At 69.1% G+C, this 54,619-nt stretch carries 60 protein-coding genes (2 of these 60 only partly in view); 39 read left to right on the forward strand and 21 right to left on the reverse strand.

From position 1 onward, the window contains the following. A protein-coding gene (locus tag F8O03_RS00565) for a biotin transporter BioY (RefSeq protein ID WP_151421935.1) crosses the window boundary here: on the forward strand, positions 1-565 show its 3' portion. It extends 80 nt beyond the left edge of the window; only the last 565 of its 645 coding nucleotides appear in the window; the start codon falls outside the window, past its left edge; it ends in the stop codon at positions 563-565. Positions 566-579: 14 nt separating this feature from the next. Here F8O03_RS00565 and F8O03_RS00570 read toward each other — a convergent pair whose 3' ends face one another. Further along, positions 580-1,170: a TetR/AcrR family transcriptional regulator gene (locus F8O03_RS00570; RefSeq protein ID WP_151421936.1), complete on the reverse strand. Its 591-nt coding sequence runs from the start codon at positions 1,168-1,170 to the stop codon at positions 580-582. 22 nt (positions 1,171-1,192) lie between these two features. Between F8O03_RS00570 and F8O03_RS00575 the strand changes: the two genes are divergently transcribed. From F8O03_RS00575 to F8O03_RS00605, 7 genes are all read left to right on the forward strand, one after another. Beyond that, positions 1,193-2,368: an MFS transporter gene (locus F8O03_RS00575; RefSeq protein WP_151421937.1), complete on the forward strand. Its 1,176-nt coding sequence runs from the start codon at positions 1,193-1,195 to the stop codon at positions 2,366-2,368. 215 nt (positions 2,369-2,583) lie between these two features. After that, a complete protein-coding gene (locus F8O03_RS00580; protein ID WP_151421938.1) occupies positions 2,584-2,673 on the forward strand; it encodes a potassium-transporting ATPase subunit F in 90 nt (29 codons plus the stop codon). A 14-nt stretch (positions 2,674-2,687) separates the two neighbouring features. After that, a complete protein-coding gene (gene kdpA / locus F8O03_RS00585; protein ID WP_244295766.1) occupies positions 2,688-4,355 on the forward strand; it encodes a potassium-transporting ATPase subunit KdpA in 1,668 nt (555 codons plus the stop codon). A gap of 2 nt (positions 4,356-4,357) precedes the next feature. Next, entirely contained in the window at positions 4,358-6,475 is a 2,118-nt protein-coding gene (gene kdpB / locus F8O03_RS00590) for a potassium-transporting ATPase subunit KdpB (protein ID WP_151421940.1), read from the forward strand. 39 nt (positions 6,476-6,514) lie between these two features. After that, positions 6,515-7,189, forward strand: coding sequence for a potassium-transporting ATPase subunit KdpC (kdpC, locus tag F8O03_RS00595; RefSeq protein ID WP_151421941.1), 675 nt, complete (start codon positions 6,515-6,517; stop codon positions 7,187-7,189). 3 nt (positions 7,190-7,192) lie between these two features. After that, entirely contained in the window at positions 7,193-9,763 is a 2,571-nt protein-coding gene (locus F8O03_RS00600; RefSeq protein WP_151421942.1) for an ATP-binding protein, read from the forward strand. Next, on the forward strand, positions 9,760-10,461 hold the full coding sequence (locus F8O03_RS00605) for a response regulator (RefSeq protein ID WP_151421943.1): 702 nt from the start codon (positions 9,760-9,762) through the stop codon (positions 10,459-10,461). The genes F8O03_RS00600 and F8O03_RS00605 overlap by 4 nt, the downstream gene beginning before the upstream one ends. Here F8O03_RS00605 and F8O03_RS00610 read toward each other — a convergent pair. Together F8O03_RS00610 and F8O03_RS17950 are read right to left on the reverse strand one after the other, a co-directional pair. After that, positions 10,458-10,751 (reverse strand): hypothetical protein, encoded by a 294-nt coding sequence (locus tag F8O03_RS00610; RefSeq protein ID WP_244295769.1) that lies wholly within the window; start codon positions 10,749-10,751, stop codon positions 10,458-10,460. The two genes, F8O03_RS00605 and F8O03_RS00610, sit on opposite strands and share 4 nt — an antisense overlap. A 185-nt stretch (positions 10,752-10,936) precedes the next feature. After that, on the reverse strand, positions 10,937-11,083 hold the full coding sequence (locus F8O03_RS17950) for a hypothetical protein (RefSeq protein ID WP_167516425.1): 147 nt from the start codon (positions 11,081-11,083) through the stop codon (positions 10,937-10,939). A gap of 104 nt (positions 11,084-11,187) precedes the next feature. Here F8O03_RS17950 and F8O03_RS00615 point away from each other — a divergent pair, with 104 nt between their 5' ends. Then, positions 11,188-11,649: a GNAT family N-acetyltransferase gene (locus F8O03_RS00615; RefSeq protein ID WP_208851765.1), complete on the forward strand. Its 462-nt coding sequence runs from the start codon at positions 11,188-11,190 to the stop codon at positions 11,647-11,649. Here the strand turns inward: F8O03_RS00615 and F8O03_RS00620 are convergent. Continuing rightward, positions 11,609-12,223, reverse strand: coding sequence for a LysE/ArgO family amino acid transporter (locus F8O03_RS00620; protein WP_151421945.1), 615 nt, complete (start codon positions 12,221-12,223; stop codon positions 11,609-11,611). The two genes, F8O03_RS00615 and F8O03_RS00620, sit on opposite strands and share 41 nt — an antisense overlap. 70 nt (positions 12,224-12,293) lie before the next feature. Here F8O03_RS00620 and F8O03_RS00625 point away from each other — a divergent pair, with 70 nt between their 5' ends. Continuing rightward, positions 12,294-13,232: a LysR family transcriptional regulator ArgP gene (locus tag F8O03_RS00625; RefSeq protein WP_151421946.1), complete on the forward strand. Its 939-nt coding sequence runs from the start codon at positions 12,294-12,296 to the stop codon at positions 13,230-13,232. A gap of 20 nt (positions 13,233-13,252) precedes the next feature. Here the strand turns inward: F8O03_RS00625 and F8O03_RS00630 are convergent, their stop codons facing one another. Then, complete coding sequence (locus tag F8O03_RS00630) at positions 13,253-13,750, reverse strand: SRPBCC family protein (protein ID WP_151421947.1); 498 nt, start codon at positions 13,748-13,750, stop codon at positions 13,253-13,255. A 125-nt stretch (positions 13,751-13,875) separates the two neighbouring features. On the opposite strand from F8O03_RS00630, the gene F8O03_RS00635 reads away from it, so the two are divergent. Beyond that, positions 13,876-14,160: a hypothetical protein gene (locus F8O03_RS00635; RefSeq protein WP_151421948.1), complete on the forward strand. Its 285-nt coding sequence runs from the start codon at positions 13,876-13,878 to the stop codon at positions 14,158-14,160. Positions 14,161-14,193: 33 nt separating this feature from the next. Here F8O03_RS00635 and F8O03_RS00640 read toward each other — a convergent pair whose 3' ends face one another. From F8O03_RS00640 to F8O03_RS00650, 3 genes are all read right to left on the reverse strand, one after another. Beyond that, on the reverse strand, positions 14,194-14,523 hold the full coding sequence (locus F8O03_RS00640) for a DHCW motif cupin fold protein (RefSeq protein WP_151421949.1): 330 nt from the start codon (positions 14,521-14,523) through the stop codon (positions 14,194-14,196). 59 nt (positions 14,524-14,582) lie between these two features. After that, entirely contained in the window at positions 14,583-15,596 is a 1,014-nt protein-coding gene (locus F8O03_RS00645) for an LLM class flavin-dependent oxidoreductase (protein ID WP_151421950.1), read from the reverse strand. Between the two features lie 74 nt (positions 15,597-15,670). After that, the gene (locus tag F8O03_RS00650; RefSeq protein ID WP_167516426.1) at positions 15,671-16,312 is read right to left on the reverse strand and encodes an SRPBCC domain-containing protein; all 642 of its coding nucleotides are present in this window, start codon (positions 16,310-16,312) and stop codon (positions 15,671-15,673) included. Between the two features lie 148 nt (positions 16,313-16,460). On the opposite strand from F8O03_RS00650, the gene F8O03_RS00655 reads away from it, so the two are divergent. Beyond that, positions 16,461-18,095, forward strand: a complete 1,635-nt coding sequence (locus F8O03_RS00655; protein ID WP_151421952.1) for a bifunctional 3'-5' exonuclease/DNA polymerase — start codon at positions 16,461-16,463, stop codon at positions 18,093-18,095. Between the two features lie 17 nt (positions 18,096-18,112). Here the strand turns inward: F8O03_RS00655 and F8O03_RS00660 are convergent, their stop codons facing one another. Beyond that, entirely contained in the window at positions 18,113-19,219 is a 1,107-nt protein-coding gene (locus F8O03_RS00660; RefSeq protein WP_151421953.1) for an AAA family ATPase, read from the reverse strand. Between the two features lie 103 nt (positions 19,220-19,322). Further along, positions 19,323-20,693, reverse strand: a complete 1,371-nt coding sequence (locus F8O03_RS00665) for an NAD-dependent succinate-semialdehyde dehydrogenase (protein ID WP_208851766.1) — start codon at positions 20,691-20,693, stop codon at positions 19,323-19,325. 222 nt (positions 20,694-20,915) lie between these two features. Here F8O03_RS00665 and F8O03_RS00670 point away from each other — a divergent pair, with 222 nt between their 5' ends. The 12 genes from F8O03_RS00670 to F8O03_RS00725 all read left to right on the forward strand — a co-directional run bounded on the left by F8O03_RS00670 (position 20,916) and on the right by F8O03_RS00725 (position 30,896). After that, positions 20,916-22,538 carry an ATP-binding protein gene (locus F8O03_RS00670; protein WP_151421955.1) on the forward strand — a complete coding sequence of 541 codons (1,623 nt, stop codon included), beginning with the start codon at positions 20,916-20,918 and terminating at the stop codon, positions 22,536-22,538. After that, positions 22,535-22,960, forward strand: coding sequence for a hypothetical protein (locus F8O03_RS00675; RefSeq protein WP_151421956.1), 426 nt, complete (start codon positions 22,535-22,537; stop codon positions 22,958-22,960). The genes F8O03_RS00670 and F8O03_RS00675 overlap by 4 nt, the downstream gene beginning before the upstream one ends. A 125-nt stretch (positions 22,961-23,085) precedes the next feature. Continuing rightward, positions 23,086-23,649 (forward strand): MarR family winged helix-turn-helix transcriptional regulator, encoded by a 564-nt coding sequence (locus F8O03_RS00680; RefSeq protein WP_151421957.1) that lies wholly within the window; start codon positions 23,086-23,088, stop codon positions 23,647-23,649. 77 nt (positions 23,650-23,726) lie between these two features. Continuing rightward, complete coding sequence (locus F8O03_RS00685) at positions 23,727-23,912, forward strand: hypothetical protein (protein WP_104251511.1); 186 nt, start codon at positions 23,727-23,729, stop codon at positions 23,910-23,912. Between the two features lie 131 nt (positions 23,913-24,043). Next, entirely contained in the window at positions 24,044-24,487 is a 444-nt protein-coding gene (locus F8O03_RS00690; protein ID WP_104251512.1) for a PaaI family thioesterase, read from the forward strand. Between the two features lie 90 nt (positions 24,488-24,577). Then, positions 24,578-25,015: a DUF3151 domain-containing protein gene (locus F8O03_RS00695; protein WP_104251513.1), complete on the forward strand. Its 438-nt coding sequence runs from the start codon at positions 24,578-24,580 to the stop codon at positions 25,013-25,015. A 146-nt stretch (positions 25,016-25,161) separates the two neighbouring features. Further along, positions 25,162-26,448 carry an adenylosuccinate synthase gene (locus tag F8O03_RS00700; RefSeq protein WP_151421958.1) on the forward strand — a complete coding sequence of 429 codons (1,287 nt, stop codon included), beginning with the start codon at positions 25,162-25,164 and terminating at the stop codon, positions 26,446-26,448. 183 nt (positions 26,449-26,631) lie between these two features. Continuing rightward, positions 26,632-27,384, forward strand: a complete 753-nt coding sequence (locus tag F8O03_RS00705) for an alpha/beta fold hydrolase (RefSeq protein WP_208851797.1) — start codon at positions 26,632-26,634, stop codon at positions 27,382-27,384. Positions 27,385-27,463: 79 nt separating this feature from the next. After that, positions 27,464-27,871, forward strand: coding sequence for a DoxX family protein (locus tag F8O03_RS00710; RefSeq protein WP_151421960.1), 408 nt, complete (start codon positions 27,464-27,466; stop codon positions 27,869-27,871). A gap of 48 nt (positions 27,872-27,919) precedes the next feature. Beyond that, a complete protein-coding gene (locus F8O03_RS00715) occupies positions 27,920-29,500 on the forward strand; it encodes a CYTH and CHAD domain-containing protein (protein WP_151421961.1) in 1,581 nt (526 codons plus the stop codon). A 41-nt stretch (positions 29,501-29,541) separates the two neighbouring features. Next, positions 29,542-30,336: an SDR family NAD(P)-dependent oxidoreductase gene (locus tag F8O03_RS00720; protein ID WP_151421962.1), complete on the forward strand. Its 795-nt coding sequence runs from the start codon at positions 29,542-29,544 to the stop codon at positions 30,334-30,336. Further along, a complete protein-coding gene (locus F8O03_RS00725) occupies positions 30,333-30,896 on the forward strand; it encodes a pyridoxamine 5'-phosphate oxidase family protein (protein WP_151421963.1) in 564 nt (187 codons plus the stop codon). Before F8O03_RS00720 ends, F8O03_RS00725 begins: the two co-directional genes overlap by 4 nt. Before the next feature lie 21 nt (positions 30,897-30,917). Here F8O03_RS00725 and F8O03_RS00730 read toward each other — a convergent pair whose 3' ends face one another. Beyond that, on the reverse strand, positions 30,918-32,105 hold the full coding sequence (locus tag F8O03_RS00730) for an ROK family protein (protein WP_151421964.1): 1,188 nt from the start codon (positions 32,103-32,105) through the stop codon (positions 30,918-30,920). A 181-nt stretch (positions 32,106-32,286) separates the two neighbouring features. Here F8O03_RS00730 and F8O03_RS00735 point away from each other — a divergent pair, with 181 nt between their 5' ends. The 5 genes from F8O03_RS00735 to F8O03_RS00755 all read left to right on the forward strand — a co-directional run bounded on the left by F8O03_RS00735 (position 32,287) and on the right by F8O03_RS00755 (position 38,408). Further along, the gene (locus F8O03_RS00735; protein WP_151421965.1) at positions 32,287-33,816 is read left to right on the forward strand and encodes a sugar ABC transporter ATP-binding protein; all 1,530 of its coding nucleotides are present in this window, start codon (positions 32,287-32,289) and stop codon (positions 33,814-33,816) included. Next, positions 33,813-34,907: an ABC transporter permease gene (locus tag F8O03_RS00740; protein WP_151421966.1), complete on the forward strand. Its 1,095-nt coding sequence runs from the start codon at positions 33,813-33,815 to the stop codon at positions 34,905-34,907. The genes F8O03_RS00735 and F8O03_RS00740 overlap by 4 nt, the downstream gene beginning before the upstream one ends. 93 nt (positions 34,908-35,000) lie before the next feature. Then, positions 35,001-36,074 (forward strand): substrate-binding domain-containing protein, encoded by a 1,074-nt coding sequence (locus tag F8O03_RS00745; RefSeq protein WP_104251522.1) that lies wholly within the window; start codon positions 35,001-35,003, stop codon positions 36,072-36,074. A gap of 87 nt (positions 36,075-36,161) precedes the next feature. After that, on the forward strand, positions 36,162-37,394 hold the full coding sequence (locus F8O03_RS00750; protein WP_151421967.1) for a Gfo/Idh/MocA family protein: 1,233 nt from the start codon (positions 36,162-36,164) through the stop codon (positions 37,392-37,394). Between the two features lie 3 nt (positions 37,395-37,397). Continuing rightward, on the forward strand, positions 37,398-38,408 hold the full coding sequence (locus F8O03_RS00755) for a sugar phosphate isomerase/epimerase family protein (protein ID WP_151421968.1): 1,011 nt from the start codon (positions 37,398-37,400) through the stop codon (positions 38,406-38,408). A gap of 109 nt (positions 38,409-38,517) precedes the next feature. Here the strand turns inward: F8O03_RS00755 and F8O03_RS00760 are convergent, their stop codons facing one another. Continuing rightward, a complete protein-coding gene (locus tag F8O03_RS00760; RefSeq protein ID WP_151421969.1) occupies positions 38,518-39,018 on the reverse strand; it encodes an Lrp/AsnC family transcriptional regulator in 501 nt (166 codons plus the stop codon). Between the two features lie 91 nt (positions 39,019-39,109). On the opposite strand from F8O03_RS00760, the gene F8O03_RS00765 reads away from it, so the two are divergent. The 3 genes from F8O03_RS00765 (at position 39,110) to deoC (ending at position 41,869) form a co-directional block, all read left to right on the forward strand. After that, positions 39,110-39,742: a YitT family protein gene (locus tag F8O03_RS00765; RefSeq protein WP_151421970.1), complete on the forward strand. Its 633-nt coding sequence runs from the start codon at positions 39,110-39,112 to the stop codon at positions 39,740-39,742. Positions 39,743-40,751: 1,009 nt separating this feature from the next. Continuing rightward, positions 40,752-41,177 carry an organic hydroperoxide resistance protein gene (locus F8O03_RS00770; RefSeq protein WP_104251527.1) on the forward strand — a complete coding sequence of 142 codons (426 nt, stop codon included), beginning with the start codon at positions 40,752-40,754 and terminating at the stop codon, positions 41,175-41,177. Next, positions 41,177-41,869 (forward strand): deoxyribose-phosphate aldolase, encoded by a 693-nt coding sequence (gene deoC / locus F8O03_RS00775; RefSeq protein ID WP_151421971.1) that lies wholly within the window; start codon positions 41,177-41,179, stop codon positions 41,867-41,869. Before F8O03_RS00770 ends, deoC begins: the two co-directional genes overlap by 1 nt. 100 nt (positions 41,870-41,969) lie before the next feature. Here deoC and F8O03_RS00780 read toward each other — a convergent pair whose 3' ends face one another. The 5 genes from F8O03_RS00780 to F8O03_RS00800 form a co-directional block, all read right to left on the reverse strand. Then, positions 41,970-42,299 (reverse strand): hypothetical protein, encoded by a 330-nt coding sequence (locus tag F8O03_RS00780; RefSeq protein WP_151421972.1) that lies wholly within the window; start codon positions 42,297-42,299, stop codon positions 41,970-41,972. A gap of 101 nt (positions 42,300-42,400) precedes the next feature. After that, positions 42,401-42,778: a hypothetical protein gene (locus F8O03_RS00785; protein ID WP_151421973.1), complete on the reverse strand. Its 378-nt coding sequence runs from the start codon at positions 42,776-42,778 to the stop codon at positions 42,401-42,403. Next, positions 42,778-43,833 carry a DUF2599 domain-containing protein gene (locus tag F8O03_RS00790; RefSeq protein WP_151421974.1) on the reverse strand — a complete coding sequence of 352 codons (1,056 nt, stop codon included), beginning with the start codon at positions 43,831-43,833 and terminating at the stop codon, positions 42,778-42,780. The genes F8O03_RS00785 and F8O03_RS00790 overlap by 1 nt, the downstream gene beginning before the upstream one ends. 146 nt (positions 43,834-43,979) lie before the next feature. Next, positions 43,980-44,615 (reverse strand): GntR family transcriptional regulator, encoded by a 636-nt coding sequence (locus F8O03_RS00795; protein WP_151421975.1) that lies wholly within the window; start codon positions 44,613-44,615, stop codon positions 43,980-43,982. Continuing rightward, a complete protein-coding gene (locus F8O03_RS00800) occupies positions 44,612-45,673 on the reverse strand; it encodes a cation diffusion facilitator family transporter (protein ID WP_104251533.1) in 1,062 nt (353 codons plus the stop codon). The genes F8O03_RS00795 and F8O03_RS00800 overlap by 4 nt, the downstream gene beginning before the upstream one ends. An 88-nt stretch (positions 45,674-45,761) precedes the next feature. On the opposite strand from F8O03_RS00800, the gene F8O03_RS00805 reads away from it, so the two are divergent. Further along, positions 45,762-46,097, forward strand: a complete 336-nt coding sequence (locus tag F8O03_RS00805) for a chorismate mutase (protein ID WP_104251534.1) — start codon at positions 45,762-45,764, stop codon at positions 46,095-46,097. Positions 46,098-46,124: 27 nt separating this feature from the next. Here F8O03_RS00805 and F8O03_RS00810 read toward each other — a convergent pair whose 3' ends face one another. Next, positions 46,125-47,312: a MalY/PatB family protein gene (locus F8O03_RS00810; RefSeq protein ID WP_151421976.1), complete on the reverse strand. Its 1,188-nt coding sequence runs from the start codon at positions 47,310-47,312 to the stop codon at positions 46,125-46,127. 99 nt (positions 47,313-47,411) lie between these two features. On the opposite strand from F8O03_RS00810, the gene F8O03_RS00815 reads away from it, so the two are divergent. Then, the gene (locus F8O03_RS00815) at positions 47,412-48,713 is read left to right on the forward strand and encodes an O-acetylhomoserine aminocarboxypropyltransferase/cysteine synthase family protein (protein ID WP_244295772.1); all 1,302 of its coding nucleotides are present in this window, start codon (positions 47,412-47,414) and stop codon (positions 48,711-48,713) included. 152 nt (positions 48,714-48,865) lie between these two features. On the opposite strand, the gene F8O03_RS00820 is transcribed toward F8O03_RS00815, so the two are convergent. Continuing rightward, positions 48,866-49,402, reverse strand: coding sequence for a CGNR zinc finger domain-containing protein (locus F8O03_RS00820; RefSeq protein WP_151421977.1), 537 nt, complete (start codon positions 49,400-49,402; stop codon positions 48,866-48,868). Between the two features lie 26 nt (positions 49,403-49,428). Here F8O03_RS00820 and F8O03_RS00825 point away from each other — a divergent pair, with 26 nt between their 5' ends. Beyond that, positions 49,429-49,710: a hypothetical protein gene (locus F8O03_RS00825; protein WP_151421978.1), complete on the forward strand. Its 282-nt coding sequence runs from the start codon at positions 49,429-49,431 to the stop codon at positions 49,708-49,710. Positions 49,711-49,815: 105 nt separating this feature from the next. After that, positions 49,816-50,283, forward strand: coding sequence for a hypothetical protein (locus F8O03_RS00830; RefSeq protein ID WP_151421979.1), 468 nt, complete (start codon positions 49,816-49,818; stop codon positions 50,281-50,283). 250 nt (positions 50,284-50,533) lie between these two features. Here F8O03_RS00830 and F8O03_RS00835 read toward each other — a convergent pair whose 3' ends face one another. Further along, entirely contained in the window at positions 50,534-50,998 is a 465-nt protein-coding gene (locus tag F8O03_RS00835) for a DIP1984 family protein (RefSeq protein ID WP_151421980.1), read from the reverse strand. Between the two features lie 45 nt (positions 50,999-51,043). Beyond that, positions 51,044-51,595, reverse strand: a complete 552-nt coding sequence (locus tag F8O03_RS00840; protein WP_151421981.1) for a hypothetical protein — start codon at positions 51,593-51,595, stop codon at positions 51,044-51,046. Positions 51,596-51,676: 81 nt separating this feature from the next. Between F8O03_RS00840 and F8O03_RS00845 the strand changes: the two genes are divergently transcribed. From F8O03_RS00845 to F8O03_RS00855, 3 genes are all read left to right on the forward strand, one after another. Continuing rightward, complete coding sequence (locus F8O03_RS00845) at positions 51,677-52,750, forward strand: aminotransferase class V-fold PLP-dependent enzyme (protein WP_151421982.1); 1,074 nt, start codon at positions 51,677-51,679, stop codon at positions 52,748-52,750. Between the two features lie 32 nt (positions 52,751-52,782). Then, positions 52,783-54,450 carry a threonine/serine exporter family protein gene (locus tag F8O03_RS00850; RefSeq protein WP_151421983.1) on the forward strand — a complete coding sequence of 556 codons (1,668 nt, stop codon included), beginning with the start codon at positions 52,783-52,785 and terminating at the stop codon, positions 54,448-54,450. Between the two features lie 99 nt (positions 54,451-54,549). After that, positions 54,550-54,619 carry the 5' end (the start) of an NAD(P)-dependent alcohol dehydrogenase gene (locus F8O03_RS00855; protein ID WP_151421984.1) on the forward strand. Its footprint extends 971 nt past the window's final position, so the window shows 70 of its 1,041 coding nt (coding positions 1-70); it begins with the start codon at positions 54,550-54,552; the stop codon falls past the right edge of the window.

Here is a 54,619-nt window from a genome sequence, read left to right on the forward strand (position 1 = left end):
TGCTGGTGCCGGTGTGGGTGCCGGTTTCCGTGCCCGAGCTCGAAAGGAAGCCCTGCTGAACGTCGCGCTCGTGCTCGGCGGCACCCTCTTCCTCGTCGCCGCGGGCTTCATCGTCATCCCGCTGCCGTTCACGCCAGTGCCCGTCTCGCTGGCGACCTTCGCGGTGCTGCTGACCGGCGCTTCCCTCGGCCCGGTCCGCGCCGCCGCGAGCGCCGGCCTGTACCTCGCGGTGGGGGCGCTGGGCGCGCCGATCTTCGCCGACGGCGCATCCGGGGTCCTGTTCCCGTCGTTCGGCTACATCGTCGGATACGTGCTCGCCGCGATCGCGGTCGGCGCGCTCGCGCGTCGCCGAGCCGACCGCCACGTCGCTTCCACGGTCGGCGCCTCGGTGCTCGGCACGCTCCTCGTCTACGCGGCCGGCGTCCCCTGGCTCGCGGTCTCGCTCGGCGTCGACCTCGGCACCGCCCTCGCGCTCGGTGTCCTGCCGTTCCTCCTCGGTGACGCCATCAAGATCGCTGCCGTCAGCGCGCTGCTGCCCTCCGCCTGGAAGCTGCTCAACCGCTGAGCGCTGGTGGATCGCTAGGCGTCTGGGTTCGCGGCCGTGTGCTCGCGGAGGAGTGTGGCCGCGATGCGCCGGGCTGATGCGGTTGTGTGTCTCGGGTCGCGGAGTCGCATCGCGAGATCGCCGGAGACGACCAGCAGCAGCTCGTCGGCGAGCTCTCGGTCGCGGGTGGTCGCGTTCATCGCGTCGCCGGCGATGGATGCCGTCAGCCGCCGTCGGAGCGTGTCCGTGTCCGTGTCGATGGCCTCGCGAACCTCGGCCGGCGCGTCCGCGTACTCGGCGGCGGAGCCCAGGAACGCGCACCATTGAGCGCGCACCGGATGCTCGCGGAACGCGTCGAGGGCGTCGAACACGGCGAGGACGCGTCCGTCCCGCGAGTCCTGGCGGGCGATGGCCGCATCCCAGGTCGCGAGCCACTCCGTGTGCCGACGAGCCAGCGTTGCCGCGAGGAGTGCCTCCTTGCTCGCATACCCGCGGTACATCGTCGCCGCTGAGACCCCCGCGCGCTCGATGACGGCATCCACCGGGGTCGCGTGGATGCCCTGCGTGAAGAAGAGCTCCTCGGCGGCATCGAGGAGCTTCGTCGCGCTCGATGTGCGGATGCTCATGTACACACCCTAAGCTCCAAATATGAAACGTACGTTTTCGTTTGGTGATGGAGTCCAGCGGCTCCTCGTGGTGGGCGGCGTCGGTCTCATCGCCGCCTGCTACGGCTTGGTCCGCCTCGCCTACGGGCTCTACCTGCCGGACATCGAGGCCGATCTCGGCCTCGACCCCTCGATGGCTGGGGCGGTCTCGGGCGGAGCGTCTGCGATGTACTGCGTCGCCGCGATCGTGGGGTTCTTCCTGGCGGGCCGTCTTCCGCGCACCCTCGTGGCGGGCGCGGCATCAACGGCCGGTGGCGGCGCCCTCGGCATGGCAGTCGCGTCGCAGGTCGAGGGCTTCGCGGCCTTCGCCATCGTCAGCTCAGCGGGGGCCGGCCTTGCCTCCCCTGCCCTGGTCGAGCTCCTCAGGCGGGCCGTGAGCGGTGACCGCGGGCAGCGCTTCCAGGTCGTCGTCAACGCGGGCACCGGGCCGGGCCTCGTGCTCGCCGGAGCACTCGCCCTGCTCCTGCTGCCCGACTGGCGACTGGGGTGGGCGGCCGCGGCGATCGTCACAGTCCTCTCCGCGGTCGCCGTGCTCATCTCGACCGCGAGGTCTTCGATCGGTCGAGTGCAGCGCCATGGCGCGTCGGCAGCCGTTCCTCCGCGGGCCTGGTTCGGGCAGCACGTGCGGGTGATCTGCGCCGCGCTGCTCCTCGGAGCTGGCTCGGCGGCCGTGTGGACGTTCGGGCGCACGGTGCTCGTGGAAGGGGGAGCCTCCGGTGACTTCTCGGCGCTCGCATGGATGTGCCTGGGGCTCGGCGGGGCCCTGGTGCTTCCGCTCTCCGCCGCCCTTCGCCGTCTTGGGTCCACGCGGGCGTGGATGCTCACCGCGCTCGTCGTCGCAGCGTCCACGGCACTGATCGGCCTCTTCCCGGGCGTGCGTCCACTCGCTCTCCTCGTGTGCGTCGCGTTCGGCTGGGGGTACACGGCCGCCACGGGGGCCCTCATCACCTGGACCTCCGAGATCGACGAGCAGCGCGCATCCGCTGGCACCGCGATGCTCTTCGTCGTCCTGGTGCTCGGGCAGGGGCTCGGGGCCGCCCTGGCGGGGTGGGGGCTCGACGCTGGGACACCGGGACTGGTGTTCGGGATCGCGGCCGCACTGTCGGCAGCGGCGATCGCTCCGGCCCGACCCGTGGCCTCGATCGTTCGCGTTCCGTGAGGACTCGCACGCCGCCCGTATGGGTTCCGTGAGGGCGAGCACAGAGGCGCCCCGTGAGGAGTTGTATCGGGGACTGCGCCTGAACGGCGCGCAGCCACGCTCACCGCTGGCTGCACACCTCCGAACGGAGTCTCCGTGCTTGACCTCGTCTTCGTCGCGGGCGCCATCGCCCTCTTCACCGCCATCGGCCTTCTCGGCAAGGCGGTCGACAAGCTGTGATCGTCTTCGAGTTCATCGCCGTCGCCCTCGGCGTCGCCGCGATCGCCTACCTCGTGGTGGCCCTCGTGGCCCCTGATCGCTTCTGATGGACGCACCCACCATGCTCCACGCCAGCCTCGCGTTCCTCACGGTCGCGCTCATCCTCGCCGCCCTCCACCGCCCGCTCGGCGACTGGATCGCTCGTGTCTACTCATCCACCGACGACTGGAAGATCGAACGGGGCGCCTACCGGCTCATCGGCGTCGACCCGTCGTCGGCGCAGACCTGGCAGGCCTACCTGCGCGGAGTGCTCGTGTTCTCCACCGTCGGGGTGCTGCTCGTCTACCTCCTGCAGCGCACGCAGCAGTGGCTGCCGTACTCGCTCGGACTCCCAGCCCCATCGGAGCACCTCTCGTTCAACACGGCCGCCTCGTTCGTCGCGAACACCAACTGGCAGTCCTACTCGCCAGAGGTGACCCTCGGGTACGCCGTCCAGCTCTCGGCGCTCACCGTCCAGAACTTCGTCTCCGCGGCGGTGGGGCTCGCCGTCGCGATCGCCCTCGTGCGGGGCCTCGCAGCCCGCCGCTCGGGCACGCTCGGCAACTTCTGGGTCGACCTCACGAGAGGCACCCTCCGCCTGCTGCTGCCCCTCTCCACGATCGCGGCCATCGCGCTCCTCGCGGGCGGCGTCATCCAGAACTTCAACGGCTTCACCGAGGTGAGCACCCTCGCCGGGGCGACGCAGTCGATACCGGGCGGGCCCGTCGCCTCGCAGGAGGCGATCAAACTCGTCGGCACCAACGGCGGCGGCTTCTTCAACACGAACTCCGCGCACCCCTTCGAGAACCCCAGCGCCGTCACGAACCTCCTCGAGGTCATCCTCATGCTGGCGATCCCGTTCTCCCTGCCCCGCGCCTTCGGGGTCATGGTGGGAGACCGCCGCCAGGGCTACGCGGTGCTCGCCGTCATGGCGACGCTCTTCACGGTGTCGTTCGCCATCCTCACCGCCGTCGAGTCCGCCGGCATGGGCTCGGCACCGGATGCGGCGGGCGGCGCCATGGAAGGCAAGGAGCAGCGCTTCGGCATCATCGGGTCGACGCTCTTCGCGACGACGAGCACCGGCACGTCCACCGGCGCCGTCAACTCCATGCACGACTCGTACACCGCGCTCGGCGGGCTCCTGCCGATGCTCAACATGATGCTCGGCGAGATCACCCCGGGCGGGGTCGGCTCCGGCCTGTACGCCATGCTGGTGCTCGCGATCATCGCCGTCTTCATCGCGGGCCTCCTCATCGGGCGCACTCCCGAGTACCTGGGCAAGAAGATCGGGCCGCGGGAGATCAAGCTCGCCAGCCTCTTCATCCTCGTCACCCCGGCGCTCGTGCTCACGGGCGTCGCCCTCAGCTTCGCGATCCCCGGCGTCCGCGACGAGCTGGAGGCGACCTCCATCTGGAACCCGGGCGTGCACGGCCTCTCCGAGGTGCTCTACGCCTTCACCTCCGCCGCGAACAACAACGGCTCGGCGTTCGCCGGACTCACCGCGAACACGCCGTGGCTGAACACCTCGCTCGGGGTCGCCATGCTGCTCGGCAGATTCGTCCCCATCGTGCTCGTGCTGGCCCTCGCCGGATCGCTCGCAGCTCAGGACAAGGTGCCGTCGACGGTCGGCACGCTCCCCACCCACCGGCCGCAGTTCGTCGCGCTCCTCGCCGGCGTCAGCGTGCTCATCACCGCGCTCACCTACTTCCCCGTGCTCGCACTGGGCCCCCTCGCAGAAGGACTCTCCTGACCATGCAGAGCATCCCATTCGCCGCCTCGATGACCGGCGCGATCCGCAAGCTCGACCCGCGTCAGCAGTGGCGGAACCCCGTCATGTTCATCGTGTGGGTCGGCGCGGCGTTCACGACCGCGCTTGCCATCGCCGAGCCGTTCCTCGGCGGGCCCGCCGACTCGGGCGGCACGGTCATCCCCGCCTCCTTCACGTGGGCCATCGCGGTCTGGCTCTGGCTGACGGTGCTGTTCGCGAACCTCGCAGAGGCGGTCGCCGAGGGCCGCGGGAAGGCGCAGGCGGAGACGCTCCGCCAGACGCGCACGAGCACGGTCGCGCACCGCATCGACGCCTACGACGCCGGGACCGACCCCGCGGCCGAGCGCGTCGGCACCACCGACGTCTCCTCGGCCGACCTGACCCTCGGCGACGTCGTCACGGTGGCGGCCGGCGAGCTCATCCCCGGCGACGGTGACATCGTCTCGGGTATCGCCTCCGTCGACGAGTCGGCCATCACCGGCGAATCAGCCCCCGTCATCCGCGAGTCCGGCGGCGACCGCAGCGCCGTCACGGGCGGCACGCGCGTGCTCTCCGATCGCATCGTCGTGCGCATCACCTCGAAGCCGGGGGAGACGTTCGTCGACCGGATGATCGCGCTCGTCGAGGGGGCGTCGAGGCAGAAGACGCCGAATGAGATCGCGCTCTCGATCCTCCTCGCGTCGCTCTCGATCGTGTTCGTCGTGGTCGCGCTCACCCTCAACCCGATCGCCTCCTACGCGGCGAAGCCGGTCAGCATCACCGTGCTCATCGCGCTGCTCGTGTGCCTCATCCCGACCACCATCGGGGCGCTGCTGTCGGCCATCGGCATCGCGGGCATGGACCGCCTCGTGCAGCACAACGTGCTCGCCATGTCCGGCCGCGCGGTCGAGGCCGCCGGTGACGTGACGACGCTGCTGCTCGACAAGACCGGCACCATCACGTACGGCAACCGTCGGGCGTCCGAGTTCGTGCGGATGGCCGGGGTGCGCGACCAGGACCTGGTCCGTGCTGCCGCGCTGTCGTCGCTCGCCGACCCGACTCCAGAGGGGGTCTCGATCGTCGAGCTCGCGCGTCTCGAGGGCGTCGACGTCGAAGCCCAGGCGGCCGACTCGACGCGCGGTGAGATCGTGCCGTTCACGGCGCAGACCCGCATGTCCGGGCTCGACCTGCCGGACGGTGCACGCATCCGCAAGGGGGCAGGCTCGGCGGTCACCGCCTGGCTCGGCGACCAGGGGGCACCCGTGAGCCCAGCCCAGCTCGCCGAGCTGGAGGAGGCGACGAGTCGCGTCTCGCAGAGCGGCGGCACCCCGCTCGTCGTGGCGGTGATGGATGCGCCCGACCGCGAGCAGGGACGGCAGGCGGGCCGCGTGCTCGGGGTCGTGCACCTCAAGGACGTCGTCAAGGAGGGCCTCAGCGACCGCTTCGCCGAGCTGCGCGCCATGGGCATCCGCACCGTCATGGTGACGGGCGACAACCCGCTCACGGCCGCCGCGATCGCGAGGGAGGCCGGGGTCGACGACTTCCTCGCCGAGGCGACGCCGGAACAGAAGCTCGCCTACATCCGCCGCGAGCAGGAGGGTGGCAACCTCGTCGCGATGACGGGGGATGGCACCAACGACGCTCCGGCGCTCGCGCAGGCCGACGTGGGTGTCGCCATGAACACGGGCACGTCGGCGGCGAAGGAGGCGGGCAACATGGTCGACCTCGACTCCGACCCGACGAAGCTCATCGACGTGGTGCGCATCGGTAAGCAGCTCCTCATCACGAGGGGTGCGCTGACCACGTTCTCCATCTCGAACGACATCGCCAAGTACTTCGCGATCATCCCGGCCATGTTCATGGGCGTCTTCCCGGGGCTCGGCGTCCTCAACATCATGGGGCTGCACTCCCCGGCGTCTGCGGTGCTGTCGGCGATCGTCTTCAACGCCGTCGTCATCGTGCTGCTCGTCCCGCTCGCGCTCCGCGGCGTGAAGTACCGGCCCGCGAACGCCTCGAGCACGCTCGGCCGCAACCTCCTCGTCTATGGACTCGGCGGCATCGTCGCCCCGTTCGTGGGGATCTGGCTCATCGACCTCGTCGTCCGCCTCATCCCAGGCTTCTGAACCCCGACCCGACACCTGCCCCAGAAAGGGACACCCACCATGAACTCCGCAACCCGCGCCGCGGCGCGCACCGCCTGGGTCGCCGTCCGCGCGATGCTCCTCTTCACCATCGTCCTCGGCGTCGGGTACACGCTGGTCATCACCGGCCTCGGCCAGGCGGCCTTCGGCGCGCAGGCCAACGGCTCGGCGGTGCGGGACGGCACGGGCGCGGTCGTCGGCTCGAGCCTCATCGGGCAGTCGTTCGTCGACGCCGACGGCAACCCGCTGCCCGAGTACTTCCAGTCACGCCCATCGGCAGCGGGGGACGGCTACGACTCCGGCGCCTCCTCCGGCTCGAACCTCGGGCCGGAGAACCCCGATCTCGTGACCGCCATCGAGGACCGTCGAGCACAGGTCGCCGAGTTCAACGGGGTTGCGCCTAACGCGGTGCCGGCGGATGCGGTGACGGCGTCGGCGTCGGGACTCGACCCGCACATCAGCCCCGCCTACGCGGACCTGCAGGTCGAACGAGTCGCGGCGACGCGCGCCCTCGACGCCGCCCAGGTCCGTACGCTGGTCGCAGCGCACACCGTCGCCCCTCCGCTCGGGTTCCTCGGGGAACCCACCGTCAACGTGCTGGAGCTCAACCTGGCGCTCGAGGAAGTGCAGGCGAACCCCTCGGCGTCCCTCTCAACGTCCACCCCTCCCTCCACCCAGGAAAGCAAGGAGCTCTGACCCATGGCGAAGCGCGGACGGCTGCGGGTGCTGCTCGGCGCCGCCCCGGGCGTCGGGAAGACGTTCGCGATGCTCCACGAGGGCACGAGGATGCGCGAGGCGGGCACAGACGTGGTCGTCGCCGTCGTCGAGACCCACGGCCGGGCCGCGACGGCCGAGGCGGCCGCCGGGCTCGAGGTCCTCGAACGCGCGACGCACCTCCACCGCGGCATCGAGCTCACGGACATGGACCTCGATGCGGTGATCGGGCGCCGTGCTGAGGTCGCGCTGGTCGACGAGCTCGCGCACACGAACGCCCCCGGCGCCCGCAACCGGAAGCGCTGGGAGGACGTCGAGGAGCTGCTCGCCGCCGGCATCGACGTGATCTCGACCGTGAACATCCAGCACATCGAATCGCTGAACGACGTGGTCGAGCAGATCACGGGGGTGCCGCAGCGCGAGACGATCCCTGACGACGTGCTGCGGCGAGCCGACCAGGTCGAGGTCGTCGACCTGTCCCCGCAGGCGCTCCGGGATCGCCTCGCCGGCGGGCTCGTGTACCCGGCTGAACGCATCGACGCGGCGCTCTCCAACTACTTCCGCCTCGGCAACCTCACGGCACTGCGAGAGCTGGCGCTGCTGTGGCTCGCCGACGACGTCGATCAGTCCCTCAAACGCTACCGGGATGAGCACGGCATCGACGCGACGTGGGAGGCGCGCGAGCGGGTCGTCGTCGCGCTGACCGGGGGAGCGGAGGGAGAGACGCTGCTGCGGCGCGGCGCCCGTATCGCCGCGAGGTCCGGCAGCGGCGAGCTGCTGGCGCTCCACGTGACGAGCCAGGACGGCTTGCGGGTCGGGGATCCTGCGCATCTCGCGCGGCAGCGGGCGCTCGCCGAGCAGCTGGGCGGCACCTACCACCAGGTGGTCGGCGAGGACGTCCCGGTGGCGCTCATCGAGTTCGCGAGGTCGGTGAACGCGACGCAGCTCGTCATCGGGGTGAGTCGTCGCAATCGGCTCGCCGCGCTGCTCACCGGCGCGAGCGTGGGCAGCGCCGTCACTCGGGACGCGGGCACCATCGACGTGCACATCGTGAACCATGCGGATGCCGGCGGCCGGCTCAGGCTGCCGAGGCTCGGCGGCGCGCTGACCCCGCGTCGCCGGATCGCCGGCTTCGTGCTGGCCCTCGGCGCGGGTCCGCTGCTCACCTGGCTGCTCGCATCCCTCGGCAGCGTCGACTCGTTCACGACGCACGCCCTCAGCTACCAGGTGCTGGTCGTGGCCGTCGCCCTGGTCGGCGGACTCTGGCCGGCGCTCTTCGCGGCAGTGCTGTCTGGCGTCACCCTCGACTTCTTCTTCGTCGCCCCGTTCGGCACCGTCCTCATCACCGACCCGAGCCATGTCACCGCGATCGTGCTCTATCTCGTCATCGCAGCCCTCGTGAGCTTCGTCGTCGACCGGGCGGCGAGAAGGGCGCGCGAAGCCCGTCGGGCGGCCGCGGAGTCCCAGCTGCTGCAGACCGTCGCCGGCAGCGTGCTCCGTGGGCAGAACGCGATGCAGGCGCTCGTCGAGCGGACGCGCGAGGCGTTCGGCCTCGCGGGCGTGCGGCTCGTGGATGCGCGGGGCGACGATGCCCGGGGCGACGAGACCGAACCGCGCGTGCTCGCGAGCTGCGGTGAGCCGCTGCGCGGGGACCGGCATGCCTCGATCCCGGTCACCTCGGCGTCATCCGGTGGCTCGGGGGTCGCCCTCGAGCTGCACGGCCGCGAGCTCGACGCCTCGGAGCGCCGACTGCTGACCGTCATCGTCGCGCAGCTCGGCGCGGCCGTCGAGCACCGCGAGCTGCGGGAGGCGGCCGACGAGGTCGCCCCGCTCGCCGCCTCTGACAAGGTCAGACGGGCGCTGCTGTCCGCGCTCAGTCACGACCTCCGGCGTCCCCTGGCATCCGCGACAGCTGCGGTCACCGGCCTTCGCGTCGCGGGCGACGAACTCGACGGCCACGACCGCGACGAGCTCCTGGAGACCGCGGACGAGAGCCTCGGCACGCTCGCCGCGCTCGTGACCGACCTCCTCGACGTGAGCCGCCTCCAGTCGGGGGCGCTCGCCGTCTCCGTCATGAGCATCGACCCGGCCGATGCGATCCTCCCGTCCCTGGACGAGCTGGGGCTCGGCCCCGCCGACGTGGAGCTCGCGCTCGACCCGGAGGTCGCATCCGTCGCCGCCGACCCGGCCCTGCTCCAGCGGGTGCTGGTCAATCTCCTCGCCAACGCGGTCCGCCACTCGCCGCCGGGTCGGCCGGTCCGGCTCGCGACCAGTCAGTTCGGGGGCGACGTGCAGATCCGGGTCGTCGATCACGGGCCAGGGATCCCCGTCGAGCGCCGCGGTGAGGTCTTCGAGCCGTTCCAGCGCCTCGGCGACACCGACAACACGACCGGCCTCGGGCTGGGTCTCGCCATCTCGAAGGGGTTCGTGGAGGGGATGCGCGGCACACTGGTTCCAGAAGACACGCCCGGGGGCGGCGTCACGATGGTCGTGACGCTGCCGATCGAGGCGGCGGCACCCGCCGGGCCGCAGCCGAAGGATGGAGGGAGCGCATGAAGATCCTCATCGCCGACGACGACCCGCAGCTGCTTCGCGCCCTGCGCATCACCCTCACCGCCAAGGGATACAAGGTGCTGATCGCCCGCAACGGGGCGGAAGCCATCTCGGTCGCGATCGACCATCGCCCGGACCTGTACCTCCTCGACCTCGGCATGCCGGAGCTCGACGGGCTCGAGGTCATCGAGGCCATCCGGGGTTGGTCGGAGGCGCCGATCCTCGTCGTCTCGGGGCGCAGCGGGGCCGGTGACAAGGTGGATGCGCTCGACGCCGGAGCCGACGACTACGTCACGAAGCCGTTCTCCATCGACGAGCTTCTCGCGCGCATCCGAGCGTTGTCGCGCCGAGTCCCGCAGGCTGGCGGTGAGCCGGTCGTCGTGTTCGGCGACGTGTCCGTCGATCTGGCGGCGAAGAGCGTCGTTCGCACCGTCGGCGGGGAGTTGGCGCACGTGCGCCTCACGCCCACGGAGTGGCAGGTGCTCGAGCTGCTCGTGCGCAACGCCGGGCGGCTCGTGACCCGGCAGATGCTGCTCACCAGCATCTGGGGGTCGGAGCACGTCAACGACACCGGCTACCTGAGGCTGTACCTGTCGCAGCTGCGCAGGAAGCTCGAGCCGGTGCCCTCGGAGCCGCGCCACCTGCTGACGGAGGCCGGCATGGGATACCGGCTCGTGCTCCAGCCGAACGCCGCCGCTTAGTTCGTCGCAGCGTCGTCCGCAGGGGCTGCCCTGCTCGCCTCCTCGGCGCTCGGGAAGTTGATGTCGTCCACGTCGACATCGATGTCGCCCACGTCGTCCGGGCCGCCCGTGCCGGGGCGCACATTCACCTGGTCGGCGTCGATGTCGTGGTCGACGTGGCCGTCGACCTCATCCACGCGTTCCGTGCTCGTCTCCTGCTTCTCCTGCGTCTCGGTCTCGCTGCCGGGGGAGTAGCTGGTGTCCTTCTCGAGCTGGTCGCTTTCGGGGAGGCTGTCTTCGCTATCGTGCATCTGGTGGCTCATCGCGCGAGCTTGCGGTCTCGTCCTGGGTGCGCGCGCAATTGTGCGTGTGCGGAGGCCGTGAACCGCTGAGGGTCCCGGGGTAGGCGTGCCCGCGTCAGGCGCCCGCGCAGGCGAAAGGGCCGGGCCGCAGTTTGCTGCGCCCGGCCCTTCGTCGCGAGTCGACCTCGCTCTCGTCAGTCCTCTTCCGGCTCGAACGTGGAGGCGTCCGGGTCGTAGCCGACCGCGACCCCGTCATCGGAGTCGGGGATCGTGCCGTCTTCGCCGAGGCCGTTCGGCTTCTCGTCGCCGTCGCTGTCGTGGGAGATGTTCTGGTCGCTCATCGTGGGCCTTCCGTTCGGGGTCTGCTCTGACTTGTGGCGACGATAGCGCTCGACGCTGAAGGGTTTTCCGGATCCGCGCGTGCGTCACCGTCCTACGATGAAGTGTGATCTCGATTCGGCGAGCTGTACCCGCGGATGTGCAGGATCTGCTCGGCATCTGGCGGCGCTCGGTCGAGGCGACGCATGCGTTCCTCTCCGCCGCAGACGTCGACGCGATAGCGCTGGATGTCGAGAGCTACCTGCCTCGCATGTCGGACCTGCGCGTCGCCGAACGCGGTGGGCGGCTCGTCGGATTCGTGGCACTCGAGGGTGACGTCATCGAGATGCTGTTCGTGGATGCGGATGCGCAGGGCACCGGTGTCGGGAGCACGCTGCTCGACGCCGTGCTCGCGGGGCGAGCTCTCACCCGGGTCGACGTGAACGAACAGAACTCGGCGGGGCGTGCGTTCTACGCGCGCCGGGGGTTCGTCGAGGTCGGTCGCTCCGAGACCGATGGCGAGGGGCGGCCCTTCCCGATCCTCCACCTCACAGCCCAAGCAGCAGCGACGCCGCGATACCGACCATGACGACGGCGATGATGGCGTCGAGGACGCGCCAGGCGACGGGCTTCGCGAACACCGGCTGCAGCAGGCGCGCGCCGTAGCCGAGGGCGGCGAACCAGACGACGCTTCCGACAGCCGCGCCCGCACCGAACAGCCAGCGCGCCTCGCCGTGCGTGTTCGCGACCGACCCGAGCAGCACCACGGTGTCGAGGTACACGTGCGGGTTCAGCCACGTGAGCGCGAGGCACGTGAGCAGGGTCGGGAGCAGGGCAGAGGATGCCGCGGGGCTGTCCGCATCCATCGCCTTCGGTGTCATCGCCCGGCGGGCCGCGAGCACCGCGTAGCCGAGCAGGAATGCTGCCCCAGCGATGCGCACGACGGTGGTCAGCCAGGGGAGCGCCGTGAAGACGATGCCGGCTCCGCCCACGCCGAGCAGGATCAGGAGCGCGTCGGAGAGCGCGCAGACGGCGACGACGGCGAGCACGTGCTTCCGCAGGAGCCCCTGCCGAAGCACGAACGCGTTCTGCGCGCCGATCGCGACGATGAGCGACAGGCCGAAGCCGAAGCCGGCGAGAGGGGTGAGCAGGTCCAAGGTCATGCCGAGACGATATGGCGCACCGCATTGCCGGGTCCAGCTCATTTTCCTTGGCGATCATTAGCATGGCTTCATGTCAGCCACGTCGTCCGGGTTCGACCCCCAACGCCTCGCCGCGCTCCGCGCCGCCGTCGAGACGGGCACCTTCGAAGCCGCCGCCCGCGAACTGCGCGTGACCCCGTCCGCGATCAGCCAGCGCATCAAGGCGCTCGAGAGCGAGACGGGCCGGGTGCTGCTGCAGCGCAGCAAACCCGTCGCGCCGACCGAGTCCGGTGAAGTGCTGCTGCGCCTCGCCCGCCAGCTGGATGCGCTCGGACGGGAAGCATCCAGCATCCTCGGCCGTGTCGGTGCAGGTTACGGAAACGGCACGGTCGCGGACCACGCAAGACCCGCCCTCGAGCGCCTCCCCATCGCCGTCAACGCCGACTCCCTCGCCACGTGGCTGCTCCCCGCGATCGCACCGCTCGCCGACGAGATCGCATTCGAACTGCGACGGGCCGACGAGACGCAGACCACGGAACTGCTGCGAAGAGGAACGGTGACGGCCGCCATCACCGCCGACCCGGCCCCAGTCCAAGGCTGCACCTCGGTGCTGCTCGGGGCCATGCGCTACGTGCCCATGGCATCTCCCGGCTTCGCCGCGCGCTGGTTCGAAGTTCCAGGGGAGACGCTGACGGACGCCCTCCGACACGCACCGGTCGTGGTCTTCGACCGAGCCGACACGCTGCAGGACCGCTACCTGCAGGCCGTGGGGGTCGACCCCGGGAGCCCGCCCTGCCACTACGTGCCGTCGTCCGCCGACTTCGTCGCGGCGATCCGCCTCGGATTCGGGTGGGGGCTCGTCCCGGAGCAGCAGCTCGACGACGAACCTTCGTTGGTGCGGATCGACCCGCGGGGCTGGGTCGACGTGCCCCTGTTCTGGCAGCAGTGGCAGCTGCACACGCAAGCGCTCGCGCGGACGGCCGCGACCGTGTCCGACGCCGCACGCGTGGCCCTACGGGCATCCGCCTGACACCTCACGGGCTGCGCACGTCAGCGGCCCGCTGCGACCGCCGCGAGCACCACCTGGTCCTCGCATCCTCGGGCGAATCCGCGGATGCGACGGTCGATGTCGCGTTGCAGGATCGCCCCGCCGATGCGCTCGGCGAGCGGGGCAAGCCATTTCGGCCTGCAGGCGAAGTTGTACCGCCAGACGGCGAGCGTCGCGGATCTGCCGTCGCCGGACTCGTCCTCTGCGGGGCTGAAGCGCCAGCCGCCGCCGAGACGTTCGAAGAACCAGGACCCTTCTGTCATCTTCATGCCGACGTTCGACGGCGGCTTGTAGGAGACGTACTCGCTGACCATGCGGAACCCGAGACGGTGCACCGTGAAGGTGCGCACCCCTTTCGCCGGCCGTTCGGCTCCGTCGAGGAAGCGCTGGCGGCGGATGAACGGGTCCCATCGAAGCCGCACGTCGCCGGTGGTCTGGGACACGGCGAACGCTGTCGCGGGGTCGACGGGGACAACGCAGCGGGACTCGACGACGGGCATGCCCCATCGTCACACGGGGCCATCCCGGAACGTGCGGAGGCGCTCGCGGTTGCGCGGCCTTGTCAGGTTCGCGGAGGATGACGTGCTTGCCTGGTGGCTGACGGAAGCCAACGGCGGGAGCAGCCATGAAGGACAACCAGCACAGCGATGAGCGACTCGGGGACTCGATCCCGGGCGACCCGATCGGTGACCCCGCGGACCTGACTGCGAGCGAGGAGAAGTCCGGGGCGGAACCGGCCGGGGAGAGGGGCGACGTGCTCGGGGCTGCTGGCAAGCTCGCGAACGTCTTCGCGTTCGGGAAGCTCTCCGACGCCTCGACCGCGACCGCGACCGCCGACGGGACGTTGCCGTCTGACCCCGACGATGACGGCACCGGTGGCACTGGCGGCGCGCGCCGCGCCGGGGCTTGACGGGTCGCACCGGCTGAGCCCGGCCCTCTCCGATCAGTCGACGATGAACAACCGGGCGCCGGCCTCCGTGCGCGAGCGGTGGGCCTCCATGCCGGTTCCGACCTGGTAGCTCTGTCCGGCGCTCAGCGTGACCAGGCGGCCGTCGTCGAGCTCGGTCTCGAGCGTGCCGTCGAGCACGAACAGCACGTGCCCGCGTGAGCACCAGTGGTCGGCGAGGTAGCCGGGCGTGTAGTCGACCATCCGGATGCGAGTGTCACCGATCTGCTGGGTCCGCCACCGCGCCTCGCCCGTGGTGCCGGTGTGGATGGTCGGCTCCAGCGAGGCCCAGTCGGTGGTGGTGAAGGCGTGCCCGAGGAGATCCATGGCTCGACGCTACCGCCCTGCGCGGTCGCCTCGCACCAGTGGTCGCGCTACTGGTCGGGCTACCTGTCGGCGTTCTCGAGCGGTTGGGACGCGCGCATCGCCTCGGCGGTGATCTCGAGCGACCGGACGCGGTCGGCGCTCTGCAGCGCGCCGTGTCCGATGATCAGCTCGTCGGCGCCGGTGGTCTCGGCGAACTCGGTGAGGTAGTCCCGCACCTCCGGTCCGGTGCCGACGGCCGTGTAGCGCATCATGTTCGCGATCTGCTGCCCCTGGGGGCTCGCCAGGATCTGGTCCATCTGCTCGTCCGTGAAGTCGGAGTTGGGGCCTCGGAGCAGAACGCTGCGGAGGCGGGACCTCCGGGATCGCGTGAACTGCTCCTGCGCTTCAGCCGCGTCGGCTGCCGCGACGACGTTGAGGCCCACGATCAGGTGGGGCGCCTCGAGCTGCTCGGACGGCTGGAACCGCTCGCGGTACAGGGCCACGGCCTGGAAGAGCTGGTCTGGCGCGAAGTGCGACGCGAACGCGTACGGGAGCCCGAGCTGGGCCGCGAGCTGTGCGCCGAAGAGGCTGGATCCGAGGATGTAGAGGGGCACGTTGGTGCCTCCACCTGGCACTGCCTGCACGCCTGGGATCGTGGATTCGCCGCGCAGGAAGGCCTGCAGCTCGAGGACATCCTGGGGGAACTCGTTCGCGGATGCCGGTGACCGGCGCAGGGCGCGGAACGTCGCCTGGTCGCTGCCGGGTGCGCGTCCGAGGCCGAGGTCGATGCGGTCCGGGTACAGGGTCGCGAGGGTGCCGAACTGCTCGGCGATGACCAGCGGGGAGTGGTTGGGGAGCATGACACCGCCGGCCCCGAGTCGGATCGTGGAGGTCTGCGATGCGATGTGCCCGATGAGGACGCTCGTCGCGCTCGATGCGATCGTGGGCATGTTGTGGTGCTCGGCGTACCAGACGCGGCGGTACCCGGATCGCTCGGCGGCCTGGGCGAGCTCGACGCTCGCCTGGAAGCTCTCCCTGACGGTCTGGCCAGGGGCGATGGGGGCGAGGTCAAGGATTGAGAGAGGAACAGTCACCTTGGATGCAACCGACGAGCCCCGTCAGGTGTTCCCACCGGCGTGCGGTCGCGTGTCGTGCGCAGCCCGTGTGGCTATTCGTCGCCGAGGTAGAAGGAGGCGGTGCGGGCCGCGGACTCGTGTGCGTCGTCGGGGTCGGCGCCGGCGCTGAGGTGGGCGATGCACCAGCGGTCGGCTGCGGACTCGACGAAGCGCTTGCCTTCTTCAGCGTCGTTGAAGGCAGACATGGCCGCCTGCACGTCGGTGCCTTCGTCGCCGAGAGCGAGTGCGAGGGCGAGGAGGGCGCCGTCCCAGCCGATGCCGGTGGCGGCCGGGCCGTACTGCGCCCAGTGCTCGTTGTCCGCCACTGTGTGGTGCAGCGTCAGGCGGGTGCCCGCTCCGGCGGGGTCGAGTGTCAGCCGGACTCGGCTGACGTCGCCGTCGTACTCCCACGTCACGCGGAGGTCCGTGTGCGGCTGGCAGTGCTCGATGGTGCCGGATGTGCCGCTGGCGGTCAGCCGGTACCTCCCGCCCTGGGCGAGCTCGCCGTCGACGGGTTCGAACCAGCGCGAGAGGCCGTCTGGTGTTGTGCACGACGTCCACAGGGCTTCGGGTGCGTTCGGGAAGGTGCGCTCGAGCGTGACGACGTAGCTCGTGCCGTCTCGCGCGACGCTGCGCGTGACGTTCTCCAGGCTCTCAGTCGACGCTCCGGCGGGGGACACCGGTTTCGTTTCCATGTGATCAGCGTGCCTGGCGTTGTTGTGGAATGGCGCAGACCCGGGGAATTGCGCCCGGGCGAGCTTCACGCAACCTGGAACGGTCGCCGCGTCCGCAACGGCTTGCTTCGAGGCGGATCTTGTCCGTGGTCTGCCGCACAATGAACGGATGCACATCCTGGTCACGTCGCTCGAGCGCGGCTTCGCGCTCGAGGATCGACGCGACGCCGCACCCGCTGCCGACGCCGCTTCCTCGAACGCCTCTCGCGTGCGGATCGTCCCGGACGCCATCGGGCTCGCGCAGCTGGTGTCCGAGTGCGAGCGGTCGGCCCCAGCAGCCGATCCGATTCGCTGGGTGTGGAACAGCCAGGACATCGTGCCCCGGCTGCTCGCGCACGGGGTGCGGGTGGGCCGGTGCCACGACCTTCGGCTCGCGGGCCGCATCCTCATCACGGCCGGCTACCTCGATGCGAGCTTCGATGTGGCGGACGCGCGAGGCGGGTCTCACCCCGGTGAGGGCCTCTTCGACCTCGACGCGGAGAACCCGGGCACGCCCGCAGCGACCCGCGAGCTCTTCGAGGCGCAGCTCGCGGCCCTCGAGGCAGCGAATCACGGGGGATCCCGGAAGGGAGCGCTCGCATTCCTTGTCGGGGTCGAGAGCGCGGGAGCTCTGGTCGCGGCGGAACTCCGGGCTGCTGGCATGCCGTTCAGCGTCGAACGCCACGAGCGTGTCCTCGTGGAGGCGCTGGGTCCGCGGGGCGCTGGCGGCAGGCCCGCGAAGCTCGAGGCTGCTGCTTCGGCGGTGCGTTCCGCGCTGGATGAGCCGACCCTCAACGTCGACTCGCCGAAGGACCTGCTCGCGGCTCTGCGGCGGGCCGGGCTCGACGTGGCCAGCACCAGCAAGTGGGAGCTGTGGGGGAAGGACCATCCGGTCGTCGAGGCGCTCCTGCACTACAAGCGCTTGCATCGACTGTTCACGGCGAACGGATGGGCCTGGCGCGACGAGTGGATCCGTGGCGGACGCTTCCGACCCGACTACGTTCCGGGTGGCGTCGTGACGGGACGCTGGGCGACCAGCGGCGGCGGGGCGATGCAGCTCCCCAAGGAGATCCGCAGCGCGGTCGTGGCCGACCCGGGTTGGAAGCTCGTCGTCGCCGATGCGGCGCAGCTCGAGCCGCGCATCCTGGCCGCCATGTCCGGCGACGAGGCCATGGCGAGAGCCGGCGCGCAGCGCGACATGTACACCGCGTTTGTTGACCGTGGCGTCGTACCGGACCGCGACAGTGCGAAGGTCGCGATGCTGGGCGCGATGTACGGCGCGACGAGCGGGCAGAGCGCGATCCTGTTGCCGGGCCTCGAGCGCGCCTACCCGCACGCGATGGCGCTCGTCGCTTCGGCCGCCCGTTCTGGGGAACGGGGGCAGCAGGTGCACACCTGGCTCGGACGAACGTCGCCGTGGCCGCCCGCCGAGTTCTCGCCGCGCGACTTCGGACGCTTCACCCGCAACTTCATCGTGCAGGGCACGGCCGCCGAGTGGGCGCTCACCTGGATGGCGGGCATCCGGCAGCGGCTGGCTCGGCTCGGAGCTGGATCGGTTGTGGATGCGCCGCTCGAGCGCAGCCCGCACCTGGCGTACTTCCTGCACGACGAGGTGGTGGTGCACGCGCCTGCCGAGCTGGCAGACCGTGCGGCGGCTGAGGTCGTCGCGGCGGCCGCGGAAGCCGGACGACTCCTGTTCTCGGGCAGCCAGGTCACCTTCCCCGTGGTGGCGCACGTCGTCGACAGCTACGGCGAGGCGACGTAGCTGAGGTGGCCGCGCGCTCAGCGCTTCGGCCACACCCACTGCGGCCCCTCGAACTGCAGCTGGCCGCGGATGCTCGTCGAGCCGGCCTCCTTCTCGAGCTCGATGATGTTCGCGTCGTCGCGGAGGCCCTCGACGAGCGGCTGCGAGTGCGTGACGACGATGACCTGCGTCTGCTCGGATGCGCTGCGGATGAGGCCCGCGAGCGTCGGGAGGAGGCTGGGGTGGAGGCTCGCCTCTGGCTCGTTGAGCACCAGCAGCTCGGGCATACGGGGTGACAGCAGGGCGGTGGCGAGGAGGATCATCCGCAGCGTGCCGTCCGACAGCTCGCGGGCATCGAGCGGCCTCGCGAGGCCGGGCTGCGACATGACGAGCCGGGCCATGCCGGACGCGTCTTCCTCGACGCCCACCCGGGAGCCGGGGAAGGCGGCATCGATGGCGGCGTGGAACGCCCTCGCGTTGCCGACCCGCTGCACGGTCGCGAGTGCCGCGGGCAATCGCGAGCCGTCATCCGGCAGCACAGGGGTGAAGGTCGCAGGGCTCGGCAGCCTTGCCGGTGCCGCCGCGTCGGTGCGGAGGTAGTCGAGGAAGCGCCAGCCGCGCGCCGACTCGCGGAGCGCGTAGAGCTCGGGTGCCGTCGACGGGTCGGCGAGGGTGGCGAGCATCGACTCGGCCTCGCGCACGCTCCACTCGGCATGCACCAGCCTGAAGTTGGCGTCACGCACCTTGACCAGATTTCCGCGCCGCTCGACGAGCGTCGTCGAGGGCCGCAGCAGCTCACTCGACCAGACGAGCTCGCTCTTCACGACCGGGTCGAACGGGAAGTCCGAGATGACGGGGATGCCCAGGTCGATCGCGTACGAGGCGGTCGAGGTGCGGAGGCCGAGCTTGAGGGTGACGGGCGTGCCACGGGAGCGCTTGCCCGCGTGCAGCGCTGCCCGCAGGCCGCCTTCCATCGCGAGCGACGACAGGGCACCCTCTCGGATGATGTCGTGGAGCAGTCGCAGGGCCCGGTACAGATTCGACTTGCCGGTTCCGTTCGCGCCGGTGATGACGTTGAGGCGTTCGAGTCCCACCGCGACGCTCTTGATGGACCGATAGTTCTCGATGGCGAGGAGTTCAAGCATGCTCACACGCTAGGAGGTGCCACCGACAATGCCGCTTGAGGGCGCGGAAGAGCCCCTCGGGCGGAGGTGACCTCCGACCCGAGGGGCTCCCATCCGACCAGGACTACTTGACCTGGCGGATGAGCTTCTTGTTGACGAACTCCTCGATGCCGAGCGAGCCGAGCTCACGGCCGAAGCCGGAGCGCTTCACCCCGCCGAACGGCAGCTCCGGGCTGTCGAGGCCGACGCCGTTGATGTAGACCATGCCGGCTTCGATGGCGTCGGCGACGCGCTGCGCCTGCTCCTGGTCAGTCGTGAAGAGGTACGAGCCGAGACCGAACGGGGTCGCGTTGGCGAGCTCGATCGCCTCCTCCTCGCTGCTGACCTTGTAGAGCGCCGCGACGGGGCCGAAGAACTCCTCGGTGTAGGCGTCGTTGTCGGGAGTGATGCCGGCGAGCACCGTCGACTCGAAGAAGTTGCCGTCGTGGCCGCCGCCGCCGAGCAGCTGCGCCCCCTGGGCGACCGCACGCTCGACCTGCTCTGCGAGGTTCTTCGTGGCTGGCGCCGAGGAGAGCGGGCCAAGCTCGGCGTCGTCCTTGGTGGGGTCGACGGGGGCCACCGACGTCATCGCGGCCGTGAACTTCTCGGCGAACTCGTCGTAGAGCGAGTCGATGACGATCATGCGCTTGGCTCCGTTGCAGGCCTGCCCGGAGTTGTCGAGGCGCGCTGCGACCGCGGCCTCGACCGCCTCGTCGACACTGTCGGTGCTGAGCAGGATGAACGGGTCGGACCCTCCGAGCTCGAGCACGACCTTCTTGAGGTTCCGGCCGGCGATCTCGGCGACGGCGGCGCCGGCGCGCTCGGAGCCGGTCAGCGAGACGCCGTGGATGCGGTCGTCGGCGATGATGTCGGCGATCTGCTCGTTGGTGGCGAAGATGTTGACGTACGCGCCCTGCGGGAAGCCCGCATCCGCGAAGATCTGCTCGAGCGCGGTCGCCGACTCGGGGCACTGCCCGGCGTGCTTCAGCAGGATCGGGTTGCCGAGCACGAGGTTCGGGCCGGCGAAGCGGGCGACCTGGTAGTACGGGAAGTTCCACGGCATGATGCCGAGGAGGGGGCCGATCGCCGAGCGGCGGATGAGGGCGGTGCCTTCGCCGCCGAGCAGCTCGATCGGAGCGTCCTTCAGGAAGTTCTCCGCGTTGTCTGCGTAGTACTGCAGGATGTCGGCGCTGAAGTCGACCTCGCCGTACGACTGCTCCATGGGCTTGCCCATCTCGCGGGTGATGATCTGTGCCAGCTCCTCGCGGCGCTCGCGGTGCAGCTCGGCGGCGCGGCGCATGAGGGCGGCCCGCTCGGCGACGGTGCTGGGCTTCGACCACGTGCGGTACGCGTTATCGAGGCTCTGCAGCGCCGTCTCGATGCCGTCCTCGGTGACGAGCGGGAATTCCTCTCCCTGCTCGCCGGTCGCTGGGTTCACAACTACGTAGGTGCTCAAACTCACTCCAGACATTGGATGCGTGCGCGCAGCATCGCGCGATTGGGTGAAGCCTAGGAGATGCGGCCTTGGAAACCCAGGGTTCGCGCCGAATTAACTGAATCTCGTTCATTTACGAGGCATGGGATGGTCAGCGCCGAGAAGCGGTGCCGAGAGCGCCTTTCCAGCGGCGGCGTCCTAGGCTCTCGATCGGCGGGACACGCCCGCCGGCGAGGGGATGGCATGAGCGAGACGCAGGTCGCCGACGAGCAGTTCTACCGTTCCTTCAAGCGGTTCCTCGACCGTGTCAACGAGACGCCGCCAGACGCGAGGGCGCAGCGCACACCGTTCGGCGAGGAGCTGAGCGGCTTCCTCGGCGCGGACGCCGAGGCGCTCCCCGTGGTCGTCGAGGAGTTCGCGAGCTACCGCATCGTCGACGCCGACATCGCCATCGAGGAGCTCGCCAGCCGCGCGGAATCGCGCCTCGTCGGAGTCGCGGGCGGCTCAGCCCACGCGCACGCCGGACTCGCCGAACTCATCTCGAGTCCCCACATGCCATTCAAGACCGGGCCGGCCGAGTTCGCCGAGAAGGCGACCGGGCCGAACACCACCAGGCAGGTCGTGAGCTTCGGCGCGCGGCTCCTCTCCTACCAGGGGGAGCGAGTCGTGATCATGCAGCGCGCAGCCCGACCCGACATGGGGCGTCCCCAGAGCCAGCTCGAGGTGCTCACGTCCGCGGCGCCGTCGCTCGTCTCCGAGCTTCTCGGCGAGGTGCGATCGCTCATGGTGGAGCGCAGTGTGCTCCGCGGGAAGGTGCTGGCGTTCGAGAGCAGCGACTACCGGATGGATGCGGGCGCGTCGTTCCTGGAGCGGCCGAACGTCGCAGAGGGCGACGTCATCCTGCCGTTCGGCGTGCTCGAGTCCGTCGTCGCGCACGTCATCGAGATCGGACGCCAGCGCGAGGTCCTGCTCGCCGCTGGCCAGCACCTGAAGCGCGGCATCCTGCTGTACGGCCCGCCCGGAACCGGCAAGACGCTCACCGTGAGGCACCTCCTCAGTCGGACGGAGGGTGTCACCGCCGTGCTGCTAACGGGGTCGAGCATCCAGCACATCGGCGCGGCTGCGGAGCTGGCCCGCACCCTGCAGCCGTCGATCGTCGTGCTCGAGGATATCGACCTCGTCGCCATGGAACGGCACGCCTCGCCGCAGCCGCTGCTGTTCGAAGTGCTCGACGCGCTCGACGGCCTGGATGGCGACGCCGACGTCGCGTTCATCATGACGACGAACCGCGTGCAGGTGCTCGAGCGTGCCCTCGTCTCCCGGCCCGGTCGCGTCGACCTCGCCGTCGAGATCGCGCTGCCCGGTGAGCCGGAGCGCTTCCGCCTGCTCGAGAAGTACGCGTCCGGGCTGCCGTTCAGCGAGACGGCGCTGGCTGAGGCGGCGCGGCGGGCCGAGCAGACCACCGGCTCGTTCTCCAAGGAGCTCGTCCGGCGAGCAGTGCTCACCGCGGCGAGGAACGGCCTCCCGGTCGACGACGACATCCTGCTTCACGAACTCGATGAGCTCATGGCGGCGCAGTCCGCCCTCACGCGTCGGCTCCTCGGCGACGGCAGCGAGCCTGACGAAATCGGCGACGGCAGTGACGACGAGCGTGGGATGCCGGGCGTGGCCGCGCAGGCGCGGACGGCCCTGTTCGAGGGCACGGGGCCGGCACGGTACTCGACGTCGTACGTTCCGCTCGGGGTCCATTCCGACGCCGGCTGGACCGCGGATGTCCCCGCCTCGGGCGACAGCTACCAGCCCGGAGCGACGAGCGTGCCATCTGGGCCGGAGCATCCGGACACGCAGCGGCCGGACGGCGCATGAACGCGGTGGCGGCCAGCGGGAGATCTGTCGGGGCCGTGTGCCTCGGCGTCGGTGCGCTGCTCGCGATGAGCGGATGCTCGATCCTCATCCCCCAGCACGGGCTCACGATCAGGCAGGCGGTCGTCGACGCGCAGTACTCGGGCCCGGACTACGCGAGCAATCCCGTGGAGATCACGGAGTCGGCCTGCGGGGACGAGGTCGACTGCGTCGAAGCCTGGTCCACGGATCAGGCCGACTACTACCGCTTCGCGACCCGTGACAGGGCGACCGAGTTCGCCGAGGGTCTCTTCGACGGAGCGCAGTCGCACTTCATCGTCATGGACTTCACCGGCAAGACGGGCATCGACCGCGTCGACCAGGAGGCGGCGTCGTGCCAGTTGCGCGGGGCCAACTTCGATCATGAGGGCCCCTGCATCGACTGACGCTGGCGTCGCGCGAGAACACCGATGTGCGGGCGCGAACTGTGTTTCTTGCCGGTCGCGCATCCGTCTTTGCTAGTTTGATGAACTAGCTTCCTGGCGTTCGGTGCGCCAGCACGAGGAGGATCATGGCGCAGAAGCCGGCCGAGGACTCGTCCGGGTACTGGTACCCGACGGGAGGGCAGCACGCGACGTCGGTCGACGTGCTGAACCTGCTCCGCGAATACCGTGAAGCTGAGGCGAAGATGCGCGCGCGGACACGGTCGTCGATGCGCATGAACGAAAACGACCTCCTGGCTCTGCGTTTCCTGCTCCAGCAGCAGCGCCACGGCAAGGTCGTGGTGCAGAAGGACCTGGGGGAGCGCCTCAACATCTCCTCGGCGTCGGTGACCGGTCTCGTGGACCGACTCGTGAAGAGCGGGCACGTCGAGCGTCGCCCGCACCCCACGGACCGTCGCGCATCGATCATCGCTCCCACGGTCGAGTCGGATCGCGAGGTCCGCGAGACGCTGGGGGTCATGCATCAACGGATGATCGCGGTCGTCGATTCCCTCAGCACCGAGGAACTCGATGGGGTCGCCAAGTTCCTCTCGGGCATGGTCGGGTCGGTGGAAGCGCCCGCCCCTCACGATGCGGAGAAGGCTGGCGGCGTGACGGATGCGGGGCCTGTCATGGCGGTGCATCGCTCCTAGTCTCCTCGCGGGATACTCGCCGCGCGGGCAGGAGTCAACACTTCGGTGCAGATTATTTAGTTAAATAAGCTACATACATGCTCGGACAACGACGAAGGCTCAACCGCACTGCAGTAGCCGACGCTCGACGACGCGCAGAGGACCGCTACTGGGATGTCTACCAGCGAACCGTGATGCCAGGTGAGCTTCTCGCTCTCTGCTTCGTCGGCGCCACGATCTCGATCGGCGTCGCCGTGTCCTTCTTCGCCTTCATGCCCTGGTAGCCGCGCTCAGGACCGTCGCGAGTGCGCACCCGACCGCTTGGATGTTCGCCACAACTGGCTGGTTCGACTGACGGATCGGTGCGAGGCTCCCTCTGTGCATCCGCCTGGGTGCGGTAGCGCAAAGGAGCGACATGACCGATCCGAGAACGTTGACAGGACTCGAGCAGCTGCAGGCGCACCTCGCCAGCGGTGCGGAGATCGCCCCTATAGCTCAGCACTTCGGCATGACCGTCGTGAGCTTCGCCAAGGGCGAGGTCGTCTTCGAGGGGCTACCTGACCGGACGCACTACAACCCGATCGGAACCGTGCACGGAGGCTTCGCCGCCACCCTGCTCGACTCGGCCTGCGGCACAGCTGTCCACACGACCCTCCGACCAGGCCAGGCCTACACGTCGCTCGAGATCAAGGTCAGCTTCCTCCGGCCCATGACAGCCGAGACCGGCCCCGTCCGCGTCCGCGGTCGGGTCGTGAAGTCCGGAGCACGCGCGGCGTTCGTCGAGGCGGAGCTCCGAGACTCGTCGGACGTGCTCCTCGCGACCGCGACAAGCACCTGCGCGATCTTCCCGGTGGGCTGAGGCGCGGATCCACGGGGCAGATGGAGGGTGCTCTCCACAGCAATCCGCCCCGACCGCGCTCCGAAACATCCACAGGATAGAATCGGGCCCGTGACCGGAACGAATCTCCTCGGCATCCCCGAGACGCGCCTCGCTGCTGAGCCAGAGGTCGTCGACGACCTCTCGAACCTGCCTCACGACCAGGCCGCGCTCGCGGCCATCGTCGAGAAGCACCCGGCCTCATCGCTGGCATGGGCGACGCTGGCCGATGCGGCGCACGCCGACGGCAACACCATCGGCTCGTACGCGTATGCACGGGTCGGCTACCACCGCGGCCTCGACGCCCTCCGCAAGGCTGGTTGGCGCGGTCAGGGCCCCGTGCCGTGGTCGCATGAGCCCAACCGGGGAGTCCTCCGCGCGTTCTACGCCCTCAGGCGAAGCGCCGCGGAGATCGGCGAGGAGGGCGAGCCAGAGCGGCTCGCCGACCTGCTGCATGACGCCGACCCTCAGGCGATCACCGAGATCGAGCGGATGCACGCCGCCAGCTAGGCACCCGCCGGTGTGACGGCTCGAGTCACGGCAACACCAGCAGGAAACGGGGCGGGGCCGTCGAGCCGGTCATCCCGACCGCGCGGCTCACGCCACGCACACGACAGGCGCGAGCTGCGCCGATCCGACAGAGAACAGGGGCACACATGCCAGGCGTAGCGATTATCGGCGGCCAGTGGGGCGACGAGGGCAAGGGCAAGGCGACCGACCTCCTCGGCGACCGCATCGACTACGTCGTGAAGTTCAACGGCGGCAACAACGCCGGCCACACGGTCGTGATCGGCAACGAGAAGTACGCGCTGCACCTGCTGCCCTCTGGCATCCTCACGCCAGGCGTGACCCCGGTCATCGGCAACGGCGTCGTCATCGACCTCGACGTGCTCTTCCACGAGATCGACCACCTCGAAGCACGAGGTGTCGACACCTCGAAGCTGCGAGTCTCCGCGAACGCCCACCTCATCACGGGGTACCACACGACCCTCGACAAGGTCACCGAGCGGTTCCTCGGCAAGCGCCAGATCGGCACGACCGGCCGCGGCATCGGCCCGGCCTACGCCGACAAGATCAACCGCATCGGCATCCGCGTGCAGGACCTCTTCGACGAGAACATCCTCCGCCAGAAGGTCGAAGCCGCGCTCTTCGGCAAGAACCACCTCCTCGTCAAGGTCTACAACCGCCGCGCGATCACGGTCAACGAGATCGTGGACGCGCTGCTCGTCCACGCCGAGCGCCTCCGCCCCATGGTCGGCGACACGTCGCTCGAGCTGTACGACGCCCTCAACGCGGGCCGCAACGTGGTCTTCGAGGGTGGCCAGGCCACGATGCTCGACGTCGACCACGGCACGTACCCGTACGTGACGTCGTCCTCGTCGACCGCTGGAGGCGCGTCCACGGGTGCAGGCGTCGGCCCGACCCAGATCAACCGCATCATCGGCATCGTCAAGGCGTACATCACGCGCGTCGGCGCTGGCCCCTTCCCGACCGAGCTCTTCGACGAGTGGGGCGAGCTGCTTCGCACGCGCGGTGGCGAATTCGGCACCACCACGGGCCGTCCGCGCCGGACCGGCTGGTACGACGTGCCCGTCGCCCGGTACACGGCACGCATCAACGGCGTCACCGACCTCGTGATGACGAAGCTCGACGTGCTCAGCGGCATCGAGCGCATCCCCGTCTGCGTCGCCTACGACGTCGACGGTGTCCGCTTCGACGAGATGCCCGTCTCGCAGTCGGACATCCACCACGCGAAGCCCATCTACGAGTACTTCGACGGCTGGACCGAAGACCTCTCCAGCTGCCGCACCTTCGACGAGCTCCCCGAGAACGCTCAGCTGTACGTGCACGCGCTCGAGCGTCTCTCCGGCGCCCGCATCTCCGCCATCGGCGTCGGCCCGAAGCGCGACGAGATCATCCAGATCCACGACCTCATCGACTGACCTCAGCTGGCAGCTCTGAGCCCGGACGGACCCCCAACTGAAGGGGGTCCGTCCGGGCTCGGTGCGTGGGCGGCGGCTCGCAGCCTTCCGCAGGCGCGCGAGCGGGCCCTCGCGGCCTGAGACAATCGATGCGTGAATAGCGTTCCAGCCGCCCTGACTGTGCTTCCCGACCCCCAGTTCGTGATGGTCGGCGACGGCCACCGCATCGCCACCTACACGTGGGGCGAGACGGATGCGCCGACCGTGATCGTCGTCCACGGCTTCGCATCCAGCACGAAGGACAACTGGGTGGCGACGGGCTGGGTCCGAGACCTGCTGCGCGCCGGCTACCGGGTGCTCGGCCTCGACCAGCGCGGGCACGGGCAGAGCGACAAGCCCCACGAGGGTCGCGACTACGACATCCGCACGCTCGCCTCCGACGTCGAAGCCGTGCTCGATGCCTACCTCGTCGACACCGCCCTGTACGTCGGCTACTCGCTCGGTGCCCGCGTCGGCTGGGAGGTCGCGCAGGATTTCGCCGACCGCATCCCGCGGGTCGTGCTCGGCGGGGTCCCCGACGGCGTTCCGCTCGGGCGCCTCGACATCGGCCAGGTGCGCGCGCTGATCGACAACGGCACCCCCGTGCAGGACCCGGTGACGCAGAACTACCTCGCCCTGACGGAGCGGGTCGGTGGCAACGACCTCCGTGCGCTGCTCGCGATCGCCGAGGGAATGCGCGCCTCCGGCAAGGCCGACCCGGATCTCGGCCGCGTCCCGCAGCAGCCCGTCCTGTTCGCGACTGGCTCGCTCGATGGGATCATCGAAGGCTCGAAGGCGCTCTCCGCCGCGACGCCGCAGGCTCGCTTCTTCGAGATCCCCGAGCGTCACCACTTCAACGCACCCGGCTCGCGTGACTTCCGGGCGGCTGCCCTCGCCTTCCTCGCAGAAGCGGACTGACCGCCCTCCGCGGAACGTTAGCTGACGGCGTCGCACGACGTCTGAGACGCCTCTCGGCCGCGACCGGCAGGATGCGGACATGTCGTCCACGTCACTCAAGCGTCGCACCGCCAAGCCCGACGGGTCGATCCCGTGGATCGTCGTCCTGCCGTTCGCCGTCTCCGGCGTCATCCACCTCGCGAAGCCTCGGGTCTTCGAGCCGATCATCCCCAAGCCGCTTCGAGCGCGCGGACGCGAGCTCGTCGTCGCGTCGGGGGCCGCCGAGCTCGCCTGCGCCGCCGGACTCCTGCATCCTTCGACGCGACCCCTCGCCGGGCTCGCGAGCGCCGCCGTCCTGCTCGCGGTCTGGCCAGCGAACGCGCAGATGAGCGTCGACCTCGGGCGTCGCGCGCTCCGCAAGAGGAACGCATCCTCGCTCGCCGCGTTCGCGATCTCCATCGCGCGCCTGCCGCTGCAGATTCCGCTGATCAAGGCCGCGCTGCGCTGACGCGCTCGAGTCCGACTCCTCGCAAGTTGGGCGCGCTAGCCTTTCCAGATGAGCATCGAAGCGCAGAGCGAGCGGGTCAGAACGCCCTCCGAGCAGCGGGAGATCGAGCGGAAGTACGACATCCCGGAGGGGGCTGGCGAACCTGAGCTCTCGAAGCTCGGCGCTGGACTCCGCGCCGGTCGGGCCACTACCGAGACGCTCGTCGCCGAGTACGTCGAAACCCCCGAGCTCGCCATCCTCGACGCGCGCTGCGTGCTGCGGCGCCGGACCGGCGGGGACGACGAGGGCTGGCATCTGAAGCGACCACGCAGCGGAGACGAGCGCATCGAGGTCCACGCGCCCGTCGGCGCCCCGCGACGCATCCCACCTGAGCTCCGCGCCGAGTTCGCTGAGCTCATCGGCGAGCGACCCGTGCTGCCACTCGTCGAGCTGACGACGATTCGCACGACCACCGAGGTGCTCGGCGGCGGCGCGTGGTCCGCCGGAGGCGCCCGAGATGACGACGACGCGCTTGCCGCCCTCATCTGCGATGACGTAGTGCGTGCCCGAGTCCTTCGCATCGGCGACGAGCGGACGCTGGAGTGGCGGGAGTTCGAGGTCGAGCTGGCCGATGGCGCCTCGACCCGGGTCTTCGACGAGATCGAGGCGGTGCTCTTCGATGTCGGGCTGACGCCGTCCGGGCACCGATCGAAGCTCGTGCGCACGCTCGACGGAGTCGAGGCCGCGCAGGCACCGACGGGGCAGGCGACGGCGGGGGAGGCCGTGGTCTTCGCGATCGCGGCCCGCTTCGGGGAGTTCCAGGCCCACGAGGACGGGAGTCGGCGAGATGCCCCGGATGCGGTCCACCAGGCGCGGGTCGCGTTGCGTCGGCTGCGCAGCCTGCTGAAGGTCTTCGGGTCGCTCTTCGAGGCTGACGAGGTCAAGCTCCTTGCCGCCGAGCTGAAATGGGCTGGTGGAGTTCTCGGAGCTCCCCGCGACGCCGAGGTGCTTCGCGAGCTGGTCCTGGCGGAGCTCGACACGGACGATGAGCTCGACGCGGGGCCCGAGGCCGTCCAGCGCGCTCGAACTCGAGTCGAGCAGGTGCTCGAGGAGCGCCACGCCGCCGCCCTCGCGTCGTTCAGGGCCGAGGTCGACTCGGACCGCTGGGATTCCCTCCACGATCGTCTGGTCTCGTTCATCACGGCTCCGCCGTTCACGGACGACGCCGATCGACGTGCCCTCGGCGCCATGCGGCGGTTAACCCGCAGGGCGATCGTCACGGTCGAGCAGCGTGCGGAGCGGGCGCGGAAGAAGCCGAGGAAGCTCGAGCGGTGGCATGACGTCCGCAAGGCGGCGAAGTCGGTTCGCTACGGGTACGAGGCCATCGACGAGCTCCCGGATGCGAAGGCGAAGAAGCAGCGCAAGGAGTGGAAGCGCCTCGCGCAGGCGTTCGGCGAGCTCCAGGATGCCGCGATGCTCCACGCGGAGCTCGCCGTCATCATCCAGAACCTCGACGCCGACCACGAACGCGAGCATGGTGGCACCGGCGCGGAATCGGTCGCCGTCCTCGAGGAGGTGCGCGAGCGCGTCCGGCGTCGCCGGGGCGAGGACCTCGACACCGCTCGCGACGCGCTCGACAACGTGACCTGAGCTGCACGACACGGTCAGGCGGTGGTGTCAGGATCGCTGCAATGAACATCGATCTGTCGAATCGCACAGCCCTCGTCACCGGTTCAACGCAGGGCATCGGACTGGCGATAGCCGCGGATCTCGCCGCGGCCGGCGCCACCGTCGTCGTGAACGGGCGCGGCGCGGACGGGGTGGCGGCTGCGGCCGCCGAGCTTCGGGGGCGCCTGCCGGACGCGACCATCGAGGGGGTGGCCGCGGACCTCGCGACGGCGGAAGGCGCGTCCACCGTCATGGCGGCGTTTCCCGACATCGACATCCTCGTCAACAATCTCGGCGTGTTCGGCAGCACGCCGGCCCTGGAGATCAGCGACGACGAATGGCGTCGCTACTTCGAGGTGAACGTGCTGTCGGCGGCGCGCCTCATGCGCGAGTACCTGCCGGGCATGACCGCTCGTGGCTGGGGTCGGGTGATCTCGATCGCGAGCGACTCGGCGGTGGTGATTCCCGAGGAGATGATCCACTACGGCATGAGCAAGACGGCGCTGCTGGCGGTGTCGCGCGGGTACGCGAAGGCGGTGAAGGGCACCGGCGTGACGGTCAACGCCGTCATCGCCGGACCCACGCACACGGGGGGAGTCGAGGGCTTCGTCGCCGAGATGGTCGGGGATGAGCTCCCCTGGGATGAGGCGCAGCGTGCGTTCATGCGTCGTCACCGTCCGCAGTCGCTGCTGGAGCGCCTCATCGAGCCTGAGGAGATCGCGCATCTGGTCACCTACCTGGCGTCGCCGTTCGCGTCGGCGACGACGGGCGGGGCGTTGCGCGCCGATGGCGGCTACGTGGATTCGATCCTTCCGTGAGCGTCGACATCGGGGAGCTCGAGGCCCTGTGGGGTGCTCTCAAGGCTGCGACCGAGACGCGGACACCGTTCACACTCGGCTACCTCGGTACGGTCGGGGCGGCGGGGGAGCCCCGTGTCCGTGCCGTGATCCTGCGCGAGGTCGATGGGCGGTCGGGCACGGTGGCGTTCGCGACGGACGCGCGCACCGCGAAGGTGCAGGAGCTGGCGAGGGATCCGCGGGTCGCCATCACCTTCTACGACCCCGATCGCGATGTGCAGCTTCGTCTCGAGGGGGCCGGTGAGATCGTCCGAGATGCGGACCTGCGGCGTGCCGCCTGGGATGGGCTCGGGGAGGGGTCGAAGCGGCTGTACGACCGGTCGCGGGTGCCGGCCACGCGCGTCTCCGATGTCGTCACCGACGGCCTGGGTGCGGGCGAGGATGCCGCGTTCGCGCGTTTCGCGTGGATCCGCGTCGCGGTTGATGCCCTCGACGCCATCGACCTGTCCGGCGTCGAGCACGCACGCTGCCTGCACTCGCGGCGCTCGGGCCACTGGGCCAGCGCACGGCTTGTTCCCTAGCAGGCGCGGCGAGCCGGGACGCTAGGCGAGCGCGGCGTCGATGGCCTCCGCCGAGAGCACGTGGTCGATGGCGAGGGCGCTGGCTCCGAGGATGGCGGCCTCGCCTCTGGCGCGGGATGCGACGACTCGCAGGTGCTGCGTGGCGAGCGGGAGGGAGCGCGAGTAGACGACCTCGCGGATGCCCGCCATGAGCTGCTCGCCAGCTTCGGCGATGCTGCCGCCGATGACGATCATGGAGGGGTTGAGCATGCTGACGCAGGCCGCGAGGACGGTGCCGACGTCGCGGCCGGCCTGACGCAGGGCCCGCGCGGCGCTGAGGTCACCCGAGCGCACGAGCGCCACGATCTGGGCGCTGCCGGACACCTCGACGCCCTCCTGGCGCAACCGGCGGGCGATGGCGTCGCTCCCGGCGACGGCTTCGAGGCAGCCGAGGTTGCCGCACCGGCAGGGGGTGTCCTCTGCCCCTGGCACCGCGATGTGGCCGATGTCACCCGCGGCTCCCCTCGCCCCGCGGCGCAGGGACCCGTCGGCGATGATGCCGGATCCGATGCCGGTGGCGACCTTCACGAAGAGCAGGTCGGAGACGTCTGGCCACTCGCTGCGGTGCTCGCCCAGGGCCATGATGTTGACGTCGTTGTCGACGAGCACGGGCGCGTCGAAGTGTGCGCCGAGGCGTCCCGCGACGTCGGCGTCGTCCCACCCGGGCATGATGGGCGGGTTGATGGGGCGGCCGGAGCTGAACTCCACGGGGCCGGGGAGGCCGACGCCGACGCTCACGAGCTCACGTCGCCCACGCCCGGAGGCGGCGAGCATCTCGTCACCCTTCTCGCAGACCCACGCGAGCACCTTGTCCGGACCGAGGTCGATGGGCAGCTTGTCCTCCGAGTCGGCGATGATGTTCGAGGCCAGGTCGGTGAGCGCCATGCGCGCGTGGGTGGCGCCGAGGTCGATGGCGAGGACGACCCTGCTCTCGGGGGAGAAGGCGAAGACCGCAGGCGGCCTGCCGCCTGTCGAGTGCGCCTCGCCGACGGTCACGATGAGGCCCGCCGTCATGAGCATGTCGATGCGAGTGGCAACCGTGGAACGGGCTTGTCCGGTGACGGATGCGAGCTCCGCGCGTGTGCGCGGTGCCCCGTCCCGCAGCATCTGGAAGAGCTCCCCGGGTCCTGGCTGGCGCGACACCGGCTTCGGCAGCTGCTCGATGACCATCGGCGTCTCCCTTCTCGAGTCGGCGGTCGGTGGTCGGCGGGAACCGAACCGACTTCGCCACGTTACCCCGCGGCGAGTCGACGGCGACTGCGACGCTTCTGTGTGGCGGCGTATCTCAATTGTGCAACAGACATGAGACTTTTGCTTGACCGTCGACAAAAGTGCGCGTAGCTTTCGACACATGGTCAACGAAGACCCCAACTCGGGTCCATCCCCCCTGCTGCAGATGCGCGGCATCGTCAAGCAGTTTCCCGGTGCCCGGGCGCTCGACGGTGTCGACCTCGACGTGCTTCCCGGCGAAGTGCACTGCCTCCTCGGCCAGAACGGCGCGGGCAAGTCGACGCTCATCAAGGTGCTCGCCGGCGCCCACCAGCCCACCGAGGGGCAGCTGCTCCTCGACGGCGAGCCCATCACGATCCCGAACCCCGTCGCGGCCCTCGGCCTCGGCATCGCGACGATGTACCAGGAACTCGACGTCGTCGACGGTCTGACGGTCGCGGAGAACGTCTACCTCGGGCACGAGCTCGACACGGCTGGCGTCTCGAGGCGGGCCGAGGCCAAGCAGCGGACGAAGGAGATCCTGGCGCGCCTCGGCCACTCGGAGATCTCACCGTCGACCGAGGTCGGCGAGCTGTCCGCCGCCGGGAAGCAGATCGTCTCCATGGCCCGGGCGCTCTCGCACGACGCGCGCATCATCGTCATGGACGAGCCTTCCGCGGTCCTCGACTCCGAGGAGGTCGCGAACCTCTTCCGGGTCGTCGAGGAGCTCACCAAGGCGGGCGTCGCGATCATCTACATCTCGCACCGTCTGGAGGAGATCCGCACGATCGGCGACCGCATCACGGTGCTCAAGGACGGCCGCACGGTTGCGCAGAACCTGCCGGTCAGCGAGACGCCGACCTCCGAGCTCATCACCCTCATGACCGGCCGCAAGGTCGAGTACCTGTTCCCGGAGTCGCCTGAGCTGCCGGCGGATGCCCCCGTGCTGCTCGACGTGCGGGACCTCGCACTCGCAGACACGTTCTCGGACGTCTCCTTCACGGTTTCGGCCGGCGAGATCGTGGGCTTCGCGGGGCTCGTCGGGGCCGGGCGCAGCGAGATCATGGAGACCATCTACGGGGCTCGCAAAGCGACAGGCGGCACGGTCACGGTGGAGGGGGAGACCCTCAAGCCGGGCTCCGTCACCGCCGCGGTGAACGCGGGCATCGGCCTCGCGCCCGAAGAGCGCAAGAGCCAGGGGCTCCTGCTCGACGAGCCCGTCTACCGCAACATCACCCTCTCGACCTTCCAGCGCTTCGCCTCGTTCTCGTGGCTGAAGGAGAGCGACGAGCGCCGGGCCGCGAAGGAGCAGGCCGAATACCTCGACCTGCGACCCGCGGGCGTCGAACGCGACATCCGCACGCTGTCCGGCGGCAACCAGCAGAAGGCGATGCTCGCCCGCTGGCTCGTGCACGGCTGCCGCGTGCTGCTGCTCGACGAGCCCACGCGAGGCGTCGACGTGGGGGCCAGGGCTGAGATCTACGCCCTCATCCGCAAGCTCGCCGACGAAGGGGCGGCCGTTGTCGTCGTCTCCAGCGAGATCCCGGAAGTCCTCGGCCTCGCCGACCGGGTGCTCGTCGTCTCCGAAGGACAGGTCGTCCACCAGGGCCCAGCATCCGCTCTCGATGAGCACGCAGTACTCGACATGGTTATGGAAAGCAGCGCAGCATGAGCACTCAGACTCCCCAGTCCTCTGCCCCGAACGGCGGCTCCCCGTACGACGACGCAGCGATCACTGCCCCGGCCGCCGACGAGAGTCTCCGCGTCGAGCACGAGGTCGCGAGCGACAACGCCAAGCGCGGCGGCTTCTTCGGAGGCAGCTCGGCCCGCAACTTCGGACTCATCCTGGCACTCGTCGTGCTCTGCATCGCGGGCACGGTCTCGGCGGGGGAGCGCTTCGCGAGCGTCGACAACCTCATGGTCGTGCTGAGCCAGGCCTCCATCATCGGCGTCCTCTCCATCGGCATGACCTTCGTCATCACGGCGGGCGGCATCGACCTATCGGTGGGCTCGGTGCTCGGACTCGCATCGGTGTGGGCGACGACGCTCTCCACGCAGGCCTACGCAGAAGCCTGGGGATGGTGGGTCATCGTGCTCACCTCGCTGCTCGTCGGCCTCGGTGCCGGCGTCGTCAACGGCGTCCTCATCGCCTACGGCAAGGTCGTCGCGTTCATCGCCACGCTCGCCATGATGGTCGCCGCCCGCGGGTTCGCGGAGCTCATCGCCGGCCGCCGCACGCAGATCGTCAACGTCGACTCGTTCCTCGAGACGTTCCGCGGCGACCTCCTCGGGATCCCCGTCATCGTGTGGATCTTCGTGCTCGTCGCCATCGGCGGATGGTTCCTCCTGAACCGCACCACCTTCGGCCGCCGGACGGTCGCGGTGGGCGGCAACCCCGAGGCCGCGCGCCTCGCCGGTATCAAGGTGAAGCGCCACACGATGTACCTCTACGCGCTGGTCGGCCTGACTGCCGGTATCGCGTCGATCATGATGCTCGCCCGCACAACGGCGGGCTCCTCCACCAACGGCATGCTCTACGAGCTGGACGCGATCGCGGCGGTCGTCGTCGGCGGCACCCTCCTCGTCGGCGGCCGCGGCACGATCGTCGGCACCGTCCTCGGCGTCCTCATCTTCGCCACCCTCACGAACATCTTCATCCAGGCGAACCTGGACAGCTCCGTCCAGGCCATCGCCAAGGGCGCGATCATCGTGATCGCGGTCCTGCTCCAGCAGCGCTTCTCGTCGCGGGCCAAGACGTCCTAGCCCCCGCGGCGGGCGCGAGCCCTGCATCCCGAATCTCACCGAACCTCACCAGACTCAAATCCCACCACCAGGGCAGCATCAAAGGAGATCCCCATGTCCACGAGTTCCTTCAGGAAGACAGCTTCCCGAAAGCGCCGGATCCTCGCAGCAGGTGCAACGGCCGCTTCGGCCCTGCTGCTGCTCACCGGCTGCCTCTCGAACACCCCGCCGGCGGCGGAGGGCGAGGCCCCAGCTGGCGGCAACGCCACGGCGTCGGACAACGACGCGGCGGGCGAGCCGCTGGTCATCGGCTTCTCGGCCCCCGCGGCCGACCACGGCTGGATGGGCGCCATCACCTCGGCCGCCGAGGCGGAGGCGGCGAAGTACGAAGACGTCGAGCTGCGCGTCGCAGAGGGCACGAACGACGTGAACCTGCAGATCAGCCAGATCGAGGGCTTCATCAACGACGGTGTCGACGCCATCGTGCTGCTGCCCTTCGACGGCGCCGCCCTCACCGAGGTCGCGACCAAGGCGATGGAGGCCGGCATCCCGGTCATCAACGTGGACCGCGAGTTCACGAGCCCCTTCGCCGCCCGCACCACGGTGCTCGGCGACAACTACGGCATGGGCGTCAGCGCCGGTACGTACATGTGCGAGCAGCTCGCAGACAAGCCGGATGCCGTGGTCGCCGAGATCGCGGGCATCGACTCCCTGCCGCTCACCCAGGAGCGCAGCCAGGGCTTCGCGGATGCACTCGGCGACTGCGGGCTCGAAGTCTCGAACCGTGTCGCAGCTGACTTCACCGTCCAGGGCGGCGAGCAGGCGGCCACGAACCTCCTCCAGGCCGCTCCGCAGATCGACGCGATGTGGAACCACGACGACGACCAGGGTGTCGGTGTCCTCTCCGCCATCGAGAACGCCAACCGCGACGAGTTCTTCCTCGTCGGCGGCGCGGGTTCGGCGAACGTGATGCGTGAGATCCAGGAGGGCGACAGCGTTGTCAAGGCGACCGTCATCTACCCGTCGACGCAGGCAGCCGACGGCATCAAGCTGGCCCGCCTCATCGCACACGACCGCTCGCTCGGCGACCTCACGTCGCAGAGCGTTCCGCGTCTCGTGCAGCTCTACGCGCCCGTCGTGACGAGCGACAACGTCGACCAGTACATCGACGCGGCGTTCGAGTCGTAACCAGACGCCCACACTGTCCACGCGGGGTGGAGCTCTCCTCCTCTCTGACTCCACCCCGCGTCGGCCTCCTGAACGAAAGAGTGAACAATGAGTCAAGACGCACAGCCGGAACTGGGCATCGGGATGGTCGGCTACGCCTTCATGGGTGCCGCACACTCGCAGGCGTGGCGCAACGCGCCCCGGTTCTTCGACCTGCCGCTCGCACCCCGCATGCGTGTCGTCGCGGGCCGCAACGCCGAGAAAGCGGCCAAGGCAGCCGACAAGCTCGGCTGGGCGTCGAGCACCACCGACTGGCGTGAGCTGCTGACACGCGACGATGTGCAGCTCATCGACATCTGCTCGCCCGGCGACACGCACGCCGAGATCGCGATCGCAGCCCTCGAAGCAGGCAAGCACGTGCTGTGCGAGAAGCCGCTCGCCAACACGGTCGAGGAGGCTGAGCGGATGAACGCCGCAGCCATCGCCGCCGAGGCGCGCGGCGTGCGAGCCATGGTCGGCTTCACGTACCGTCGCGTGCCGGCGATCAGGCTCGCGCAGCAGCTCGTCGCGGACGGCCGCATCGGCGACATCCGCCAGGTGCGGGCGCAGTACCTGCAGGACTGGCTCGCTGACGAGAACGCGCCGCTGTCGTGGCGCCTCGACAAGGAGAAGGCCGGATCCGGGGCCCTCGGGGACATCGGCGCGCACATCGTCGACCTCACCCACTTCATCACGGGGCAGCAGCTCAGCGGCGTCTCCGGGCTCGTGGAGACCTTCGTGAACGAGCGGCCCATCGCCGACGACTTCGCTGGCCTCTCCGGAACCGGTGGCAGCGAGCGGGGACCAGTCACCGTCGACGACGCAGCGGTCTTCTTCGGACGCCTGGAGAGCGGAGCGATCGCCGTGTTCGAGGCGACGCGCTTCGCGTACGGACGGAAGAACGCCATCCGCCTCGAGATCAACGGCACCAAGGGCTCGCTCGCCTTCGACTTCGAGGACATGAACGTGCTCGAGTACTTCGACGCGACCGGCGACCAGGCGACCGCCGGCTACACGCGCATCATCGTCACCGAACCAGACCACCATCCGTTCATCAAGGCCTGGTGGCCCGCCGGTCACGGCCTCGGGTACGAGCACGCCTTCACGCACCAGGCCGTCGAGCTCGTCGAGGACATCGCGGCCGAGCGGGCACCCGCACCCTCATTCGCGGACGGCCTCGCCGTGCAGCGAGTGCTCGCGGCCGTCGAGGAGAGCTCGGCGAACGGCAGCTCGTGGGTCACGATCCCCGTGTCCGCCGCCTCAGCACCGACACCCGTCGAATCAGAACTCCAGAGGAGCTAGCGCATGTCTCGTCCTGTCACGTTGTTCACCGGTCAGTGGGCTGATCTGCCGTTCGAGGAGGTTGCTCGGCTGGCGGGGGAGTGGGGCTACGACGGTCTCGAGATTGCCTGCTGGGGTGATCACCTGGATCCGTGGCGGTGGGATGACGCCGAGTACGTGGCCTCCAAGCTGGAGGTGCTGGAGCGCAATGGTTTGAAGGTGTGGACGATCTCGAACCATTTGAAGGGGCAGGTGGTGTGCGATGACCCCATCGATCAGCGGCATCGGGACATCGTGTCCGACCGGGTGTGGGGTGACGGCGAGCCGGAGGGGGTGCGTCAGCGCGCGGCGGAGGAGCTGAAGAACACGGCCCGCCTCGCGGCAGCGTTGGGCGTGAAGACGGTGACCGGGTTCACGGGGTCGAGCATTTGGAAGTATGTGGCGATGTTCCCTCCCGCCACGGAGGCGATGGTGGATGCGGGCTATCAGGACTTCGCGGACCGGTGGAACCCGATCCTGGATGTGTTCGAGGAGGTCGGGGTGCGGTTCGCGCATGAGGTGCACCCGTCGGAGATCGCGTACGACTACTGGACCACGAAGCGCGCGTTGGAGGCGATCGGGCATCGGGAGTCGTTCGGGTTGAACTGGGATCCGTCGCACATGGTGTGGCAGGACATCGACCCGGTGGGGTTCTTGTGGGACTTCCAGGACCGCATCTTCCATGTGCATTGCAAGGACACGAAGAAGCGCCTCAGCAATGGTCGCAACGGGCGGTTGTCGTCGCATCTGCCGTGGGCTGACCCACGCCGGGGCTGGGACTTCATCTCGACCGGGCACGGGGACGTGCCGTGGGAGGACTGCTTCCGCATGCTGAACGCGATCGGCTACGAGGGTCCGTTGTCGGTGGAGTGGGAGGATGCGGGCATGGACCGCCTGATCGGTGCGCCGGAGGCGCTGGGGTTCGTGCGCAAGCTCTCCACGTACCGACCCTCGGAGGCGGCGTTCGACTCGGCCTTCTCGACCAAGCAGGACTAAGCAGGGCCAGCCCGTGCCCCATCCCGTCGACAAGAGTGCGGCAGATGCACGCTCCCGAGGGTGGGAGCCTGCATCTGCCGCACTCTTCTGCGTGGGCGGGGCGGGTGAGTCAGGCCGGCGCGGGCGTGGATGCGCCGTCGGCGATGTCGTCGAGGATGCGCGTCAGCCGGTAGGGCACCACCTCGGAGAGCGACACCGTCGTGCTGGTCCGCGTGACGCCGGGCAGCTCGAGCATGGCCCGCGTCACCCGGTGCAGGTCGCTGGTGTCCTTCGCCACGACGCGCACGAGCAGATCGGCGTCACCGGTCGTGGAGTGCACCTCCACCACCTGAGCCATCTCACCGAGCCGCGTGTAGGCCTCGTCGGCGGCGTTCTGGCTGAGGGAGAGGGCGACGAACGCGGTAAGGGGGTATCCCAGCGAGGTCGCGTCGAGGCGGCGACTCTCAGGGGCGAGCATCCCCTCCCGCTGGAGGCGGGCGAGCCTGGCATGCACCGTGTTGCGAGCCACGCCCAGCTCGCGGGCGAGGGCCAGCACGGAGGCTCCCGGCTGGTGGTCGAGCGCCCGGATGATCCGCGCATCCAGGGCATCGAAGCCGCGCTGACTGGTCATATCTCTCCCTCACGAGAAGCTTGTTATGCAGAATGCTCAACCGAAGCACCCTGTCTTGCGCAGAATACCTTCGGGGGGTGAAGCTTCGCGCATGACCGAAGCAGCTGTGCGTGTCCCTGAACTCGTCGAGCCCCCACGGCACCGAGCCATCGACGACATCGCCGGTCTCGCGGTCGGTGCCCTCGTCATCTCGTTCGGGCTGTTCCTGCTCAAGTCCGGTGGTCTCGTCACGGGGGGCACGGCAGGCCTCTCGCTGCTCCTCGGCTACGTGCTGCCCATCCCGTTCGGCGCGATCTTCGTCGTCGTCAACCTGCCGTTCTTCGCGCTCGCTGCGAGGGGGAAGGGGTGGCGGTTCGTCGCGAGAAGCCTCGTCTCGATCGTGCTCGTCTCACTGCTCACATCGCTGCACGCATCCACGGTCGGGCCGCTGGAGCTGCACCCCGTGTACGCGGCGATCCTCGGCAACGTGCTCTGCGGGGTCGGGCTGCTGATCCTCTTCCGCCACAACTCGAGCCTCGGGGGCTTCACGGTGGTCGCGCTCGTCGTGCAAGACCGATTCGGATTCCGGGCCGGGTATGTGCTGCTCGCCCTCGACCTGTGCGTCGTGCTCGCGTCGTTCACGGTCCTCGCGCCCGTCCTCGTGCTGGTCTCTGCGCTGGGCGCCGGTGTTCTGAGCGGCATCATCATGCTCAACCACCGCCCGGGGCGGTACCGCGCGTCCTGACCGCGGGCGAGGGCGAAGCTGCTGGGCCCGGGGCGTTGTCGTCCGGGTGTGGCCATTTTCTCGGACTGCTGCGTCGATCCTGGCGAGCCTGAGGTTCGACGTCGGATGCGGACGGTCTCGGCGCCTCTGCGATGCAGAAGGGCGGCGAACCCGATGGGTTCGCCGCCCTTGGACTCTCACGAGGCAGAGACGCATGCGCGCGATTGCCTCGTGAAAGTAGTGATGGGCACCAACCTCCCCCGAAGTTGGTGCCCATCGTCCCCTGCCGCGGTCGCCGTGGCGAGTGATGCAGTTGGGCGTCGTCCCCCGATGACGCCCGCCCCGGTGTCGATTGGGGCCCGCAATTCCTCAAACCCGGCGTTACGCGCCGGCGCGGGGAGTATTTGGTTGCTCTCTGTTCCGTTGTGGTTCTCGAGCCGAGACTCGAGATCGGGGGAGGTGATGTCGGTACTTCCGAATCCAGCTTCGCTTTCGTGAAGCGGCTCGGATTGAGCTTGTCTCGCTCATCACTGGAAGGAAACTAACACGACAAGTGGCCGCGAATGCACTCTCTGGGGGTCCGAATAGGCGCATTTAGTCCATGGATATCGTCCGCGCGCCGCCTGGTTGGTCGGGCACGCGAAATCCCCATGTGACCAGGGGAGTTCCACCCGGATCGCCCTCGTCGTAGCTGAGGCCTCAGGTATTGGGCGGTGGAGCCTTGTCGCTGAGGGTGATTCGGCGAATCACGGCGGCGGATTCGTGTTCTCTTGACCTCTGCAACGTGATCCCCAGAAGCTGCTCCGAGGTCGACACGTCGTGCTCCAGCCTGCTGACAGTGCGGGGTGGGCGGAGCGCGGATGGACCTCGTCCTGCGTCGGCATCAGCCCCCGTGCAGATGGGAGCTGGCGAGACACGGTTCGCTTCCCGATCATCGAGTCGGAGTGGCTCAGTGTTCGCCAGAGCGTTCTGGCGCGCGTCGAGTGCGGGCACTGAGCGTTTCCATCACGAGTCGTGGTTCCATGGACTCATGACGACTCCTGTGTACACCGCAATTGCCCACGCTTCCGGTGGTGGCCGCGACGGCCACGTGCGATCTGAAGACGACCGCATCGACCTCGACACGCGTCCCCCCAAGGAGATGGGTGGCAGCGGCGAGGGCACCAACCCAGAGCAGCTCTTCGCGGCCGGCTACTCGGCCTGCTTCCTCGGCGCGTTCCATGCGGCAGGAAAGCAGCTCGAGAAGGACACGAAGGATGCGGCGGTCTCGACCTCCGTGGGGATCGGCAAGCGCGAGCCCACGGGCTTCGAGCTCTCGGTCGTCCACGACGTGTACGCGCCGAACCTCTCCGCCGAGGAGACCGCTGAGGTCGCTCGCGTCGCGCACGAGGACATCTGCCCGTACTCGCACGCCACTCGCGGCAACGTCGACGTGCAGATCAACGTCGTCAGCTGATGACCGAGTTCAACGGACAGGCGGACTCTGCCGACCAGGTCACGAGGGCAGAACTGGCCAGCATCGTGGACCACACGCTGCTGAAGACGGACGCGACGCCGAACCAGGTTGTCGCTCTCCTCGATGAGGCCAAGGCGCTCAAGGCGTTCTCGATCTGCGTCTCCCCCAACATGCTGCCCGTGCAGGGTGAAGCCGGAGACGTGAAGATCGCGACCGTCATCGGCTTCCCGTCCGGGAAGCACCACTCGGCGATCAAGGCTGCAGAAGCGGCGAGAGCTGTCGCGGACGGGGCCGACGAGCTCGACATGGTGATCGACATCGGCATGCTCAAGGCAGGCCGTGCTGACCTCGTGCAGGCTGACGTGGCTGCAGTGCGCGTTGCGGCGCCGCATGCGCTGCTCAAGGTCATCATCGAGTCCGCGGCCCTCACCGACGACGAGATCGTCGCGGCCTGCGAAGCCTCCGAGGCGGCCGGTGCCGACTACGTGAAGACGTCGACGGGGTTCTCGGCGGCCGGGGGAGCATCCACTCACGCCGTCGCGCTCATGAGGAAGACGGTCGGCGAGCGGCTCGGCGTGAAGGCGTCTGGCGGCATCCGCTCGACGGCTGATGCGCTTGCCATGGTCGAGGCCGGTGCGTCGCGGCTCGGACTGTCCGGCACGGCAGCCGTCCTCGACGGGCTGCCCGCCTAGGCGCTCGCTTGCACGCGAAACGCGCGTCGCCCCTCCGGGTGACGCGCGTTCCGCATGTGTGGCGCTCATTCTGCGACGTGCAGGCGACGACGCCTCGAGGTCACGGGGCGGTGGCGCCGATCGCCTCCGGATCCTCCTTCCCCGACTGGAGCGCGTTCTCGAGGACGAAGGTCACGAATTCCTTGTCCTCGACGGGCACGCCCTCAGACCACCGCAGGAGGAAGATCCCTCGCACGAGTTCGTCGTCCGGCTGCTTCGCCGCGGCGGCTGAGTCTTCAGACGGGAACTTCAGGAAGAGCCCCTGGTCGGCTTGCAGCGCTTCCACGCAGTCGACCATCGCACCGCAGACGGTCTCCGTGACGTCCCTTTGATTCGTCAGCTCTTCCGCGGCTTCCGTGTCCCACACGTAGCGGAGCTCTATGTCATGCACCGTGACACATGCGGTCAGGACAAGGACCGGAATGAGCAGAACTGAGATACGGAGCCAGCGATTCACCGGCGTCCTCCTGTCGTCTTTCTTGGAGTGGACGCCTATTCGGAGGTCCCGGAGTTTCGAAGCATGTACTCGATGTACTCCTTGTCCTGTGCGGGAATATCCTGCTTCCAGCGAATGAGGAAGATGTCGCGAATCTGCACGTCACCCTCAATTCGGGCTGCGTCCGCGTCCTCTTTCGAAGAGAATTTGAAGGCATCCGCCTGGTCTGAGCTGAACGCCTCTACACACGCGCCTGCACCTTCACAGGCCTGCGCTGTCACGTCCTCCTGTGACGTCAGGATCGTCGGGGCTTCTGTATCCCAAACCCCCGCGAGCGTCACGTCGTCCCGCAGGTAATCGCAAGCAGTCAGGAGAACTCCGGGCACGACCAGCAGAACTGCACACGACATCCACTTCAACGCCTGGTGCTTCACTAGGGATTTCCGTTGGAGTAGTTCCAGTTGCACTTGTGCCGGAAGACCTCGTGCCAGTTCTCCCTAGGGAGCGATGGGCGATACGGCTCCAGGTCCCAGGTCGGGTTCGTCAGCACATCGATGCCGTAGACCGCGTGGCAGTAATACTGCTGCCGGGTCGAGTGGTTGATGTTGTATCGACCGGGCGACCTGTTCGCGAACTCATTCCATCCGTCGGCCATGATGATCGACAAGCCGATGTTGGGGGCCTGGGGCGTGTTCACCGCCCCCATGCGGATCGCGCGATTCCAGCCGGATGGCTTCAGGACATGCACGCCGTTGATCCACCTGACGTAGTCGAACAGGTTGGTGCCCCAGAACGGGTCGGCGACAACCGGGTACTGGAAGTCGCCGGCCAGATGCTCCACGACCTGGACAACCTGGGTGCCTGTGACTTCGTAGTGCGTTGGAACCTCGACGCCGTTCGCGTCCTTGGCCCAGGCCGGTGCCACTCCGCCGAGCAGGGAGCCGTCGGCGGCTCGCAAGAACAGGGCGCCGTCATCGGCCTCCTGGATGTACGAGAGTCCGGCTGCGTCGAATTGGTAGGGGATCTCCTGGGTCATCGTCCCTTCCGCGATGGTGGAGACCACCTGCACCGAGCCGTCTTCCTTGACCACTGCGGTGGAGCTGATGCCACTCGCGTGATCCGCGAAGAGCGTCCCTTCGTTCGTGATGTCGGCTGGCGTCTCTGCCCCCGTCGCCTGCACGAGGGACATCGTGACGGCGCCGCCGTCGGCCGGGTCCACTTCGATGGAGCTCGAGCTGGCTTCTAAGGAGACGGTCATTCGCTCCGTCTGGTCGCCTCCGGGGTCGATCTCCGCGGTCGCTTCGGAGTCGCTGGCGACGATGTCCTCGTGGAGGTTGTCGAAGACCTCCGGCGTGACCTCCTCGATGGCCTCCTGCGACTCCGATTCGCTCGGTGTCTCCCCTGCCTGGTCTGCCTGTGCGGGCGCGGCGCTCATGATGGCGATGCCCATGAGCCCGGCCAGCGCGGCGGCTGCAACTTTTCGTTTCATGTTCCCCCCGGTTCGAAAGTGCTACTTATGAGTAGCGCGATCGACCCTACAGGGATTCGGGCAGCATTTGGCCCGGTCCATGACTACGCACGAGAGTGCCGACATGTCCCGGAACCCGTGCGCCGTCGTGCTCTCGTGCGGGCGCTTCAGGCGCGGGTCAGGTGTCGGTGCACCGCCGCGTGGATGCCCTCGATGTCACCCCGCTCCGTGAGCTGGACGAGGGCTTCGTGGTGTGTGCTGAAGTCGCCGAGTGGCGGATGCGCGCCGACACCGTGCGATGAGCAGATCAGCGATTCGGTGGCGATCGTCGCGTACGCGCGGGAGAGCCGGGAGTTGCCTGCGCTGTCCACGAAGCGGCTGTGGAACTCGTGGTCGAGGCGCAGCGTGCGCGCCTCCTGGTTCGCTCGGATGGCGGTGTTGAGCTCAGCTGCGATCGAGGAGAGCGCAGTTGCGATGCGTGCGCGTTCGACCGCGGGCTTGGCGGCGATCACGGCTGCCGCGGCGCATTCGAGCACCTCGCGGGCCGCGAAGATCTCCGCCGCGTCATCATCGGTCAGCTCGCGGACGAACACCCCGCGGTTGCGTCTGCTCTCGAGGAGGCCCTCCTGTACGAGCCGCTGCAGGGCTTCGCGGACCGGGCCTCTGGATACCTGGAAGTCGCCGGCGAGGCGCGCCTCGTTCATCTGGGCGCCCGGCGCGTAGGTGCCATCGACGACGCGTTCGCGGAGATGCTCGGCGATGATCGCCGAGGTCGGCTGGCTCTGCAATCCGGTGGACGTCATGAGTGCAGCTGCCCCGAGTGAGCCTCGTGTCCGACGTGGGCGGCCGGTTCCACCTGGAACGTGCTGTGGCTCGTCTCGAAGTGTCCTTTCAAGCAGGCGTCGAGTTCGCAGAGCACGGCGTCGAGTCCCCGCTCGTCGAGGGCCTCCGGTGCTACGACGACGTGGGCCGAGAACATGGGGACTCCGGAGGTGATGGTCCACGCGTGGACGTCGTGCACATCCACGACCCCCGGAACGGAGCGGAGGTGCTCGCGGGTGGCGTCGAGGTCGACGTTCTTGGGCGTCGCCTCCATGAGCACGTCGACGACCTCGCGGAGGAGGCTGATCGCCCTGGGGAAGATGAGGACGGCGATGAGGATGGATGCGATCTGATCGGCCACCATCCAGCCCGTCACCCAGATGACGATGGCGGCGATGATGACGGCGACTGAACCCAGCAGGTCGCCGAGCACCTCGAGGTACGCGCCGCGCACGTTGAGGCTCTCCTTCTGTCCAGAGCGAAGCACCAGCAGCGACACGAGGTTCGCGAGAGCGCCGATGACAGCGGCGGCCAGCATGATGCCTGACTCGATCTCGACCTCCTGCCCGAAGCGTCGGATGGCCTCGATGAAGATCGTCACGGCGATGACGCCGAGGATGAGGCCATTGGTGAGCGCGGCGAGCACCTCGGCGCGCTGGAAGCCGAAGGTCCGGCGCGAGGATGCGGGCAGCGTGGCAACGTAGCTCGCGAGCAGTGCGACGGTGACGCCGGCGGCATCGGTCAGCATGTGTCCGGCGTCGGCGAGGAGGGAGAGCGAGTTCGAGGCGAAGGCGCCGATCACCTGCACGAGGAACACGCTTGCAGTGATTGCGAGCACGATGACGAGCTTCTTGCGGTGCTTGCCCGTCGCCGTGGTGTGGTCGCCGAGGCCGTGGCTGTGGCCGTGCCCGTCGTCACCCTCGTGTGCGCGGTCGACGCACGGATGCGCGGGGCTGAAGGCCTCCCCGCCGGCGTGGTCGTGCTCCGACGGGTGGTCGCCCTGGGGGGTGGCGTCGTCTGGCTCGTGGGGGCTTGGCATGTGCCCAGGGTAGTCCGAATGTCGATTGTTGACAATGTTGGCGGTCGGCGACTTCTCGTCGTCTGGCGACCCCCGCTAGGCTCGTCCCATGCCTTCTTCGACCGACGCCCCCACCCACGCAGAGCACGCGGCGGATGACGCGGCACTGCGTCGCCTGACCTCGATCCGGGGAAGCATCGACAACATCGACGCCGCGCTGGTGCACATGCTCGCGGAGCGCTTCAAGTTCACCACGCTGGTGGGTGAGCTGAAGGCTGAATACGGCCTCCCTCCCGCCGACCCCGACCGGGAGCGCCGTCAGATCCTCCGATTGCGTCAGCTCGCGGAGGAGTCGCACCTTGACCCCGAGTTCGCGGAGACCTTCATCAACTTCATCATCGCCGAGGTGATCCGCCACCACGAGCGCATCGCGGAGCAGGGCTAGCGGCCGAGGTGTCGCTTGCGCCCGCTTCTAGCGAGCGGCGAGCGCGTCCGCCATCCGTTGGATGATCTCCTCCAGCACCGGCTTGGGCGTCGCGAAGACGATGCGCACGTACTGCTCGAAGCCGGCCCCACAGGAGGCTCCGGCCGTGAGGGTGACGCCGGCGTTGTCGAGGAAGAACTTTGCCGGCGGGCCGTCGATCTCGAGCGCTGACACGTCGAGCCATGCCACGTAGGTCGACTCGGGCACGACCGCTCGGACGCCGGGGAGGTGCTCGGCGATGAGCGCGAAGAGCAGCTCCCGGTTCTCGATGAGCGCCCCGTTGACGTCGTCGAGCCACTCGTCGCTGCTGCTGTACGCGGCTTCGGCCGCGAAGGCGCCGAGGATCGAGGACCCCCAGACGACGCCGAATCCGAACGTTCGGTAGTGCTCGAGGTCGTCGTCGTTCGTGAAGATGATCTGGGCGGATTTGAGGCCGGCGACGTTCCAGGCCTTCGACGCCGCCGTGGACGTGACGGAGTGACGCGCGGCTTCGGCGGAGATGGATGCGTAGGGGATGTGCGGCGGCCCGTCGAGGGTGAGGGGCGCCCAGATCTCGTCGGCGAACACGCGGCCGCCGCCGCGTTCGACGATGTCGGCAAGACGGAGCAGCTCCTCGCGTGTGTAGATCGCACCGGTCGGGTTGTGCGGGTTGACGAGGACGACATTCGCCGGCCCGTTCGCGAAGGCGCGCTCGATGCCGTCGAAGTCGAGCGTCCACCGGGTGCCCTCGATCACGCCGGGCACTTCGATGGTCTCGCGCCCCTGCAGTGCCTCGGTCACGAGGAACGGCATGTAGGCGGGTGTCGGCACGATGATGGGGGAGCCCGGCGCGGTGAAGTGGCGCACGAACACGTCGAAGGCGCCCATGACGTCGGCGATGTGGTGGATGCGCTCGGGGTCGACCGCCCACCCGTAGCGCCGTTCGAAGAAGGCGGATGCTGCCGCCGTGGTCCGCGCCCAGGTCGGTGGGGCGAGGTAGCCGAGCTCGTCCTTGGCGACGGCGCCGAGGATCGCCTCGCGCACGTTCGAGGCCGTCCCGAAATCCATCTCCGCGACCCACGCGCCGATCGTGCCCTCGTTGAGGCTCCACTTTCGGCTGTCGGGGCGGTCGAGCTCGTCGCGGGTGATCGCGTCGAAGCGTGATGTGGACTCGGTCTTGCTGATGGGCGAGGGCATGGGGGAAGCGTAGCCACGTGATCGCTTGGGGCCCTCCGCGTATTTCCAAAGGTTTCGCCGCGGCTCCACAAGCGGACCCGACTTCCGTACGTTGACCGTGTGGCCATTGAAGAGCGAAACGAACAGACCTTTGCGACCAGGCAGATCCACGCCGGCGCGGTCGTCGACAGTGACGTCGGCGCGCGCGTGACCCCGATCTACCAGAGCGCGGGGTACGTCTTCCCGTCCTACGACGAGGCTGAGGCGCGCTTCTCCGGCGAGAGCGTCGGACGGGCGTACTCGCGCGGCGACAACCCGACGAACGTCGTCGCGGGAAAGCGCATCGCGAACCTCGAGGGTGGGCGCAACGGGCTCGTCGTCTCGAGCGGGCAGGCGGCCATCGCGATGACGCTCTTCTCGCTTGCCGCATCCGGTGACCACATCCTCTCCACGGCCAGCCTGTATGGCGGCACGCGTCAGCTCTTCGATGGCAGCCTCACTCGGCAGGGTCTGAACTTCGAGTTCCTCACGGCCGAGGCGACCGAGGAGGACTGGCTCGCCCGGGTGCGTCCGGAGACGCGCGCCGTCTACACGGAGTCGATCCCCAACCCGAAGAACGACGTCGTCGACCTCGAGCTCCTCGGCCGGGTCGCGGCGAAGGCTGGCGTTCCGCTCATCGTCGACAACACGGTCGCGACGCCCTACCTGTGTCGGCCCATCGAGTGGGGCGCGGACATCGTGATCCACTCGACGTCGAAGTGGTTGTCGGGCCACGGCTCGGTCATCGGCGGCGTCATCATCGACGCCGGCAAGTTCGACTGGGCGGCGAACTCGGAACGGTTCCCGCACTTCACGAAAGGCTCCTTCGAGGGGGCGCCGTCGTTCATCGAGCGCTACGGCGCCGACACGTTCATCAGCTACGTGAAGTCGGTGACGGTGCTCGACTACGGCCCCACGGTGCCGCCGACGAGCACCTTCCTGCTGCTGCACGGCATCGAGACGCTGTCGCTGCGGATGGAACGGCACGTCGAGAACGCGCAACGCGTCGCGGAGTGGCTCGAGGCACGTCCCGAGGTCGGCTCGGTCGACTACTCGGGCCTGCCGTCGAACGCCTACTACGAGCTCGCGCAGAAGTACCTCCCGGATGGGGCCGGCTCGGTGGTCTCCTTCGACCTGCCCGGCGGGCCGGAAGCGGCGCGGAAGTTCGTGGAGGCCCTCGAGCTGGTCAGCCACATGACGCACATCGGCGACGTGCGGACGCTGGCGCTCCACATGCAGTCGACGATCTTCAAGCGCTCCTCGCAGGAGCAGCGCGACGAGGCCGGGGTGACGCCAGGGCTCATCCGCCTGTCGATCGGCATCGAGGGGATCGACGACATCCTCACCGACCTCGAGCGGGGACTCGAGGCGACCAAGGCGTAACCGGGCGCGCGCATCCCGCCTGCCGGTCGCACCGGTTGCCCCATCCACGTGAGTTTGCGGCGTTTCTGCGTCCTTGATGGGTTTCGGCGAAGCGCGTGATGGGTTTTGGTGACGCTGATGGGTTTTTCGTCATCACCGTTCACCGAAACCCATCACGCACGCTCGCGAGACCGGTGCCGGCGAACGGCCGCGCGGTTCGCGCATCGCACCGAGCAGTACCGCTGGCGCCCGTTGCGGGTCGTGTCGACGACCACGTTCCTGCACTCGTCGCCGGCGTCGAGCCCGGCCGCGCACCTGCTCAGGCGGTGCATCCCTCGCGTGGTGAGGTGCAGGGCCGTGCCCACCGTGATCACTGCGAGCAGGATGTCCGGCAGCGACATGTCCCAGTCCCGGTAGTGGAGGTGCCACCCCTCGCTGTCGTGGTTCGTGAGGCGCGGATAGGCCGTGGCTGCCGCCATGAGGGTGTTCAGCACGTCAGCGCGCTGCTCGTCGGTGGGCGCATCCACGACCCTGAGCCAGTCATCGACCACGGCGCGTGTGCGCGTGTGGTCGTCGGCCTCCGGTGGGAACGGCATCGTCATGCCATGTTCGCGCGTTCGGGCGAGCAGGGCGGGGCGGTCTGCTGGCCAGTCGTTGGCGAGGGATGCGGCGAGCTCGACCGCGTATTCGCCGTAAGGGTTGAGATGCATAAGGCTATTACACCAGGGTCGAGGGTATGAAGAAGCTGACCCCCGCAGACGACTCCGCAACGCGCCCCATCCGGCTCCCGAACACGACAGCCCGCGCCCGCCAGCACGTCCGCGCATCCGCCACGGGTTGCGCCGAGCACGGCTGGACGACGGCATCCCGCCACTCGACCTCGCTCGGCACGGTCGTCTACAGCGCATGTGCGACCTGCGGAGCGTACCGGGCCGAGCTGCTCGAAGCACGCGCCCTCTTCCCCGAGCCCATCTCGCGCGCGATCGCGAGCGCCCCAGCGCAGTCCGCCGGGGCATGAGCGCGCACGCACGCGGCCCGTCGGCGCCGCATCCATCTCCGGGATGACCAAGTTCACCACTTCGGATGACGCGTTCGACCCGGTCCAACACCTAGGGTCGAAGACGTGCACCCCCGTCGATCCGTCGCCTTCGCAGCCCTCAGCATGCTCGCCGCGGCCTCGCTCTCGGCGTGCGCGACGCCCGAGCCAGTGCGGCTGCTCGACCACCTCTCGGTGAACGAGCTCTCGGCCACGATGGAGATCGACGAGCTGCTCCCCGACGACGCATCCGCGTTCGTGCTCGGCTGCCCGTACAGCGACGTGGACGCGCTCGCCGCGAACTCCGGCATCGACCGCAACCGGTTCCGCATCGGCGACCGCCACCTGCCCGGGCTCACCACCGACGGCCCGATCGCCCTGCTGCCGGTCATCGACGGCAAGGTGCGTCCGGGGGTGTCCTACAACACGCAGGACGTGTCCATGTGCGGGACGCACGACACGACGGTCGTCGAGCGAGGCTCCACGCTCACCTTCGCCCAAGACGGATACGGGCAGTGGTTCGCTGTCTCCGTGCAGTCAGGCAAGCAGGTCTGAAGCACCGTCGCTCCGGCCCGCCGCGGTGAGGTCCCCGATCCCGCCCTCGACGCCCGGCCAGCACATGGTGATGAGGTGTCCTGCGTGCGCGGTTCCCGGTGAGGGGTGCTGGGCTGAAGTGTGACGGCCGAAGCCGTGACGCTGCCCACCGCGTCGACAGGTGGACTGGAAACCGCCAGCCCTCGGTGTGTGCTCGCGCCGTTCGCCTACCGACTCACCGCGTCTTCGTCTGCTTGCTGGTCCTCGGGCCTCAGGCCTCGAGGAGCTCGACCTCCCAGTTCGTGCGTTGGATGACGACATCGAGCTCGCGCAGCGCCTGAGCGACACCGTCCGCTTTGGCTCGCACGTCGCGCACAGGCAGGGCTGACATCTGCCGCAGCTCGCTGCGCATCTGCCGCTGTCCCCACGACCCTGCCGCCGCATCCGCCGCCCGAACCAGGATGCTGTGCTGACTGCGCAGCGTCTCGCGGGCAGCGAGGAGGGCCGTTATCGTGCGCCCGTCCTCCGTCGGCGCGGTGGCGTTCGTGATGTTGATCGATGTGACGAGTCGCTCGAGCTGCAGCAGGCGGGTGGCGCACTCGTCGAGGAGCTCGGCGGCGTCTTCCGTCGGCTGCTCACCCTCCTGATAGGAGGCGTTCGCGACGATGCGAGCCTGCAGCGACTCGATGCGCTTCTGCAGGTCGGCGCGCTCCAGGAGCGCTTCGGCGAGTTTCATGCGTCCACGATCTCACGTGGAGAGTTCGGCCACGCTCTGGGAAGCTCACTCCGCCATCAGGTAGAGCCCGGGCGAAGGAACGTTCTCGACCAGCTCCACAGAAATCGGTCGGCCCGTGACTTCGCGGGGGAGCTCCAGCTCGTCGACGACCGTGTGGCCAATGGCCAAGCAATTACCGCCACCGCCCGGCGCTGTGCCAATGGTGATGCGCATCGCTGCGTCACCGACGACCTCCAAGGTGAGCGGGGCAGTCCCGCACTGGAGGTCGGGGGAGCTGATCCGGATGATACGGAACATCGTGCCGCCTTCGTCGAGGAAAACCGCCCTGTGCGGGATCCCCAGTTGCTCGCGCTCCGTCTCATAACCCTCCGCCCACAGGGACTGCGCGTCCTCCCGCTCCGTCTCAGTCGCCAAGCGTGGAGCGACGGGCTCCAGCTCGTACGTCGCCGTTAGAGGGAGGCCGTCGAGGGGGGTCGGAAGTGGCAGCTTCACGGCCGCGTTGGCGGCGCATCCGGTGAGCAACGCAAGGCACGCGAGCGTTGCGCCGGCCGCTCTCGCGAGCGCAGTTTCCCGTTCTTTCCGAAAGGGGATGGTCATGGCATCAATGTATTGGTCGTGCGCGGACGAAGGAAGCACTGTCAACTGCCGCTGCAACGCTCAGGTCGCTAGCCTGGCGGCATGTCCTGGATCCATTCGGCCGCCTTCTCGGCGGAACCCCTGTACCTCAACACCGCGTCGATGGGCCTGCCGCCGTGGGCGACGACGGACGCCTTGACGCGTGAACTGGTCGGCTGGAGTGCGGGGCGCAGGCAGGCGAGCGACTACGACGGCACCGTGAGTCGGTCGCGGCAGCTCTACGCGGAGCTCGTGCACGTGCCTGCCCCGTGGGTGGCGATCGGCAACCAGGTCTCGCCCCTCGTGGGGCTCATCGCCGCATCCGTGCCCGATGGCGCCGAGGTGCTCTTCGCGGAGAACGACTTCACGAGCATCAGCTTCCCGTTCGCGGCCCACGCCGACCGGGGGCTGCGCCTGCGCGAGGTGCCCGTTGACCGCATCGCGGAGGAAATCGGACCGGAGACCGCGTGGGTTGTCGTGTCGGCCGTGCAGTCCCGCAACGGCGCCGTCGCCGACCTCGACGCCATCGAAGCCGCCGCCAAGCGGCACGGCGCACGCACCCTCATCGACCTCACGCAGTCCGCCGGGTGGAGGGACGTCGACGCGAGCCGGTTCGATGCGACCGTGTGCGCCGCCTACAAGTGGCTGCTGTGCCCGCGCGGCACCGCGTTTCTGACGCTCGACCCGGAACTGCACGAGCGCATCCGCCCCCTCGCCGCGAACTGGTACGCGGGAGAAGACCCCTGGTCGAGCATCTACGGGCTGCCGCTCCGGCTCGCCGCAGACGCACGCCGCTTCGACGTCTCGCCCGCCTGGCAAGCGTGGGTGGGCACGGAGGCCTCGCTCGACTTCCTGCTCGGTATCGGGGCGCCCGAACTGGAGGCGCACGCGCTCGAAGTGAGCGCCGCGTTCGCGTCTGCGGCTGGGCTCCCGGATGCACGCTCCGCGATCCTCGCCCTCGCCCCCGTCGAGGGGGCGGTGGGCGAGATCAGAGACACGCTCGAGCGGCTCGACGTCATGGCCGCGAACCGCGCCGGTAACTTGCGACTCTCCTTCCACGTCCACAACACCGCCGAGGAAGTCGAGCCGCTGGGCGAGGCGCTGAGAGGCCTCGTGCACATCGCGTCGGAACGCTGACGCAGCCCCCGCCGCGCAACTAGACTCCCGCCGTGCGCGGTAAGAACTTCTTCGACAACCTGGCCAGAAAAGTCGGCGGCAAGACCCCCTCGACGACGGTGGGGCGCCGCGCGCAGCGTGCCCTCCTGGCCGAGCGCAGCATCCGCGAAGTCCTCGAACTGGCCGTGCGCGTCGGCGAGACGATGCTCGCCCTCGGCGCGTCGGCGACCGACGTGACCGACGCCATCCGCCGAACCACGAAGGCCTTCGGCGTCGACTGCCAGATCGACCTCACGTTCACGTCGATTCTCGTGGTCCACGACGGCGTCAACGACGGGGCCGGCATCAGCCTGCTGCGCGTCGTCAACAGCCGCCTCCCCGACTACGACCGCCTCACGCGCGTCATGGAGCTGTCGCGCGAGATCGCCGCCGACCCGAACGACATCGACGTCGCCGAGACGATCGACGACCCGGCCAAGCTCGAGGAGGCACTCAACCAGCTCGAGTCGTTCCACCAGCGCCTCGACGAGATCCTCGTCGCCCCGCAGCGCTTCCGCCGCTCCATGGTGACGCTCTGGCTCGCCCTCATGGCGGGAGGCGTCGGCTTCCTCCTCGGCGGCGGACCCCTCGTCTGCCTCCTCTCCGCCGCCACGACGGTGGTCGTGGACCTCGTGCTGCAGGCCCTCGGCCGCTGGGGCCTGCCCGCCTTCTTCCTCCAGATCGCCGGCGCCGCGATCGCCACCGGCGTCGCCGTCGGCCTCCTCGCGGCGCTCCCCGTGCTCCCCGTCGAGTTCGCCGCCCTCCCGCCCGCGCTGGTCGTCGCATCCGGCCTGGTCGTGCTCCTCGCCGGGATGTCGTTCGTCGGCGCCGCCGACGATGCCATCAACGGATTCCCCATCACCGCCATGGGCAGGCTCCTCGAAGTGGTGCTGCTCACGCTCGGCCTCATCGTCGGCATCGCCATCGTGCTCGACGTGGCCCGCGGACTCGGCATCGACCTGCGCCTCGTCGAACGATCCGTGCAGCCGTGGCCGTCGGCCGTGCAGGTCATCGGCGCCGCCATCGCGGCCGCCGCCTGGGCGCTCGCCTCCTACGCGACCATGCGCACCGCCCTCGTCGTCATGATCTTCGGCGGCATCGCCTACCTCGGCTACGACGTGCTCGTCACCGCAGGCACCGAGCCGCTCGTCGCGACCGCCGTGCCAGCGCTGATCATCGGCATCCTGGGCGAAGGCCTCTCCCGCAAGCTGCACATCCCCGCCACCATCACGACGGTCTGCGGCACCGTGCCGCTCCTGCCAGGCCTCGCCATCTACCAGGGCATGCTCGACATCACCTCGAGCGACACGTCCGACGACGGCGTGCTGCGACTCGTGCAGGCAGGCTCCATCGGCATCGGAATCGCCGGCGGCGTCACCCTCGGCCGCTTCCTCGCCCGCCAGTTCAGGACCCGCCGTCGCCGCCGCACCGCGACGCCGGAGGCGATGGTCATGTCGAAGCGGCAGTTCCGCGGCACCGCGAGCGCAGGCCCGGAGACGCGCGCGCTCTACATGATCCCCGACGAGGTCGCCGTCGGCCTCGAGACGGGCATGCTGCGCATCGTCTCGGTCGACGAAGTCGTGGATGCAGGGCAGGCGGACGTCGGGGCCGCCGCCCCTCCCGCGCCTCCGCACCCCAACGTCGCCCTCAAGCGGGGCGACCTGAACGCCCGCGGAGAATGACTGTCGGAGGCGAGGCATAGAGTCTCCTCGGTCCCGCCGCGCTCTGAGAACCGGAGCAGGCGAGCGAACGACCTCCAAGCACAACCCGAAGGAGCACGAATGACGACCGCGAAGGCATACGCCGCCCCCTCAGCAACCGAGCCGCTCGAGCCCACAACCATCGAGCGCC

It is taken from the genome of Pseudoclavibacter terrae (assembly GCF_008831075.1).
In the GTDB taxonomy this organism is placed as follows: Bacteria; Actinomycetota; Actinomycetes; order Actinomycetales; family Microbacteriaceae; genus Pseudoclavibacter; species Pseudoclavibacter terrae.

Coding starts and splice junctions, on each gene's coding strand:
- F8O03_RS00570 (WP_151421936.1), bottom strand. CDS start 1,170: ATGAGCATCCGCACATCGAGCGCGACGAAGCTCCTCGATGCCGCCGAG.
- F8O03_RS00575 (WP_151421937.1), top strand. CDS start 1,193: ATGAAACGTACGTTTTCGTTTGGTGATGGAGTCCAGCGGCTCCTCGTG.
- kdpA (WP_244295766.1), top strand. CDS start 2,688: ATGCTCCACGCCAGCCTCGCGTTCCTCACGGTCGCGCTCATCCTCGCC.
- kdpB (WP_151421940.1), top strand. CDS start 4,358: ATGCAGAGCATCCCATTCGCCGCCTCGATGACCGGCGCGATCCGCAAG.
- kdpC (WP_151421941.1), top strand. CDS start 6,515: ATGAACTCCGCAACCCGCGCCGCGGCGCGCACCGCCTGGGTCGCCGTC.
- F8O03_RS00600 (WP_151421942.1), top strand. CDS start 7,193: ATGGCGAAGCGCGGACGGCTGCGGGTGCTGCTCGGCGCCGCCCCGGGC.
- F8O03_RS00605 (WP_151421943.1), top strand. CDS start 9,760: ATGAAGATCCTCATCGCCGACGACGACCCGCAGCTGCTTCGCGCCCTG.
- F8O03_RS00610 (WP_244295769.1), bottom strand. CDS start 10,751: ATGCACGATAGCGAAGACAGCCTCCCCGAAAGCGACCAGCTCGAGAAG.
- F8O03_RS17950 (WP_167516425.1), bottom strand. CDS start 11,083: ATGAGCGACCAGAACATCTCCCACGACAGCGACGGCGACGAGAAGCCG.
- F8O03_RS00620 (WP_151421945.1), bottom strand. CDS start 12,223: ATGACCTTGGACCTGCTCACCCCTCTCGCCGGCTTCGGCTTCGGCCTG.
- F8O03_RS00625 (WP_151421946.1), top strand. CDS start 12,294: ATGTCAGCCACGTCGTCCGGGTTCGACCCCCAACGCCTCGCCGCGCTC.
- F8O03_RS00630 (WP_151421947.1), bottom strand. CDS start 13,750: ATGCCCGTCGTCGAGTCCCGCTGCGTTGTCCCCGTCGACCCCGCGACA.
- F8O03_RS00635 (WP_151421948.1), top strand. CDS start 13,876: ATGAAGGACAACCAGCACAGCGATGAGCGACTCGGGGACTCGATCCCG.
- F8O03_RS00640 (WP_151421949.1), bottom strand. CDS start 14,523: ATGGATCTCCTCGGGCACGCCTTCACCACCACCGACTGGGCCTCGCTG.
- F8O03_RS00650 (WP_167516426.1), bottom strand. CDS start 16,312: ATGGAAACGAAACCGGTGTCCCCCGCCGGAGCGTCGACTGAGAGCCTG.
- F8O03_RS00655 (WP_151421952.1), top strand. CDS start 16,461: ATGCACATCCTGGTCACGTCGCTCGAGCGCGGCTTCGCGCTCGAGGAT.
- F8O03_RS00660 (WP_151421953.1), bottom strand. CDS start 19,219: ATGCTTGAACTCCTCGCCATCGAGAACTATCGGTCCATCAAGAGCGTC.
- F8O03_RS00670 (WP_151421955.1), top strand. CDS start 20,916: ATGAGCGAGACGCAGGTCGCCGACGAGCAGTTCTACCGTTCCTTCAAG.
- F8O03_RS00675 (WP_151421956.1), top strand. CDS start 22,535: ATGAACGCGGTGGCGGCCAGCGGGAGATCTGTCGGGGCCGTGTGCCTC.
- F8O03_RS00680 (WP_151421957.1), top strand. CDS start 23,086: ATGGCGCAGAAGCCGGCCGAGGACTCGTCCGGGTACTGGTACCCGACG.
- F8O03_RS00685 (WP_104251511.1), top strand. CDS start 23,727: ATGCTCGGACAACGACGAAGGCTCAACCGCACTGCAGTAGCCGACGCT.
- F8O03_RS00690 (WP_104251512.1), top strand. CDS start 24,044: ATGACCGATCCGAGAACGTTGACAGGACTCGAGCAGCTGCAGGCGCAC.
- F8O03_RS00700 (WP_151421958.1), top strand. CDS start 25,162: ATGCCAGGCGTAGCGATTATCGGCGGCCAGTGGGGCGACGAGGGCAAG.
- F8O03_RS00705 (WP_208851797.1), top strand. CDS start 26,632: ATGGTCGGCGACGGCCACCGCATCGCCACCTACACGTGGGGCGAGACG.
- F8O03_RS00710 (WP_151421960.1), top strand. CDS start 27,464: ATGTCGTCCACGTCACTCAAGCGTCGCACCGCCAAGCCCGACGGGTCG.
- F8O03_RS00715 (WP_151421961.1), top strand. CDS start 27,920: ATGAGCATCGAAGCGCAGAGCGAGCGGGTCAGAACGCCCTCCGAGCAG.
- F8O03_RS00720 (WP_151421962.1), top strand. CDS start 29,542: ATGAACATCGATCTGTCGAATCGCACAGCCCTCGTCACCGGTTCAACG.
- F8O03_RS00730 (WP_151421964.1), bottom strand. CDS start 32,105: ATGGTCATCGAGCAGCTGCCGAAGCCGGTGTCGCGCCAGCCAGGACCC.
- F8O03_RS00735 (WP_151421965.1), top strand. CDS start 32,287: ATGGTCAACGAAGACCCCAACTCGGGTCCATCCCCCCTGCTGCAGATG.
- F8O03_RS00740 (WP_151421966.1), top strand. CDS start 33,813: ATGAGCACTCAGACTCCCCAGTCCTCTGCCCCGAACGGCGGCTCCCCG.
- F8O03_RS00745 (WP_104251522.1), top strand. CDS start 35,001: ATGTCCACGAGTTCCTTCAGGAAGACAGCTTCCCGAAAGCGCCGGATC.
- F8O03_RS00750 (WP_151421967.1), top strand. CDS start 36,162: ATGAGTCAAGACGCACAGCCGGAACTGGGCATCGGGATGGTCGGCTAC.
- F8O03_RS00755 (WP_151421968.1), top strand. CDS start 37,398: ATGTCTCGTCCTGTCACGTTGTTCACCGGTCAGTGGGCTGATCTGCCG.
- F8O03_RS00760 (WP_151421969.1), bottom strand. CDS start 39,018: ATGACCAGTCAGCGCGGCTTCGATGCCCTGGATGCGCGGATCATCCGG.
- F8O03_RS00765 (WP_151421970.1), top strand. CDS start 39,110: ATGACCGAAGCAGCTGTGCGTGTCCCTGAACTCGTCGAGCCCCCACGG.
- F8O03_RS00770 (WP_104251527.1), top strand. CDS start 40,752: ATGACGACTCCTGTGTACACCGCAATTGCCCACGCTTCCGGTGGTGGC.
- deoC (WP_151421971.1), top strand. CDS start 41,177: ATGACCGAGTTCAACGGACAGGCGGACTCTGCCGACCAGGTCACGAGG.
- F8O03_RS00790 (WP_151421974.1), bottom strand. CDS start 43,833: ATGAAACGAAAAGTTGCAGCCGCCGCGCTGGCCGGGCTCATGGGCATC.
- F8O03_RS00795 (WP_151421975.1), bottom strand. CDS start 44,615: ATGACGTCCACCGGATTGCAGAGCCAGCCGACCTCGGCGATCATCGCC.
- F8O03_RS00800 (WP_104251533.1), bottom strand. CDS start 45,673: ATGCCAAGCCCCCACGAGCCAGACGACGCCACCCCCCAGGGCGACCAC.
- F8O03_RS00805 (WP_104251534.1), top strand. CDS start 45,762: ATGCCTTCTTCGACCGACGCCCCCACCCACGCAGAGCACGCGGCGGAT.
- F8O03_RS00810 (WP_151421976.1), bottom strand. CDS start 47,312: ATGCCCTCGCCCATCAGCAAGACCGAGTCCACATCACGCTTCGACGCG.
- F8O03_RS00820 (WP_151421977.1), bottom strand. CDS start 49,402: ATGCATCTCAACCCTTACGGCGAATACGCGGTCGAGCTCGCCGCATCC.
- F8O03_RS00825 (WP_151421978.1), top strand. CDS start 49,429: ATGAAGAAGCTGACCCCCGCAGACGACTCCGCAACGCGCCCCATCCGG.
- F8O03_RS00835 (WP_151421980.1), bottom strand. CDS start 50,998: ATGAAACTCGCCGAAGCGCTCCTGGAGCGCGCCGACCTGCAGAAGCGC.
- F8O03_RS00840 (WP_151421981.1), bottom strand. CDS start 51,595: ATGACCATCCCCTTTCGGAAAGAACGGGAAACTGCGCTCGCGAGAGCG.
- F8O03_RS00845 (WP_151421982.1), top strand. CDS start 51,677: ATGTCCTGGATCCATTCGGCCGCCTTCTCGGCGGAACCCCTGTACCTC.